Annotated in this window: 52 protein-coding genes and 3 tRNA genes (1 of these 55 running past the window's edge); 26 read left to right on the top strand and 29 right to left on the bottom strand. The window is 67.5% G+C overall.

The annotated features are described in order from the left end of the window. Nucleotides 1-13: 13 nt before the first annotated feature. The 3 genes from AMS65_RS20205 to AMS65_RS20675 form a co-directional block, all read right to left on the bottom strand. Nucleotides 14-217, bottom strand: coding sequence for a hypothetical protein (locus AMS65_RS20205; RefSeq protein WP_206542021.1), 204 nt, complete (start codon nt 215-217; stop codon nt 14-16). Nucleotides 218-245: 28 nt separating this feature from the next. After that, nucleotides 246-479 carry a glutaredoxin domain-containing protein gene (locus AMS65_RS17950; RefSeq protein WP_053385571.1) on the bottom strand — a complete coding sequence of 78 codons (234 nt, stop codon included), beginning with the start codon at nt 477-479 and terminating at the stop codon, nt 246-248. 595 nt (nt 480-1,074) lie between these two features. Beyond that, on the bottom strand, nt 1,075-1,329 hold the full coding sequence (locus AMS65_RS20675; protein ID WP_368664705.1) for a MarR family winged helix-turn-helix transcriptional regulator: 255 nt from the start codon (nt 1,327-1,329) through the stop codon (nt 1,075-1,077). Between the two features lie 272 nt (nt 1,330-1,601). Here AMS65_RS20675 and AMS65_RS17960 point away from each other — a divergent pair, with 272 nt between their 5' ends. Then, nucleotides 1,602-3,173 carry a phytoene desaturase family protein gene (locus tag AMS65_RS17960; protein ID WP_053385523.1) on the top strand — a complete coding sequence of 524 codons (1,572 nt, stop codon included), beginning with the start codon at nt 1,602-1,604 and terminating at the stop codon, nt 3,171-3,173. A 14-nt stretch (nt 3,174-3,187) separates the two neighbouring features. On the opposite strand, the gene AMS65_RS17965 is transcribed toward AMS65_RS17960, so the two are convergent. After that, nucleotides 3,188-3,727, bottom strand: coding sequence for a TetR/AcrR family transcriptional regulator (locus AMS65_RS17965; protein ID WP_075201086.1), 540 nt, complete (start codon nt 3,725-3,727; stop codon nt 3,188-3,190). A 79-nt stretch (nt 3,728-3,806) separates the two neighbouring features. Between AMS65_RS17965 and AMS65_RS17970 the strand changes: the two genes are divergently transcribed. Both AMS65_RS17970 and AMS65_RS17975 read left to right on the top strand, forming a co-directional pair. Continuing rightward, complete coding sequence (locus tag AMS65_RS17970; RefSeq protein ID WP_053385525.1) at nt 3,807-4,478, top strand: DsbA family oxidoreductase; 672 nt, start codon at nt 3,807-3,809, stop codon at nt 4,476-4,478. A gap of 163 nt (nt 4,479-4,641) precedes the next feature. After that, nucleotides 4,642-5,325, top strand: coding sequence for an NAD(P)-dependent oxidoreductase (locus tag AMS65_RS17975; protein ID WP_075201087.1), 684 nt, complete (start codon nt 4,642-4,644; stop codon nt 5,323-5,325). A gap of 147 nt (nt 5,326-5,472) precedes the next feature. Here the strand turns inward: AMS65_RS17975 and AMS65_RS17980 are convergent, their stop codons facing one another. Then, complete coding sequence (locus AMS65_RS17980) at nt 5,473-6,054, bottom strand: TetR/AcrR family transcriptional regulator (protein WP_206542023.1); 582 nt, start codon at nt 6,052-6,054, stop codon at nt 5,473-5,475. Between the two features lie 109 nt (nt 6,055-6,163). Between AMS65_RS17980 and AMS65_RS17985 the strand changes: the two genes are divergently transcribed. Together AMS65_RS17985 and AMS65_RS17990 are read left to right on the top strand one after the other, a co-directional pair. Further along, nucleotides 6,164-6,997, top strand: a complete 834-nt coding sequence (locus AMS65_RS17985) for an oxidoreductase (protein ID WP_053385528.1) — start codon at nt 6,164-6,166, stop codon at nt 6,995-6,997. Between the two features lie 75 nt (nt 6,998-7,072). Beyond that, complete coding sequence (locus AMS65_RS17990) at nt 7,073-8,074, top strand: IS481 family transposase (protein WP_053385529.1); 1,002 nt, start codon at nt 7,073-7,075, stop codon at nt 8,072-8,074. 63 nt (nt 8,075-8,137) lie between these two features. Here the strand turns inward: AMS65_RS17990 and AMS65_RS17995 are convergent, their stop codons facing one another. Further along, nucleotides 8,138-8,992 (bottom strand): SDR family oxidoreductase, encoded by an 855-nt coding sequence (locus AMS65_RS17995; protein ID WP_075201088.1) that lies wholly within the window; start codon nt 8,990-8,992, stop codon nt 8,138-8,140. Between the two features lie 176 nt (nt 8,993-9,168). Between AMS65_RS17995 and AMS65_RS18000 the strand changes: the two genes are divergently transcribed. The 6 genes from AMS65_RS18000 to AMS65_RS18025 all read left to right on the top strand — a co-directional run bounded on the left by AMS65_RS18000 (nt 9,169) and on the right by AMS65_RS18025 (nt 16,203). Continuing rightward, on the top strand, nt 9,169-10,155 hold the full coding sequence (locus AMS65_RS18000; protein WP_053385531.1) for an ABC transporter permease: 987 nt from the start codon (nt 9,169-9,171) through the stop codon (nt 10,153-10,155). A 43-nt stretch (nt 10,156-10,198) separates the two neighbouring features. Further along, on the top strand, nt 10,199-11,281 hold the full coding sequence (locus AMS65_RS18005; protein WP_053385532.1) for a sugar ABC transporter substrate-binding protein: 1,083 nt from the start codon (nt 10,199-10,201) through the stop codon (nt 11,279-11,281). A gap of 22 nt (nt 11,282-11,303) precedes the next feature. Continuing rightward, nucleotides 11,304-12,842: a sugar ABC transporter ATP-binding protein gene (locus AMS65_RS18010; protein ID WP_053385533.1), complete on the top strand. Its 1,539-nt coding sequence runs from the start codon at nt 11,304-11,306 to the stop codon at nt 12,840-12,842. A gap of 13 nt (nt 12,843-12,855) precedes the next feature. Further along, on the top strand, nt 12,856-13,656 hold the full coding sequence (locus AMS65_RS18015; RefSeq protein WP_053385534.1) for an IclR family transcriptional regulator: 801 nt from the start codon (nt 12,856-12,858) through the stop codon (nt 13,654-13,656). 506 nt (nt 13,657-14,162) lie between these two features. Further along, nucleotides 14,163-14,396 (top strand): hypothetical protein, encoded by a 234-nt coding sequence (locus AMS65_RS18020; RefSeq protein WP_053385535.1) that lies wholly within the window; start codon nt 14,163-14,165, stop codon nt 14,394-14,396. A gap of 298 nt (nt 14,397-14,694) precedes the next feature. Continuing rightward, on the top strand, nt 14,695-16,203 hold the full coding sequence (locus AMS65_RS18025) for a CotH kinase family protein (RefSeq protein WP_157502441.1): 1,509 nt from the start codon (nt 14,695-14,697) through the stop codon (nt 16,201-16,203). Nucleotides 16,204-16,362: 159 nt separating this feature from the next. On the opposite strand, the gene AMS65_RS18030 is transcribed toward AMS65_RS18025, so the two are convergent. The 5 genes from AMS65_RS18030 to AMS65_RS18050 form a co-directional block, all read right to left on the bottom strand. After that, nucleotides 16,363-16,435, bottom strand: a tRNA-Lys gene (locus AMS65_RS18030). Nucleotide 16,436: 1 nt separating this feature from the next. Further along, nucleotides 16,437-17,348 carry a tyrosine-type recombinase/integrase gene (locus tag AMS65_RS18035; RefSeq protein WP_157502443.1) on the bottom strand — a complete coding sequence of 304 codons (912 nt, stop codon included), beginning with the start codon at nt 17,346-17,348 and terminating at the stop codon, nt 16,437-16,439. Between the two features lie 303 nt (nt 17,349-17,651). After that, nucleotides 17,652-18,086: an acyl-CoA thioesterase gene (locus AMS65_RS18040; RefSeq protein ID WP_075201089.1), complete on the bottom strand. Its 435-nt coding sequence runs from the start codon at nt 18,084-18,086 to the stop codon at nt 17,652-17,654. 78 nt (nt 18,087-18,164) lie between these two features. Beyond that, complete coding sequence (locus tag AMS65_RS18045; RefSeq protein WP_053385538.1) at nt 18,165-19,151, bottom strand: arsenic resistance protein; 987 nt, start codon at nt 19,149-19,151, stop codon at nt 18,165-18,167. 114 nt (nt 19,152-19,265) lie between these two features. Continuing rightward, nucleotides 19,266-19,895: a LysE family translocator gene (locus tag AMS65_RS18050; RefSeq protein WP_053385573.1), complete on the bottom strand. Its 630-nt coding sequence runs from the start codon at nt 19,893-19,895 to the stop codon at nt 19,266-19,268. 209 nt (nt 19,896-20,104) lie between these two features. Between AMS65_RS18050 and AMS65_RS18055 the strand changes: the two genes are divergently transcribed. Beyond that, nucleotides 20,105-22,072, top strand: a complete 1,968-nt coding sequence (locus AMS65_RS18055) for a sigma-70 family RNA polymerase sigma factor (protein ID WP_053385539.1) — start codon at nt 20,105-20,107, stop codon at nt 22,070-22,072. A gap of 63 nt (nt 22,073-22,135) precedes the next feature. Beyond that, nucleotides 22,136-22,211 (top strand) — tRNA-Ala (locus AMS65_RS18060). Nucleotides 22,212-22,418: 207 nt separating this feature from the next. Here the strand turns inward: AMS65_RS18060 and AMS65_RS18065 are convergent. The 3 genes from AMS65_RS18065 to galU form a co-directional block, all read right to left on the bottom strand. Next, nucleotides 22,419-23,513: a hypothetical protein gene (locus AMS65_RS18065; RefSeq protein WP_053385540.1), complete on the bottom strand. Its 1,095-nt coding sequence runs from the start codon at nt 23,511-23,513 to the stop codon at nt 22,419-22,421. Between the two features lie 87 nt (nt 23,514-23,600). Further along, nucleotides 23,601-24,206, bottom strand: a complete 606-nt coding sequence (locus AMS65_RS18070; RefSeq protein WP_053385541.1) for a GNAT family N-acetyltransferase — start codon at nt 24,204-24,206, stop codon at nt 23,601-23,603. 3 nt (nt 24,207-24,209) lie between these two features. Next, nucleotides 24,210-25,136 carry a UTP--glucose-1-phosphate uridylyltransferase GalU gene (gene galU / locus AMS65_RS18075; protein WP_053385542.1) on the bottom strand — a complete coding sequence of 309 codons (927 nt, stop codon included), beginning with the start codon at nt 25,134-25,136 and terminating at the stop codon, nt 24,210-24,212. Nucleotides 25,137-25,238: 102 nt separating this feature from the next. Here galU and AMS65_RS18080 point away from each other — a divergent pair, with 102 nt between their 5' ends. Further along, the gene (locus AMS65_RS18080; RefSeq protein ID WP_083451838.1) at nt 25,239-25,877 is read left to right on the top strand and encodes a 5-formyltetrahydrofolate cyclo-ligase; all 639 of its coding nucleotides are present in this window, start codon (nt 25,239-25,241) and stop codon (nt 25,875-25,877) included. 179 nt (nt 25,878-26,056) lie between these two features. After that, a complete protein-coding gene (locus AMS65_RS18085; protein ID WP_053385543.1) occupies nt 26,057-26,359 on the top strand; it encodes an FmdB family zinc ribbon protein in 303 nt (100 codons plus the stop codon). Between the two features lie 211 nt (nt 26,360-26,570). On the opposite strand, the gene AMS65_RS18090 is transcribed toward AMS65_RS18085, so the two are convergent. From AMS65_RS18090 to AMS65_RS18120, 7 genes are all read right to left on the bottom strand, one after another. Further along, a complete protein-coding gene (locus AMS65_RS18090; RefSeq protein ID WP_053385544.1) occupies nt 26,571-30,377 on the bottom strand; it encodes an AAA family ATPase in 3,807 nt (1,268 codons plus the stop codon). Nucleotides 30,378-30,467: 90 nt separating this feature from the next. Beyond that, nucleotides 30,468-31,880: a uracil-xanthine permease family protein gene (locus AMS65_RS18095; RefSeq protein ID WP_053385545.1), complete on the bottom strand. Its 1,413-nt coding sequence runs from the start codon at nt 31,878-31,880 to the stop codon at nt 30,468-30,470. A 180-nt stretch (nt 31,881-32,060) separates the two neighbouring features. Then, nucleotides 32,061-32,420 carry a cupin domain-containing protein gene (locus AMS65_RS18100; protein WP_053385546.1) on the bottom strand — a complete coding sequence of 120 codons (360 nt, stop codon included), beginning with the start codon at nt 32,418-32,420 and terminating at the stop codon, nt 32,061-32,063. Beyond that, nucleotides 32,417-33,838 carry an NAD(P)/FAD-dependent oxidoreductase gene (locus tag AMS65_RS18105; RefSeq protein WP_053385547.1) on the bottom strand — a complete coding sequence of 474 codons (1,422 nt, stop codon included), beginning with the start codon at nt 33,836-33,838 and terminating at the stop codon, nt 32,417-32,419. The genes AMS65_RS18100 and AMS65_RS18105 overlap by 4 nt, the downstream gene beginning before the upstream one ends. A gap of 105 nt (nt 33,839-33,943) precedes the next feature. After that, nucleotides 33,944-34,150, bottom strand: a complete 207-nt coding sequence (locus AMS65_RS18110; protein WP_053385548.1) for an HPP family protein — start codon at nt 34,148-34,150, stop codon at nt 33,944-33,946. 22 nt (nt 34,151-34,172) lie between these two features. Then, nucleotides 34,173-34,898 (bottom strand): CYTH domain-containing protein, encoded by a 726-nt coding sequence (locus AMS65_RS18115; protein WP_053385549.1) that lies wholly within the window; start codon nt 34,896-34,898, stop codon nt 34,173-34,175. Between the two features lie 19 nt (nt 34,899-34,917). After that, nucleotides 34,918-35,790 carry an EamA family transporter gene (locus AMS65_RS18120; protein ID WP_241489507.1) on the bottom strand — a complete coding sequence of 291 codons (873 nt, stop codon included), beginning with the start codon at nt 35,788-35,790 and terminating at the stop codon, nt 34,918-34,920. 33 nt (nt 35,791-35,823) lie between these two features. On the opposite strand from AMS65_RS18120, the gene AMS65_RS18125 reads away from it, so the two are divergent. The 3 genes from AMS65_RS18125 to AMS65_RS18135 all read left to right on the top strand — a co-directional run bounded on the left by AMS65_RS18125 (nt 35,824) and on the right by AMS65_RS18135 (nt 38,450). Beyond that, nucleotides 35,824-36,381 (top strand): hypothetical protein, encoded by a 558-nt coding sequence (locus AMS65_RS18125; RefSeq protein WP_241489508.1) that lies wholly within the window; start codon nt 35,824-35,826, stop codon nt 36,379-36,381. A gap of 262 nt (nt 36,382-36,643) precedes the next feature. Then, nucleotides 36,644-38,239: an isocitrate lyase gene (locus AMS65_RS18130; RefSeq protein ID WP_053385551.1), complete on the top strand. Its 1,596-nt coding sequence runs from the start codon at nt 36,644-36,646 to the stop codon at nt 38,237-38,239. Between the two features lie 138 nt (nt 38,240-38,377). Further along, nucleotides 38,378-38,450 (top strand) — tRNA-Arg (locus AMS65_RS18135). 246 nt (nt 38,451-38,696) lie between these two features. Here AMS65_RS18135 and AMS65_RS18140 read toward each other — a convergent pair. The 3 genes from AMS65_RS18140 to AMS65_RS18150 form a co-directional block, all read right to left on the bottom strand. Then, nucleotides 38,697-39,419 carry an NlpC/P60 family protein gene (locus tag AMS65_RS18140; RefSeq protein WP_053385552.1) on the bottom strand — a complete coding sequence of 241 codons (723 nt, stop codon included), beginning with the start codon at nt 39,417-39,419 and terminating at the stop codon, nt 38,697-38,699. Between the two features lie 432 nt (nt 39,420-39,851). Then, the gene (gene gdhA / locus AMS65_RS18145) at nt 39,852-41,204 is read right to left on the bottom strand and encodes an NADP-specific glutamate dehydrogenase (protein ID WP_053385553.1); all 1,353 of its coding nucleotides are present in this window, start codon (nt 41,202-41,204) and stop codon (nt 39,852-39,854) included. Between the two features lie 100 nt (nt 41,205-41,304). After that, nucleotides 41,305-41,997, bottom strand: coding sequence for a metal-dependent transcriptional regulator (locus tag AMS65_RS18150; RefSeq protein ID WP_053385554.1), 693 nt, complete (start codon nt 41,995-41,997; stop codon nt 41,305-41,307). A 187-nt stretch (nt 41,998-42,184) separates the two neighbouring features. On the opposite strand from AMS65_RS18150, the gene serC reads away from it, so the two are divergent. After that, nucleotides 42,185-43,303 (top strand): phosphoserine transaminase, encoded by a 1,119-nt coding sequence (gene serC, locus AMS65_RS18155; protein WP_053385555.1) that lies wholly within the window; start codon nt 42,185-42,187, stop codon nt 43,301-43,303. A gap of 667 nt (nt 43,304-43,970) precedes the next feature. On the opposite strand, the gene AMS65_RS18160 is transcribed toward serC, so the two are convergent. Further along, a complete protein-coding gene (locus AMS65_RS18160) occupies nt 43,971-44,708 on the bottom strand; it encodes a DUF3027 domain-containing protein (RefSeq protein WP_083451835.1) in 738 nt (245 codons plus the stop codon). Then, complete coding sequence (locus AMS65_RS18165; protein ID WP_053385576.1) at nt 44,701-45,078, bottom strand: cold-shock protein; 378 nt, start codon at nt 45,076-45,078, stop codon at nt 44,701-44,703. The genes AMS65_RS18160 and AMS65_RS18165 overlap by 8 nt, the downstream gene beginning before the upstream one ends. A 130-nt stretch (nt 45,079-45,208) precedes the next feature. On the opposite strand from AMS65_RS18165, the gene AMS65_RS18170 reads away from it, so the two are divergent. From AMS65_RS18170 to AMS65_RS18190, 5 genes are all read left to right on the top strand, one after another. Continuing rightward, a complete protein-coding gene (locus AMS65_RS18170) occupies nt 45,209-45,475 on the top strand; it encodes a hypothetical protein (protein WP_075201091.1) in 267 nt (88 codons plus the stop codon). A gap of 13 nt (nt 45,476-45,488) precedes the next feature. Then, a complete protein-coding gene (locus AMS65_RS18175; RefSeq protein WP_053385557.1) occupies nt 45,489-47,279 on the top strand; it encodes a helicase-associated domain-containing protein in 1,791 nt (596 codons plus the stop codon). A 211-nt stretch (nt 47,280-47,490) separates the two neighbouring features. Then, nucleotides 47,491-49,149 (top strand): DNA repair helicase XPB, encoded by a 1,659-nt coding sequence (locus AMS65_RS18180; RefSeq protein WP_053385558.1) that lies wholly within the window; start codon nt 47,491-47,493, stop codon nt 49,147-49,149. Between the two features lie 77 nt (nt 49,150-49,226). Beyond that, nucleotides 49,227-49,928: a response regulator transcription factor gene (locus AMS65_RS18185; RefSeq protein ID WP_053385559.1), complete on the top strand. Its 702-nt coding sequence runs from the start codon at nt 49,227-49,229 to the stop codon at nt 49,926-49,928. Nucleotide 49,929: 1 nt separating this feature from the next. Next, nucleotides 49,930-51,531, top strand: a complete 1,602-nt coding sequence (locus tag AMS65_RS18190; RefSeq protein WP_053385560.1) for a sensor histidine kinase — start codon at nt 49,930-49,932, stop codon at nt 51,529-51,531. 125 nt (nt 51,532-51,656) lie between these two features. On the opposite strand, the gene AMS65_RS18195 is transcribed toward AMS65_RS18190, so the two are convergent. Then, on the bottom strand, nt 51,657-52,355 hold the full coding sequence (locus tag AMS65_RS18195) for a response regulator (protein ID WP_241489509.1): 699 nt from the start codon (nt 52,353-52,355) through the stop codon (nt 51,657-51,659). Beyond that, nucleotides 52,352-53,485, bottom strand: a complete 1,134-nt coding sequence (locus AMS65_RS18200; protein ID WP_053385561.1) for a sensor histidine kinase — start codon at nt 53,483-53,485, stop codon at nt 52,352-52,354. The genes AMS65_RS18195 and AMS65_RS18200 overlap by 4 nt, the downstream gene beginning before the upstream one ends. 148 nt (nt 53,486-53,633) lie before the next feature. On the opposite strand from AMS65_RS18200, the gene AMS65_RS18205 reads away from it, so the two are divergent. After that, a complete protein-coding gene (locus tag AMS65_RS18205; RefSeq protein WP_053385562.1) occupies nt 53,634-54,380 on the top strand; it encodes an ABC transporter ATP-binding protein in 747 nt (248 codons plus the stop codon). Further along, entirely contained in the window at nt 54,377-55,159 is a 783-nt protein-coding gene (locus AMS65_RS18210) for an ABC transporter permease (RefSeq protein ID WP_053385563.1), read from the top strand. The genes AMS65_RS18205 and AMS65_RS18210 overlap by 4 nt, the downstream gene beginning before the upstream one ends. Before the next feature lie 109 nt (nt 55,160-55,268). On the opposite strand, the gene groL is transcribed toward AMS65_RS18210, so the two are convergent. Next, nucleotides 55,269-56,750, bottom strand: the 3' portion of a protein-coding gene (gene groL / locus AMS65_RS18215) for a chaperonin GroEL (RefSeq protein ID WP_053385564.1). Its footprint extends 141 nt past the window's final position; 1,482 of the gene's 1,623 nt are visible here — the last part of the coding sequence; its start codon lies off the right edge, out of view — the gene reads right to left on this strand; the stop codon is at nt 55,269-55,271.

Raw genomic sequence — 56,750 nt, forward strand, 5'->3', positions numbered from 1 at the left:
ACCTAAACGTGCATCAGACCCGTCGCTGCGTTCTCTCAAGAACGGTGGCCTGAGTGGAGGAGTACCGTTGCCCGCTCGGGAAGCACTGCACGACCTCTCCGCCGACGAGGTGGACGTCGATACCGAGACCTTCAGGCCAGGTGACAATCCTGGCTATGAGATCCCCGTACTCCTGGTGGGCCTTCCGCACTAGGGCTTTGTTCGTTTCACGGGTCACGATGAGTTCCTTATCTAGAGTGTTGGGGTCAGCGGAGGCTGGCGATCTTGTCGGGCCTGAACCCCGACCAGTGCCGTTCCTCGTCGACCAGGACAACGGGAGCCTGCAGGTAACCGAGACCCTTGATTCGCTCAAGGCCGGCCACGTCGGCCGTGACGTCGACCACGGTGTACTCGATGCCCTTCTTGTCGAGCTCCCGATAGGTCATTCCGCAGGGGCCACAGCCGGGCTTGCTATAGACGGTGACGATGGTCTTGCTCATGATCTGTACCTCCTGCACTAGAGATGCGCTCCCCCGCGCTGTTCTCGATTCATCCCCTTCACGTTTTCTTGCCGTGAAGGCACGAATGTGCCTGCGGAGGCGCGAAGTGCGCAGCACAGCCGTAGTGGCGGACCCGCGTGGCCGCAGGACACGCGAGAACGCCACGTGAAGCCGAGACGCGCCAGCGGATCGGCGAACGACTGTGTGGAGCACACAGCGGCCGCATGCTGCCGAAGGCTTCACGGCAAGAAAACGGGGCGCAGCCCCAAAAAAGAAGCGCCGGCCTCCGTGCCGGCCCCTCCATGAGCACCACGGTGCTCACTCCCCGCGCAGCGGTACGCAGGTACTGGCCGATCCGCTATCGTTGCAGCTCAGCCGACGCTGCGGTCAGCCCGCAGAGGCTTTGCTGAGCGCGCGACGAACACTCGACGCACCGACACCCAGCACGCGGCCGATCTGTTCGAAGCTCTGATGCTCCTCCCGCATCCGCTCAGCCGCGGCGATACGCTCAGGGGTCATCACCGTAGGTCGGTCACCGACACGCCCCTGGCTACGTGTATGCTCCAGACCCCTGACAGTGTTCTCGTTGACGGGGTCAGCCTGCGCGGTCGAAGTGCCGTGCGAGTTCCTCGAGCACTCGGCGGGTATCGCCCAAGCGCCCGGCGCCGACGATATCCGCGGCCTCCTGCGCCATCTCATCAAGGATGGCTTCGCATACCTGCAGCGCGTGACGGCCGCGCTCGGTAAGGGTGACCCGGCGCGCGCGGCCATCGGCAGGATCAGGCGTGCGGGCGACGTTTCCGGAATTCTCGAGGTCGTCCACGAGCTGAGCGACAGCCTGCGGCGTCATCTTGAGGTGCGCTGCGAGATCTATGGCGCGGAGATCACCATCGGCAAGGGCCTGGAAAAGTTTTGCATGGCGGTGACGAAGCTCCGGGTATCCGGCGCGAGCGAACCGGTCAAGGAGCTGATGTTCACTCGCGCGTGCCACCGCGCCCAGGAGCGGCACAAAACTTCGCTCACTGTCATCGATTGCCACGACAATACGCTACCTTCCCCACCAGGAAAATAGTAAAGTTACTTGTCTAGATAGTTTGAAGAGCCACAGAAAGTCGGTCGCTGATGACCACATACGATGCCCTCATTATCGGGGCAGGGAACAACGGACTCGCCGCGGGAGTACACCTCGCTGCCAAGGGGTGGAAGGTTGCCATCATCGAATCCCGCGACGTCGCGGGCGGTGCTGTGAAAGCCGCGGAACTCACGCTGCCGGGATATCGCCACGATCTGTACGCGATGGGTCTCGGCCAGTTCGCCGGTTCCGCGTTCCATAAGGAGTATGCCGCTGAGCTCGCGGCTCACGGGCTCGAGTTTGCCGAGACATCGCACTCCTACGCGAGTGTCTTTCCCGACGGCACCCACATCGGTGTCTCCACGAACGTGGAGGAGACGCTCGGGCAGATCGCGGCGCTGTCGCCAGCGGACGTCGAAGCATGGTCTGCACTACTGAAGGAGTTCGGTGAGAAGATCCCCTTCATCGGCGGCGTGATGGCCTCACCGATGCCGTCGATGATCGACGCGCTGATCGGTGCGAGTATCCTTCGCAAAGGCGGCGTGAGCCTCCTCACCGACCTCGGCCAGTTGTTTCTATCGTCGGCCCGTGACTTCCTCGACAAGCGGTTTGTTGACGATCGCGTCAAAACGACGATCGCGGCATGGGGCGCGCACGCCGACTTCGCGCCTGAAATTGCGGGCGGTGCAGTGTTCTCCTTCCTCACGGGCGTCTCCAGCCATCTTCAGCCCATGGTCATCGGCCGTGGCGGCGCAGACTCGATCATTCGCTCGATGCAGTCCCTCTTCCTAGCCAAAGGGGGAGAGATCCTGCTCGGCGAAAGCGTTACCGAAGTCCTTACGGACGGCAAACGTGCCACGGGTGTGCGCTTGGACAACGGCGCTGTACTGAAGGCATCGCGCGCGGTCATCTCCAACGCCCACCCAAAGCTGCTTGTCGAAAACCTCCTGCCTGCCGGCTCAGGCGATGAGAAGTTCGACGTCGCACTTGAAAAGTTCCGTCCGGGCCCCGCCACGATGATGGTGCACCTTGCCCTCGACGCGCCACTCGCGTGGAGCGCGGGCAAGGACCTTTCTACATACGCTTATGTGCACATCGCCCCGAGCCTGGACGCTATGAGTCGCGTCTACGACGACGCAATCGCGGGCCTGCTCCCCGAGGAACCGGTACTTGTCGTAGGCCAACCGACGAGCTTCGACCCTACCCGAGCGCCGGAGGGCAAACACACGCTCTGGGTGCAGGTGCGCTTCCTGCCGAACACGATCTCCGACGACGCGGCCGGTCAGATCACGGGCACGCATTGGGATGACGTCAAAGAGCAGTACGCGGACCGGGTCGTCGACCTCATCGAGCGCTACGCGCCCGGGACAAAGGACCGGATCCTCGCACGCGCTGTTCTCTCACCAGCGGACCTCGAGTGTGACAACGCGAATCTCATTGGCGGTGACAGCGTTTCGGGGTCCCATCACCTCGATCAGTTCCTTCTGTTCCGTCCCGCACCGGGCTATTCGAAGTACCGTACGCCGATCAAGCGGCTGTACATGATCGGTGCGGGAACCTGGCCGGGAGCCGGCGCGAACGCGACATCGGGCTACCTACTCGCCAAATCGCTCGCGAAATAAAGTGCGGCGGGAAATCACGACCGTGCGATCCTCGACAGGAAGCGATCCCACCCCTCCGGAGCACCGGCCCGTTGCACCAAACTGTTGCCCAGAACGAGTGCGACTAGGTCATCCTCGTCAAGGAAAACCGTCTCTCCGCTACTGCGAGCATCCGTGATCACGTCACGCCCCAGTGTCATCACCTCATTGCAGGTTCGCGCGGCCTCAGCGGGGAGTAAAGGGAGCGTGGACAGGGCATCGGAGAGCAGACGGTCCGACGCCTGAACTGCGAAGACCTCTCTCAGGTAGCTTTCGATCCGCCCGCGGGCAGTCGTCGCCGCATCAACGGCCGCTTGAACCCTGGACAGTTGGGATGCGGCGGCGGCTGGAAGGACGGCGTCGAGTAGCTCCTGCCGGTTGCTGAAGTGGTTGTAGAGCGTCCCGATGCTCACCCCCGCTTCCCGGGCGACGTCCTCGAGCGGAGCGTTAATCCCGCTCTTCATGAAGACAGCGACGGCGGCATCACGAAGGCGCTCAGCGTTGCGTCGAGCGTCACTGCGAACAGGTCGAGGCACAAGAGTCTCCTAAGTTGAGGAATAACCTCAGTTTAGTTGTTGTTGGACATCACGTCACCTGCGAAAGAAGGAGCGAAATATGACGGATACCAGCCAAGAGAGGCGGCTGCGGATCGACCTGTGGGCGGATGTGGTGTGCCCGGTCTGCTATCTGGGAGACAACCGGTTGCAGCGCGCGATCGCCGAGAGCGGTCACGCGGACCGCATCGACCTCGTGCTGCATTCCTTCGAACTGCATCCTGACACGCCAGATGAGATCCTCGACAACTCCGAGGTTCTTGCGAAGATGACAGGCGCGAGCGTCGACGAGGTCGAAGCCGGAGAGGAACAGTTCGGGGCGGTAGCGCGTGCGGACGGGTTGCCATTCTCCATCCGACGCGGGCACCGCAACACGAAGCGCATCCACCGAATGATCAAACTCGCCGGACGCTATGACGCGAGCGTCGCGCTCATGGATCTCGTGCAGCGCGCCGCTTTCGGCGGAAACTACGACGCCTTCGGCGACGAGTTCCTGATCGATGCCGCTGTATCGGTCGGTGTCCCCGAGCCTGAGGCGCGAGAAGTCGCGTCCACCGAGCAGTTCGCCGATGACGTCGACGCAGACCGGAACACGGCACTGCGCCTCGGCGCACGGGGCGTGCCCTTCGCAGTGTTCGACGACAGATTCGCCGTTCCCGGCGCGGCCTCAGTCGACGGATACCGGCAGGCAATCGAGAAGGCGTTGGCAGCAGAAGTACCGGCCTCAGTATGAGTGAGTCAGCGATAGCTTCTCTGCCCACCATCGGCGGAGGAGCCCTCTGCGCAGAAGACGCAGCATGCCAATGGGTTGCGCCCGCACCCACACTACAGACCCCCACAAGCGCCCCGCAGACAATTGCGAGCGCATCACCCACACCCGAGAGAGAAGAGAACAAATGAGCAGCATCACCGTCATCGGCGGAACTGGATATGCAGGAAGCCACATCGCCGCAGAAGCACAACGACGCGGCCACCACGTCATCGTCGCAAGCCGCAGCGCCCACGCACCAACTGAACCCGTGCCAGACAACGTCGAGTACCGAGCGATCGATGCTCTCGATACGGCCCAACTCTCTGTGGTCATCGCCGATAGCGACGTCGTGGTCTCGGCGCTCTCTCCGCGGGCAGGCCTTGACGGTATGATCGGCGACGTCAACCGCAAGATTGCTGATCTCGTCGCCCAGCAGGGGACAACACTGCTCGTCGTCGGCGGATTCAGCTCCCTGCGACGTGAACACGGAGGACCCCGCGTGATCGACGAAGGCTTCGGCGACAACAGTGGGGTGCCTGATGATCACCTCGCCGCGCTCATCAGCGAAGCCACCCAGATGAACGCCATCCTTCAAGATCTCCTCGCCCGCGAAGACGACCTCGACTGGGCATTCTTCTCACCCGGGATGGAGTTCGGCTCCCACGTGCCAGGAGAACCCACAGGGACCTACCGAGTCGGCACCGACGGCCTCGTCCTCACAGACGCGAACGGGCACACCGCAATAGGGGGAGCCGATTTCGCTCTGGCCGTCCTCGACCAACTCGACTCGCCCACCCCCCACCGCGGACACCTCGCCGTGGCATACTGACAGGGGCTGGGCGAGGGCGGCCGGCCTCCATCTCAAATTCTGCCGCCCAGTCTCAGCTCCTTTTGGGAAGGACTGTCTGGGAGCTAGCTGTTGCTGGCCATGAGGTTGTTGACGGTTGTCGGCCGGCCTGTGACGGAACGATCGATGCTAAGCGGTTGTCGGTGGCGCTTCACGGGGGAGGTTCATGGCCGCGGCGGCTGCAGTGATGCTGGGCAGCACGAGTTCTGACCAGCGTTCTATGTCGCGCTGACTGGTGCCGCCCGGTGTACTGGTGACCAGCAGATACACGTCGGCCACCGTGAGGTCGGGGCGGACCTCGCCGCTGGCGATGCCCAGCGCGATCAGGTCCTCAAGGGCCTTCGCTGCTTCGGATTCGTCGATGTTGATCGACGCGCCGAGCGCCGGCGCGGCAGCCTTCGCCGCGGCGTTCTGCGCTGTGACGCGGAAGACCTCCACGAGAAATCCCGCCAGAGCCTGCAGGGGTGTGAGTTCTTCATCTTGCGCGCGAGCGAGAGCGCGGTGAGCTCCCGTGATCATGTGCTCGGTGTACTCCGACAGCACGGCCGCAACGAGGTCGACCTTCGTCGGGAAGTGCCGATAGAGCGTCCCAACGGCTACCCCTGCTGCGTTTGCGATGGCCTCCATGCTCACGTCCGGGCCGTGCAGCCCGATCTGCGAGCGGGCCGCATCCAGGATCTTCGCTCGGTTGCGGATCGCGTCGGCGCGCATCGGCCGGGCACCACTGGGCATAAGACGCCTCCAGGTTGAGCTTGCAAAAAAATGAATCTTGATTCATGATAAATGTGAATCACCGTTCATCTTACATCTGGAGCACGTCATGACCACCAAGATCGCCCTCGTCACCGGCGCCTCGTCCGGCATCGGAGAGTCCACCGCGCGGAAGCTGCAATCACTCGGGTTCACTGTGTACGGCGCGGCCCGCCGCGTAGACCGGCTCGAGAAGCTCGCCAATGACGGCATCCGCCCACTGGCGATGGACGTCACGGACGACCAATCCATGCAGGACGGCATCGCTCGCATCATCGAGGAGACCGGCCGCATCGACGTGCTGGTCAACAACGCCGGCTACGGCTCGTACGGTGCACTGGAAGACGTCGAGATCGACGAGGGCCGCCGCCAGTTCGAGGTCAACGTGTTCGGCGCGATCCGGCTCGCCCAGCTGGCGCTCCCTCACATGCGCGCGCAGCGCGCCGGGACGATCGTGAACATCACCTCTATGGGAGGCAAACTCCACACCCCGCTCGGTGGGTGGTATCACGGCACGAAGTTCGCCCTCGAGGCGCTCAGCGACTGCCTGCGAATCGAGGTCGCGCCGTTCGGTATCAACGTCGTCGTCATCGAGCCCGGCGGCATCGCCACCGAATGGGGCGGTATCGCCGCCGACCACCTCGACAACACCGTCGGGTCCGGCGCGTATAGGAAGCAGGCGACGGCAGTGGCGAAATCCCTGCGATCCGAGGCGAACGCGAACCGCAACTCACCGCCGTCCGTGATCTCCGACGCCATCGGCAAGGCCGTCACCGCGAAGCGCCCTAAGACCCGCTACGCAGTGGGATTCGGCGCAAAGCCCCTCATCGCCGCGCGCAACATCCTCACCGACCGGCAGTTCGACGCGCTGATTACCCGCGCGACCGGCCTGCCTCGCGACTGAGCCAGCCCGCCCCGGCAACATCTCAGCCGTTTCTGTACCGCCCGCACTCGAGTTCCCAGGAGCACGGCCGACACGATGACACACAAGAACGCGCCGCTGACTCCGCAAGGCCGCAGGCGGCTCGTCGAGCGCTGCCGGACCCGCCCGATCGCGCACGTGGCCGCCGAGATGGGCATCTCCCGCGCGACCGCGTCGAAGTGGGTGAACCGCTACAAGCAGTTCGGCGAGCTCGGACTCCACGACCGTTCCTCTGCACCAGTCCGGCAGCCGACCGCAACACCTGGCGAGACGGTGGTGCGAATCGAGAAGCTGCGGCGTGAGAAGAAGTGGCCAGCATCTCGCATCGCCTTCGAGCTGCGCACTGACGGGGTTGCGGTCAGCCGGCGCACGATCACCCGGCACCTGGCCCAGCTCGGGCTGAACCGCCGCCGGTTTATCGACCCGAGCGGCGAGACCAACCGTGAGGTCAAGTCGATCACTGCCACGCATCCCGGACACATGGTCCACATGGACATGAAGAAGGTCGGGCGCATCCCCGACGGCGGCGGCTGGCGGGTACACGGGAAGAACAGCCCCGAGGCTCGGGCCGCCGCCCGCGCGAAGACCCGCGGGGCCCGCGCCGGCTACTCCTACCTGCACTCCGCGATCGACGGGCACACGCGCATCGCGTACACCGAGTCGCTCGAGAACGAACAGGGCCCGACCGCCGTCGCGTTCTTGAACCGTGCCCGAGCGTGGTTCGCTCAGCACGGGATCGTGAAGATCGAACGGATCATCACCGACAACGGCGCCTGCTACCGCTCCGGCGCCTTCGCCGCCGCCCTGGGCGGTGCCGAGCACAAGCGCACGAAGCCGTACACGCCCAAGCACAACGGGAAAGTCGAGCGATACAACCGCATTCTCGCCGAGGAGTTCCTCTACGCCAGGACCTGGACCTCCGAACAGCAGCGCGCGACAGCGCTCGAGACCTGGAACCTGCACTACAACTACCACCGGCCCCACGGCGCACATGATGGCAAGCCGCCCGCATCCGCGACGCCGTCACGCGTCAACAACGTCCTGGCCTCATACAGCTAGCCAGAACGTGGCTTTCACTTGTGTGACCGAGCGGGCGGCAGTCAGGATGTACCCGTCCCGTGGCTATTCTCTTCCGACTCCCGCGGCGATGAAGGCCGCAACGGGTGTGGGATCCACGCCAAGCAAGTCAGCGAAGTCGGTCGTGATGGTGGACGTGCGCCCCTCAGCGATCGCGTCGAAGAACATTGTGAAAGCCTCGGCTTCCCACTCGGGCCAGCCTTCGGCAATGAGCGATTCGTAGTATTCCTTGGGCGAGCACTGCTCGAATACGACAGGGCGCCCAAGCGCCTTGGCTAGAGCTTCTGTGGCTTGGGCGTAGGTGACCAGCGCCACACCCGTAGGCGTCAGTACACCTTCAATCTCTGGGAAGCGCAGCACGCGGGCGGCGAAGCGAGCAAGATCATCGCGTGAAATGAACGAAGAGCCCATGTCTGGCGCGATCGGCAGGCGAAGGGCGCCAGACTCGGTCACGCCTGCGGCGAACTCGATGAAGCGGTCGGCGTACTGCCCGTTGCGCAGCGCGACCCAGGGGACCCCTGACTCGCGCAGCGCCCGCTCAGTGACCTCGTGCACCGCAGCGAATGGAAATGGTGACGCGGCCTGGTGATCGATGAAGCTGGTGTAGACGATCCGGCGCACTCCTGCGGCAACCGCGGCGTCGATGGCGACGAGGTGTTGCTTGATACGTTCGGGGGTGTCTGCGCCGGTGCTGATGAGCAGCAAGTGCTCAACTCCGGTGAAGGCTTGGCGCGTCCCTGCTTCATCAGTGAAATCCACCGTCCGTACCTCGGCGCCTGCCGGGGCGTCTGTCAGCGTGCCAGAGCGCGTACCGAGCATCAGATCGGCCCTGCCCGCTTCGGTGAGCTCACGCACAACTCGCCTTCCGAGTGCTCCGCTTGCTCCGGTCACACCGATCATCACGTCTCCTCCGGGTCGAGTGTTGGCAGATCTACTGCCCTTGCACGCTACGACCATAGTGAAGAGTATTTCCGATAAGTAACACCTAGTGCCGTTGAATGGAACTAGTTCTTGTCGGTGCCAGTGAGTGCTCGCATACTCATATCTCATACAGCGAGGTAATGAGGAGGCCCTAGGTGGAAGCAGCAGCGAAGAGCACGCCGAAGAAGCGACGGTTTGCGTACCGTGAAGAGTACGGTGTCGCGGGCGCGACACTCGGAATCATTCTCATTGTCGGCGCCTTCTTCCCGAGCTTTATCGCACCAGAACAACTGGTCGACATCGTGCGGCAAGCAGCCTATGTATCGATCATGGCGATGGGCATGGTCTTCTTGCTCTCGATGCGCGAGATCGACCTGTCGGTCGGCGCGATCTTCGCCCTGTCCGGCGTCGTTGCAGCTCTCCTGATCAGCGCGGATATCAACCCTTGGGTCGCGTCGCTCGCCGGCATCCTTGCCGGTGCGATCGCTGGGGCGCTCAACGGCATTTTGACTGTGGTGATCGCCGTGCCCACGATGATCGTGACGCTCGCGAGCCTGTCGGTCATTCGTGGTCTCGCACTCGCGCTCGCCGGAGGCCAGCAGGTGGGTGGTCTACCGCGTGACCATCCGTTCTTCGCGATCGTTGGTGGAACCGCGCTCGGGCTGCCGGTATCAGTCTGGGTGGTGCTGATCGTTGCAGTCGTGCTCACCGTGCTACTCACTTCCACAAGATTCGGTAGTCGCGTGCGCGCGATTGGCGCAAACCCAGAAGCTGCACGCGTATCAGGGATGCCGCTCCGCACGGTGCGCGTGATTGTGATGGCGCTCTCGGGTGGCCTTGCCGGAATCGCTGGGATCCTCGCCCTCGGCTTCTTCGGTGCTGGCGATCCGACACTCGGCTCGGGGTACGAACTGACCGCGATTGCGGCGGCCATCATCGGCGGCACCTCCATGGCCGGCGGACGCGGCTCGGTGCCTGGGGCCCTGCTCGGTACGTTGCTGCTCGGCTCGGTGGCAAGCGGCCTCGTGTATTTCGGCATTCCGATCAACTGGAGCATGTTTGCGACCGGGTGCGTGATTCTCGGTGCCGTTGCGCTCGACAGTGTCATTCGTCGTGTGCGTGCCCAGCGACTCAGCCTCTAGGTCTCACCGATTTACCCAACCCACATCAATTGAGGAGAGAATAATGAAGACACGGCCAATCATTGTCGCGAGCGTCATCGCCGCGGCACTCGCCCTGAGTGGCTGTCAGGCCTCGGGGGACACCGGTAGCGATGCGCAGGGTGGCGGCTCGGGTGCCGGCCAGCTACAGCTCGGCTTCTCGATCGCGCAGTCTGGCCTGAGCTTTGCGCAGGAAATGGCAGACGGCGGCCAGGCGGCCGCAGACCTTGCCGGCAACGTTGAGCTCACAGTCAGCGGACCGACCGCATTTGATCCGCCGCAGCAGGTCAAGCTACTCGAGGATCTCGCCCGAGTCGGAGCCGCAGACGGTATCGCGGTTGAGAATCTATCGCCCGAACTGTTCGTGCGCCCGCTCGCAGACCTTGCCGCCAAGGACCGCGCGCTGGTCGCAGTCGACACCGTGCCGCTCGATGGCAGCAATGTCGACCTCTACGTCGGCAACGACAATTTGGGTGCGGGGCGTGCGCTCGCCGAGGCCGTGCTGGAGGAGGTGCCTGAGGACGCGACGGGGACAGTCGTGATCGGCACGACCATTCCAGGAGTGTCGGTGCTTGACGCGCGCGGCGAAGGCATCGCGGAGGCGGTTGCCGAGCTGCGACCGAACCTAACAGTGGTCGGCCCGCTCGAGACGAAGTCGGAGCCCGCACAGAACAACGACAACTGGACCAACCTGGTGAAGTCGAACCCCGACGCGGTCGCCTTCATTGGCACGGGTGAGCTCGACGCGATTAGCCTAGGCAAGATCCATTCTACGCAGAGCGGCGACTGGTTCGCCGGTGGCTTCGATCCCAGCACCGACGGTCTGGCATCGCTCGAAGCCGGCGACCTGACAGCAATCGTCTCGCCCGAGCATTACCTCAAGGGCTACGTCGCGATCTCGCTGCTTGCTGCCGCCGCGGGTGACGCGTCCGCACTCCCGAAGGGCTGGATTGATGCGGGCTACCTGCTGATCGATAGCTCGAACGTGGCAGAGGTCACCGAGCGCCAGAAGAGCGACGAAGCGAAGCGTGCCTGGTTTGCAGACCGCGCCGCTGAGGTGGTCGCAAACGTCGAAAAGTACACCAGACCGCTTGCTGACGCCCGCTAGTTGCAGGCACTGAGGGGATATCATGAGTTATCGGGCCGCAGGCATCAACAAGCACTTCGGCGGCGTACACGCGCTGCGCGACGTGAGTATCGAGTTTCACCCGGGCTCCGTGCACGCCTTGCTCGGCGAGAACGGCGCCGGTAAGTCGACCCTGCTCGGGGTACTCGGCGGTGCGCTGCGGCCCGATGCTGGCAATGTCACTCTCGACGGAAAACACGTCACATTCAAAGACGCGCGGGAGGCTGCGAAGCTAGGGGTCGCCACGGTTGCCCAAGAATTGCGCCTCTACCCAGAGCTCAGCGCCCTCGACAATCTGTTTAGCAACAACGAACGCACGCGTGCCGGATTTCTGTCGCGAGGTAAAATGCGGCAGCAGGTTTCGTCGGTAGTTGAAGAGCTCGGGCTCTCGTTCGATCTCGATACGCCAGTGGTGCAGCTCTCGCTTGGTGACCGGCAACTGATCGAGATCGGCCGGGCGCTTTTGCTGGAGCCGCGTGTGCTGATCCTCGACGAACCGACCTCAGCACTCGGGCCAGAAGACGTGCAACGCCTGCTTGAAGTCGTGCGCGACCTGGCCGGCCGCGGCGTAGCCATCTGTTATGTCTCGCACATGCTCGACGAAGTCATGCAGGTGTGCGATACCGTGACGGTACTGCGTAACGGGCGGAACGTTTGGGTAAATGAGCCGATGGAGGGCAAAGACCCTCGGGTGCTTGTGCGTGCCATGATCGGCAGCGACATTGAGCATGTGGCGGTGGGGCCGGCGGATCACCCGACCTTGCACCGTGCGCATACGCAGATGATTTCACCCGGTGGTGCCCTGAAATTCGAAGACGTGAGCATGGGGGATTCGCTGCACGATGTGACATTGACCGTGGCTCCGGGCGAAATTGTGGGGCTTGCAGGTCGTCCCGGGGCTGGTCACCAGACAGTGCTCGAACTTGCGTTCGGCATGGCCAAAGCGAGCTCTGGCAATGTGACGTTGCCAGACGGACTCACACCAACGTCTATTCGTCACGCGGTGCGACACGGGGTGGCGCTCGTCCCCGGTGACCGGCGCAGACTGGGCTTGATGCTCGACAACAGCATCGCCGACAACGTGTCGGCAGTGACCCGTGACGCGCTCGGGGAAGGGTCGTTCTTCATCAGCCGCCGCGACCTGACCGAGCGGGCCATCAAGATGTCCGAGCAGGTCGGCATCGTATCGTCTGGCCCGGCGCAGCTTGCTGGACAGCTGAGCGGCGGTAACCAGCAAAAAGTCGTCTTCGCGAAGTGGTTGACTACTGATCCAGATCTGTTGCTGCTTGACGACCCAACCCGCGGGGTTGACATTGGTGCCCGCGCAGAGATGCACGACATAGTGCGTGGGCTTGCGGCTGACGGCACCGCCGTCGCCGTCACCTCGACCGATGTGCCCGAACTCGTTGAACTATGCACCCGCATCATCGTGTTCTACCACGGTCGGGTTCGGGCGGTGCTCGCGTCAGACGAGATGACCGTAGAGAATGTTCTTTACGCGATGTCTACGGCGCCAGGCTCAGACGCAGTTGACGCAACGTAACTGGAGAGACGCTATGACACTGATTCCGCTCGAAGACCCCGAAAGGCCGGCGCCGTCGGTGCTTTCGCGTGGTCTGTCATTGCTGAGCGCTTTCGATGCCGACGACGACTCGCTCTCGCTGCAGGTGCTCGTCCAGCGCACCGGCTTACCCAAGTCTACCGCGTTTCGGATGATCAACGAGCTTGTGACGTGGGGCGCACTCGACCGTACTCCGCGCGGTGGCTATCGCCTCGGCATCAGGCTCTTCGAACTCGGCAACCGCTCGGGGCTACGCCGCCACATGATCGCCTGTGCCTCGCCTGTACTTGACCGGCTGGTTGCGGTGACCGGGGAGAGTGTCTATCTGACGATGCTCGACGGCATCGACGCAGTTGTGCTTGACAAGCGTTCCGAGCGCACCGCCACCAGGCTGTCGACAACCGTCGGGGACCGTTTGCCCCTGCACGCCTCGGCCTCCGGCAAAGTGTATCTATCGGGCAGCGGCGCCGATCTCTTCGACCGGTGCACCGCAGACGGACTCGGCCAGATCACACCAGACACGATTCGCGATGTGACAGAGCTTCGCAAAGAGATTGCGCGCACCAGGCTGCGCGGCTATGGCATTGACATCGGCGAGATGACCCGCGACATCACCGCGGTGGCTGCACCCGTGCAGTCGACCAACGAGACGCTCGTAGCGACTCTTGCCATTTGTGGCGCGAAGAACCGAGTCGACCCCGCACGCCTCGCCGAAGTGATTCGCATGGGCGCGTCGTGGCTGTCACGCGAACTGTCGCTTGCCAACACGGTACCTGATCTCGCATCCTCGGCCTAACGAGCAGACCCGGCACCCGTAAACCACGCGCTCCCGCAAAAGCAGCAGAAGTCCTGCGCTACCAATGGGCGCGACCAGTCGCACATATCGCTGGCGGCAAACGTCTCGTCGGCTAAGCCCTCACATTCGATGCCAGGGCGGACGCAATCACCACCCACATCAGAGACCTCCAGACATGAGCAGACGCCTCCCTATGACGATGGAACCGCGGCGGGGCCCGCTGACCGACGCGTACTCGTCCGCCAAGGTGAGTTAATCTGCGGGTCTCTCGCGTCGAAGCGCTGCGCCGTCCCGGATGTCATCGAGAAAGGCCCGCCGCTATCTCAGTCGCAGTTGGGGAGCGGGCCTCGCGGTGGGTAGCCCGATACAGTGACATCTCGCGAGCCGAAGTAGCCGAGTGGTTCGCAGAGATCAAATTTTATCAGCAGATTCGAGTTTTTCTATAGCTCCTACAAAGCTGGCGACGATTGAGTAGATCATGTCCGGTCCCGAAATAAGGAGCTTGCGTGCCCGACCTCATCATGATCACGGCGGATCTCGTCGCCTTCCTCCTCCTCTCCATCGGCATCAACTTCGTCCGCCACCGACGACGCGATCTGGTCGTCGCGTTCATCGGAGTGAATATCGGTGTAATCGCGGTCGCTGAGGCGCCCTCGGACTCCTCGGCCGCGCGACGATCGTCACGGATCTATCGTGGGAACTCGCTGACGGCACAGTCATGTCCTTGCCCAATCTCGTGATCGTGGAGACTGAGACCGGCGGCCATGCCGGTGTGATCGATCGGCTGCTCTGGTCGCAGGGAATCCGTCCGGCGACGATCAGCAAGCACGGCACGGGTATCGTCTCGAAGCGTCCTGACCTCCCGGCTAGCGAATGGACTCGGGTGCTCCGTCGCCACTTTCCGTCAGACGACCAGCGCCATCGACTCCCGGCGGCGGTACCGCGCGATGCGCACGTCCATGACAGCAACCGCCAATCCGCAAGCGACTCTGCGACACCTCGCGACCGAATCCTCAGCGCCCGAAAGGAACCAGAACTGTGATCATCTCGAAGACAGCGAACCCGGCCTCCGCGCCTCGCCGACGAGCGCCCTGGGCTGCGGCAGCCATCCTCTCTGCCGGCATCTTGATCGCGGGATGCTCAGCCGTGGATCTTCCGGAGAGGACGTCGAGCAGCGACGCCTCGTTCTTCGACACTGACGAGGTGCACTCCATATCGATCGAGTACGACGATGCCGACTACGAAGCGATGATCGACGCCTACGCGGAGACCGACAGCAAGGAATGGATCTCGGCCACCGTCGCGATCGACGGGCAGACGTTCGAGGAGGTCGGTCTGCGCCTAAAGGGCAACTCCAGCCTGCGCGGACTCGGCAACGATCAGCGCGGACCCTCTGCGCAGGCGGAAGACGATGACGCCGCTGCGCAGACGAATGCACCGCAGGGTGAAGGCTTCTCCGAGGGTGGGGGCACGGTCTCCGCCGATGACCCTGCGGGACTGCCCTGGCTCATTCGATTGGACAAGTACGTCGATGGTCAGGAGTACGCCGGACGCAGCGACTTCGTCGTGCGCGGGAACAACACCGAGACGTCCCTGAATGAGGCGGTGGCTCTCTACGCGATCAACCAGGCCAACGTCGCGGGTGAGGAGGCCGCGTACACGCGGCTCAGTGTGAACGGGAGCGACGAGCAGTTGCGCCTAGTGATCGACTTGCCCGACGATGACGCGTGGAACGACGACGCCTTCGGTGGCACTGGGATCACGTACAAGGCGGACTCCGAGGGTGATTACTCGTACCGCGGGGAGGACAGTGAGGGGTATCTTGACGCATTCGACGTGAAGTTCGAGGCCGACGGCCTCTCCCAGGACGCAGCGTATGCCCCGCTGATCGCCTTCCTAAACTTCATCAACAACTCCACGGACGAGGAGTTCGAGGAGCATCTCTCTGACTACCTCGAGGTGGACTCCTTTGCCGACTACCTCGCGGTGCAGGACCTCGTGTCCAATGCCGACGACATCGACGGGCCCGGGAACAACTCCTATCTTCACTATGACCCGGAGACCGGCTTGATGACCGTCGTGGCCTGGGACCAGAACCTCTCATTCGGCGGGTTGGGAGGTATGGGCGTCGGCGGCCCACAAGGTGGCGGCGCCGGCGAGCGGATGATGCCTGCCGACGGCGAGGAGAGGCCGGACCCGAGCACGCTGCCGACAGAAGCCCCCACCGACGTACCTGATGGCGCGCACACCGGGGAGGAGAGTGCTCCGCGTGGCATGCAGATGGGTGGCACCAATGTGCTCTCGTCACGGTTCCTTGCCAACGACACGTTCCATTCGGCGTATGACACGGCCCTTGACACGCTGATCGCATCCGTCTACGACAGCGGCGACGCGCAGGCATATCTGGATGACCTAGTCGCACTCCTCACAGACCAGGCGAGCGATCTGGTCGACGCGAACACGATTCAGACGGAGGCAGATTCCATCGCGAGCATGCTCACGGGCGACTCGGTGAGCCGGCAAGGCACTGACGTCAGTCAGGGATGAGTGAATTGGCCTGGTTCTTGTTCCAACCAATTATCCTGTCAGCCGGTCGGAACAAGAACCAGGCCAGTTCAAAGGGACGTTCCACATCCCTGGAACGTCCCTTCGCGCTACTGAAAGTTGGCGGTCAGCCCTTTCTCCCATACAAGTTTATTCAGCTTGTCCCCCCAGCAGGGCTCGAACCTGCGACCCACTGATTAAAAGTCAGCTGCTCTACCAACTGAGCTATAGGGGGGTTATGCAACAAGCTTATGAGAAACACCTTGCATCACCGAATCGCGCGAATCGATACGCGGGATCAGTTGCACCGCGTCTCTGATCTCTTCGTCTCGAACAAGAATGTACAGCTGAGTGGTAGCCAGCGAAGCGTGCCCAAGCATCTCTTGAACGACGTGTATTGGAGTTCCGTTCGCCAAGAGCATGCAGGCGTAGAAGTGCCTGAGGCTGTGTCCGGTGATCTTAGGATCCTTGATCCCGATCTTCCGCAGCGCGTGACCGATCTTTGTACTCGCAGATTTCATCAAGATGTGCCCACCGCCCTCGGGAAACTGTCGCGAAACATATGTTGACGGAAACCACCATCCTTCCCGCGGCATCCTCTCCGCGAGCTCCACCATCGCCTGCGGCAAACGCAGGATATGCACGAGCCCACCTTTGCGAACCGCGCGCAGAGTCTTGCCGATAGGGTCATAGTCCTCACCCCGAATCCGCACCGCTTCGCCAACGCGAAGCCCAGTGTTCGCGAGGACCGCGATGAGATCTTTCGTGGACTGCCACACGTCCAGTTCCAGCAGAGCCATCACATGCTCAAGGTAGATCGGGCGAGCCTGTCTTCTAGGAACTTTCACACGAGGAAGCCGAGCAGCATGGTTCTGGACCGTCATCCCCTCTTCGTGCATCCACCGCCCCCAACACTGAAGATAAGAGCGCTCGACCTGCTTAGTGCCGGCGGCCAAGGGCCGCCCCGTCCGCGCATGGTCGCGGTTGAGAAACTCGATCATGTGTTCCAGTTGCACCTCCTGCGGCTGAACTCCGCTCATCCGGGCCAGACGCTGAAGGACTTCTGTTCGTCCACCTATCGTGCGCTCACTGAGATTTGAGGCCCTTTGAAATGCCTCAAATCGATTCACAACACCTTGCCAGCTCAATCTATCTCCTTAGAAAAGACAAAGGGCGAAGGGATACTCCCCTCGCCCATCGCATCTTTTCTGCATCGACTCGTACACTCTCGACGACTCACCAATTAAATTGGAAATCTAGACAATTAGCTATCCAGCCCGTACGTCTTTCGCCCTAAAGTCCACAAAGGTAACTACAGCTCCGCCGTCCAGCTGAGAAGAGGCAATCGAGAACTTATAATCCGCGGGTCGTGGGTTCGAGTCCCACGGGGCCTACTTCATTTCTTCTCGTCGCGACGGGCGTCCCCCGGGGCACTCCGGAACCCGCGGCGCCTACTCGTCGAAGGGCGTCGGCGTGCGATCCCGATCGTAGGTGATCGACGAGTAGCCGTGCGGAGCCGCCTGGCCATCCGGGCCGAGGTTCACGAAGACGATGCGCTCGATGGTGAGGATCGTCTTGCGGGTGATCATGTTGCGCACCACCGCTCGCATGGTCAGCGAGGTGCGCCCGAAGTCGACGGCGACGAGCCCCATCTCGATCAGATCGCCCTGCCGCGCCGACGCCTCGAAGTCGATCTCCGAGATGAACTTCGTGACCACCCGCTGGTTGCCGAGCTGGATGATCGCGTAGATCGCGGCCTCCTCATCGATCCACCGCAGCAGACTGCCGCCGAACAGTGTGCCGTTCGCGTTGAGATCCTCGGGGCGCACCCACTTCCGGGTGTAGAAGTTGATGCCTTCACCCTGGTGTACCCGGCTGATCGTCATGCCTGCGAGCCTAGGAGCGCGATGTTACGGGAGCCGAACGGGAGTGTTTCGGGAGTCACCTCGGAGGGCGCCGGCGGGTCAGGCCGTGGGCCCGGCGAGCGGAGGGCGATCCCGAACCCACCGCGGGATCACGCGGATCATCAGCACCATCAGCAGCAGCTCCACGAGCGTCTGAGCGACCACGGCGAGCGGGGCGAGGTCGAAGGCCGCCGGCAGAGCGAGCACGAGCGGCAGCACCACCAGCGAGTTGCGGGTCACTCCGCTGAACACCACCGCCCGCCGACCCGGCGTATCGAGACCGCCGAAGCGCGCGGCCACGGCTCCGAGCGGCACCATGATCGCGGCGAAGAGCACGTAGACGGGGATCGCCAGCAGCAGCGAGCCGAGCCTCGCGCCCACGCCCGCGATCTGCGATGCGACGACCAGCACGAGCGTGAGCATCATGAGCGGCACCATCGCCGCGATCACGACGCCCTGCACGGTCGTGCCGATCCTCGACCGAGACGCGAGCCACTGCGTCACCGCAGCAGCAACGAGCGGCAGCACGATGAGCAGCAGGAACGCGTCGACGAACGGCGCCAGGTCGATCTCGGAGACGAGGCCGCCTCCCGCGAACCAGTGCAGCAGCACCGGCAGCAGCAGCATCTGCCCGAGCATCAGCAGCGGGGCCGCGGCGAGCAGACGATCCCGCGCTCCCCCGGCGATACCGGTGAACACGATCACGTAGTCCACGCACGGCGTCAGCAGCACGAACAGCACTCCGATCAGCAGCGCCCGATCGTGCGCGACAATCCTCGACAGCGCGAACACGACCACGGGCACGATCCCGAAATTGACGGCGAACACCGTCAGCAGGAACCGCCCGTCGCGCAGCGCGGCGCCGATCCTGCCGAATGGTACGCCGAGGAAGGTGGCGTAGAGCAGCAGTCCCAGCACCGGGGTGACCGCGGCCTCCGCCGGCGAGGCCACCGCGGGCGCCCCCAGACCGACCGCGGCCCCCACCCCCAGGGCGACGAGATAGAGCGCGACCTGGTGCCGCTCCCACCACTCCGCCCATACCCGCATGGAGACATCCTCCCAGACCGGATCGTGTGCGCTGCGCGGGAGGCGCCCCGCTCAGTGAACACGCGGTGGACGCGGAGCGGGGCTCGCGGGGCGGTAGACGCCGGGCGCCCGCACTCAGTGGACGAAGAGCAGCAGCACCGCCACCGCGACGAACAGGATCCCGAACACCGTGTTCAAGATCCGCTGCCCGCGCACGGTCGCGACGTAGCGCCGGAACGGCTTGGCCGCCGCTGCGAAGAAGAACCACATCACCAGCACGTCGATTCCCACGACCGTGCACATGAGCACGAGGTACTGCGGCACCAGCGGCGCATCGGCGCGGATGAACTGAGGGATGAACGCGAGGAAGAACACGATCGCCTTGGGGTTGAGCAGATTCACCCAGAATCCGCGGCGCAGCAGCGACCAGGCGCTCTCGCCGATCGGGGCGTCGCCCTCCTCGGGGATCGACCCCTCCCGCGGCTTCGCGAGGATCAGGCGTGCCCCCAGGTACACGAGATAGGCGGCGCCGAGATACCGGATGGCGTTGAACACGATCGGTGTGCTCGACACGAGCACACCGACGCCCGCGGCGACGATCAGGATGTGCAGGACCAGTGCCAACTGCTGACCCAGCACGCCCCAGAAGGACCGACGCCATCCCACCGTCAGCGCGTTGGACATCGTGTTGATGGCTCCCGCACCCGGGGTTAGGCTGATCACGACGGATGCGGTGAGCAGGGAGAACCAGATAGCGGGATTCACGAGCACAGTGTAGTGCGCGAGCAGCCGTCGGCATGAATCAGCTCGCCGAACCCCGGTTGCACGAGATGAGCGGTGGGCCGAGAGAACTTTTTTACGAGAGGCACGGCACTTTTCGCCCGCTACGCACTCTCTACGGGATAAGGGGTTCCATTGGGACGCGCATGCAGAGATGCTGCGCCTGTGGTCGCGGGTGAGGATTGGGGAACGTCATGAGCCTTGCGTACGAGCATCTTGCGCAGAAGGACCTGAGCGACGCCGAACTGCTGGACAAGCTGCGCGACGGTGATCAGACGGCGTACGTCGCGCTGTGGACCCGGCATATCTCGGCGGCCCTGCGCGTCGCGCGCCGTCTGTATCCCTCGCGTGCCGAGGATCTCGCCTCCGAGTCCTTCCTCGCGGTGTATCAGCAGGTCACGGTGGCCGGGAACGGCCCTCGCTCCGCCTTCCGGGCGTACCTCTTCACCACGATGCGCAACACGGCGGTCCGGTGGGCGAAGGAGAGCGACAACTACGACACGGTGGCCGAGATCGAGCGCATCGACCCGCGCGACGGTCTCAGCGTGCTCGAGGAGGACGCCGCCTCGGCCGAGCTCCTGGCGGCGTTCCAGGCCCTGCCCGAACGCTGGCAGCGGGCCCTGTGGCTCTCCGAGGTGGAGAACGTCGCCCGCCCGCAGATCGCCGAGGAGTTCGGCATCCGGCCCAACGCGGTGTCGCAGCTGCTGGCCCGGGCCCGGGCAGGGTTGAGCTACCAGTGGCTGGCGCAGCAGGTGCCCGCCGCGCTCCGGGACGACCCGGGGCACGTCGCACGACTGCTGCCGAAGTACCTCACTGATCTCGACGCCGCCTCCGCCGATGTCGAGGCGCATCTGCAGGACTGCGCCGTCTGCTCCGAGCTGCACACCGAGCTGCGGGGTTCGGCGGCCCGGATGCGCAAGACGACGCTCTCGGTCGCCGGCTTCACCGCGCTCGGCGTCGCGCTGCCGTCGGCGTCACCGCTCTCCGCGGGGCTAGCCGCCGGAGCTGCGGCAGTGGCCATCGGCGCGGCGACCGGAGCCGGCGCGGCGGGCGGAACCCTCGGAGTCGGCGTGGGCGTCGGCGCGCTGATCACCAGCGGCCTGCTCGCGTTGACGCTGCTCGTGGCGCCCGGCGGCGCGGGGCGCAGCACGGATCAGAACGCCGCGGGCTCGTCGTCGCAGAGCGCAGCGGATGAGAGACAGTCCGTATTCGTCACGGACGAGGATGAGGACCGCCGGCCTCAGCGTCCCGGAGCCGACGACGATCGCGCGTCCGACGATTCCCGCGGCGACCAAGGGGTCGGCCACGGAGACGACAACGGAGATGACGGAACCGGCACGGGCGATGGCTCGAGAGACGATGGCGGTCAGGATCGCGGGAACGACAAGAAGCGGCCGGACACCGGGCGCGGGAACGACGATGAGACGATCGAGGACGTCGATTTCGGCGGCGATACGACCCCCGACGAACGCGAGCCCCGGGATCGGCCCAGGCCCGAACCCGACGACGTCCCGGGCCCATCCACCGATCCCGGGGCGCCGCTGACGGTGAGCGTCGGCTCGCCGCCCAGTACGGACTATTTCGCCCCGACGCTGCGCGGCAGCACGAGTCCAAGCGCGCGGGTGCTGCTGCAGCTCGAGGGGGTCCCCGGCTCCGGCTTCCCGGACTCTCAGCAGGTCTTCGCCACGACCGCGGCCGCGGACGGGGCCTGGAGCTTCGATATGAGCCTGCTCGAACGCGAGAGCGCGGGCACCTACGCGTATCGTCTGTGGGCGGCCGACGGTACCAGCACCTCGCAGCTGACGACCGGCAGCTTCACCCTGCTCCCCGTCGCCGTGGCGGGTTTCGAGGACAACCCCGAGATGATGCTGGTGGAGGCCAGCAGCACCGGCGTCGTCGTGGCGATACTCGGACCGGCCAACGGTTCGGTCTGCATCGATCTGTGGACCGGGCAGACCGTCGTTGTTCCCCTCGACGCGCAGGGCAGCGCCGTGCGGCGGGTGCGGATGCTCACCGGCGGCTTCTACGTCTTCAGCTTCAGGCCGTGCAGCGGGGTGGTCCGCGGCGCGAGCACCGAGGCGTTCGCGTACGTGGATGACCCGGACGAGATCTTCGGGCCCTGGGGTCCCGAGGATCCGGTCTTCGAGGTCGCCGAGGTGTGAACGCGGTGCTGCCCACCTGATTTCGTGTCGCGGTCCTCATACTGCTAGAGTGGATCGCTGTCAGGGTCTGTGGCGCAGTTGGTAGCGCGTCTCGTTCGCAATGAGAAGGTCAGGGGTTCGATTCCCCTCAGATCCACCACCGAGAACCCCCGCATCGCGGGGGTTCTCCTGTGTTCAGGGTTGTGCAGCCCGCACAGGGGTGCTCGGAGCTACCGGTCGGAAATAGAAGGCCCATTGCCTGCACTATCAGATCGATTCTGCAGCTGATGCGCCCCGAAATCGGACTTCGTGCGGCGTTCCCGGGTGAGGGCGGCTCGGGCGGGCGTCGGAGCGCGCGGACTGCTACCTAGCTCGCGCTGCGGCGGCGGCGCAGCACGGCGTCGAGATCGGGCATCCCGGCGCTGGTATCGCCGATCACGCCCATCCTGCGCAGCCGCTCCTGCGCAGCCCGCTGCTGGGCGCTCATCGACGGGGCGGGCGCCCTGCGCGGCACAGCGCCCACGCTCGGGACGCCGGCGTTCGTGGCATCCTCGCTCGGCGCCGAAGCCGCGGTCGCGGCGGTGCCGCTCTGCTGCGCGGTGCCGCTCTGTTGATCGGTGGAACGCTGCGCTGCGGCGGGAGCCCCTGCCGGGCGCTGGGCGCCGCGATCCCGAGCCGCCTGCTCGCGCGCCTCGCGCAGCAGCATCGAATCGGGCTGGTTCTCACGCGCGGCGGGGCGCTCGGCGCGGCTCCGGGCCAGAGCCCGTGCGCGCTCGATCCGCGCAGCGGCCGCCTGCTGCGCAGCCGCGTGCGCCGCCGCAGCCTGGCCGGCGTCCTCGGTCGCGGCGGCCGGCTGCTCGACCTCGGATACGAACTCGGCCGGCGCCGCCTGCTCAGCGGGAATCGACTCGACCCGCACGCGACCGGGTGCCATCAGCACGAGCGCGCCCAGCGATGCGAAGAAGACCAGCCCGCACCACACCAGGATCGCGAAGCCACTCCCGGCGACGGCGAACCCGATCCCGACGAGTGCGCCGATCAGGCCGACCAGCGCGCCCAGCGCCGCCAGCGCGCGGAATCGGCGCACCGCGGGGCGTCGCAGTCGCGCCGAGCGCTGCACCGCGGCCTCCTTGCGCTGCATCCGCTGCGCGTGGATCTCGGCCCGCAGCTGCACAGCGCGCGCTTCGGCCAGCTCGGCCTCCTGCTCAGCCGCCTGCCGCTTCTGCGCGGTGCGCAGCATCTTCTCGTGGGCGAGAGCCTGGCGGGCGCTGGCCTCGATGCGCAGCTCCTGCGGCACCTCCGCGGTCTCGGCGAGCACCCGCAGCGTGCGCTGCAGGCGAGCCGCGTTGCGCTCGGCAGCCCGGAACTCCCGGCGGCGGATCCACGCCGGCACCAGCACCGCCGCCCACAGCAGCGCCGCGACCACGAAGATCACGCCCCCACCCAGTACGCCGCCCGTCATGGGGTTCACTGTACGACGTTCGCGGGGCGGTCGCCTCCCGGCGCGCCGCGATCCTCATCGAGCGGGCAGAAATCGGACGAGGAGCGGCTACGGCAGCCGGCTCAGCATCCCGCCCGCCGCCTCGTCCCGGGTCACCACGTAGCACTCGTGGTCGCGCCAGGCTCCATCGATGTGGATATAGGCGTCACGGCGCCCCTCGTATCGCAGCCGCAGCTTCTCGACGACCCGTAGCGACGCCGTGTTCTCGGGCCGGATGCAGACCTCGACCCGGTGCAGCCGCAGCTCGTCGAACAGGTAGTCGATGGCCAGCGCCACAGCCGTCGGGGCGATGCCCCGCCCCGCGACGTGCTCGGAGACCCAGTAGCCGATCTGAGCCGACTGCAGCGCGCCTCCGCTCAGCTCCGAGATGCTCAACTGCCCCACGACCTCGCCGTCGTCGAGCACCACGAACGGCACTCCGCTGCCGATGCGGAGCTGTCGCCGCAGCAGTTTCACCGTCGGCCGCATCGACACCGAGCCCGGTTCGATCCCCCGCCCCGACGGGTGCGTGGCCTCCCAGCGTCGGAGCCAGTTGCGGTTGCGCTGGAGCAGGCTGCGGAGGGGTTCGGCGTCGCGGCGCTGGATGATGCGGAGGGAGACCCGTCCGTGCTGCAGCGGGGCGGGCTCCTCGATCGGGCGGCCGAGCGGCGCCACGTGTCAGCCGTTCGTGTCGTGGGCGCGGAGGCGGTCGGCGAAGTCGATGATCCAGGAACGGATCTCGTCTCCGAGCTCGTCGTGATCGACGCCCAGGAGCACGTTCGCCTTGATCCAGTCGGCACGGTCGCCGGTGTCGTAGCGGCGGCCCCGGAACACGACCCCGTAGACGGGCCCGTCGCCCTTGCCCTCGGCGAGATGGTTCAGGGCGTCCGTGAGCTGGATCTCGCCCCCGCGTCCCGGGGGCAGCTCGTCGAGGATGTCGAAGATCTCCGGGCGCAGCACGTACCGGCCGATCACGGCGAGGTTCGACGGCGCCTCCTCGGCGGACGGCTTCTCCACCAGCCCCGTCACCCGCACCACGTCCGGATCGTCGGTCGCCTCGACCGCCGCGCACCCGTACAGGTGGATCGATTCCCGCGGCACCTCCATCAGGGCGATCACGGTCGCCTGGCGGGTGTCGTGCTCGGCGATCATGCGCTCCAGCAGCGGATCCCGCGCATCGATCAGATCGTCGCCCAGCAGCACCGCGAACGACGCGTCACCCACGTGCTTGCGCGCGCATCCGACCGCGTGCCCGAGGCCGAGCGGCTGCCCCTGCCTGAGCAGGTGCACATCGGCCAGCTCGTTGGGCTCGTGCACCTTGCTCAGCTTGTCCGCGTCGCCCTTGCGCTCGAGCGCATGCTCCAACTCGGGCACGCTGTCGAAGTGGTTGGAGATGTTCGTCTTGTTGCGGCCGGTGATGATCAGCACATCATCCAGTCCCGCCGCGGCGGCCTCTTCCACGACGTACTGGATCGCGGGCTTGTCCACGATCGGGAGCATCTCCTTGGGCATCGCCTTCGTCGCCGGCAGGAACCGGGTCCCCAGCCCCGCAGCCGGCACAACCGCCTTCGTCACCGAACTCCGCGAACCCTGTGCATCAGTCATGAAAGCCAGCCTAACCCCCGCCCCCGACAGCACCCAAGTCGGGTGCTGCCCCTTGTGCACTGCACGGCGCCTGTGCTCGTGCCCGGCCGTATGCTGGCCTGCATGGGCGAACAGCTGAGCGCGGACGAGACCGCCAAGCGGGCGGTGCGTGCCGCGGTGCGGGCCAGACGGCGCAGCATGAGCGACGAGGATCGCGCCTCCGCACGATCGGAGCTCACGCGGCGGCTCGTCGAACTCGTCGAGCGCGCCGGGGCGCGGAGCGTGACCTGCTTCGCCTCTCTCCCCGACGAGCCCGACACCGGCGGTTTCCTCGAGTGGGCCTCGGCCCATGATGTCGCGGTGCTGCTCCCGGTGACGAGGCCGAACGGTGCCATGAACTGGGTGCTCTCCGGCGAGGGCTTCGTCGCGGGTCCGCTGGGCATCCCGGAGCCCGTCGGCCCCCCGGTGCACCCGACCGCACTCGCGGGTGTCGACCTCATGCTGATCCCCGCGTGCGCGGTGGACCGCAGCGGGGTGCGGCTGGGCTGGGGCGGCGGATACTTCGACCGTTTCCTCGGAGGGCTCGTGCCGCGCCCTCCCGTCTACGCCGTGGTGTTCGAGGAGGACCTGGTACCCGAGCTCCCCCGCGAGGCCCACGACGTGCCGGTCGTCGGTGTCGTCACCCCGGGAGGCACGCGGCGCCTCGGCGGTTCAGGAGACCCGTGCCCGCACGAGGGGACCCACGGCGGGCACGGACTCTGAGGGACGTGAGGGCTTGCACTCGAGACAGGGGAAGTCTCTATCACCACGCGGGGAACGTCATGTCGTGAAGCCCTCACACCATATGAGAGCGAGGAAGCGGCAAAAGGTGTCGCGCGGACGGAGATGATTTTTCACGGTCGCCGCACCTGCGGCGCGAACAGCGGCTAAAATAGGCTCTCGTGCCTACCTACGCTTATCGCTGCGCCGACTGCGGCCACGCATTCGACGTCTACCAGTCGTTCTCCGATGAGACCCTGAAGGTCTGCCCGGAGTGCACCGGCAAGCTGCGCAAGGTCTTCGGCTCGCTCGGCGTCACCTTCAACGGCTCCGGCTTCTACCGCACCGACTCGCGCTCGGGCGCATCGAGCAGCTCCGGCGACTCGGGATCGAGCAGCTCCGGCGGCTCGGGATCGAGCGCCTCGAGCGCGGGATCGAGCGGATCGAAATCGGGATCGAGCAGCTCGGGATCCTCCGCGGCGTAGCCCGTTACGGGTTCGATCCGCTACCCCCAGTGGGGCGGGCGGTCCGCCCGCAAGCGGGCATCGTTCTCGGTCTCGGCACGCTCCTCGGCCGGCGGATCATAGGGCTCGGGATCACTGCCCTCCGGCGCCGGCAGGCTCGCCCGGCGCGGACGCCGCGTCGCGCGTTCAGACCGCTCGCGGCCCTGATCCCGAGCCGCCTGGTCTTCACCCATCACTGCTCGGCGGCGTTCCCCGCATCGTCCGCTTCCGAGTCGTAGCCGACGATGCGCGCGATGCGGTGAGCCACCTCGTCCGGGTCGGTGAAGAGGTCGAAGCTCTGCACCCGGTGGTAGTGCCAGCCGAGGCGACGCAGCACGGCGGGCCGCAGTCGCAGCGTGTCGCGCAGGCTGTCGCCGCGATCGCCACCGGATCCGAGATCGAGATCGATCGCGATGGCGCGCTCCCCCAGCGACGCGGCGAGCGGGATCGCCCCCCGATAGTCGATGGCCACGGTGAGCCCCAGCGCCTCCAGCCGGTCGGCGAGCTCACCTAGCATGGGGTCGCGCTCGGCCGGCAGCGACGGCGGCTCGGGGGCGGGGTGCTCGAAGGCGAGCAGCTCGGCCAGCTCGACCACGCCGTGCTTGATCCGCGCCGTGTCGAGATCCTCCGGTTTGAAGCAGCTGACGATGGTCATGGCCCGGCGCGCGCGGGTCATCGCGACCGCGAGCAGCCGCTCCCCGCCCGGGCGTCCGAGGCCGCCGAAGTTCGACAGCACCCGACCGTGCGGCGTGCGACCGTAGCCGATCGAGAAGATCACGCGGTCGCGGCTCTGGGCCGTGGCCTGCTCGAGCGTGAGCACCGCGAACGGCTCCGCTCGCTCGCCCAGCAGGAACTCGCGGTACTGCGGGAACTTGGAGAACGCCTGCAGCACCGCCTGGTAGACCCGCACCGCGTGCCGCTCGCTCGCGGTGATCACCATGAGCGATTCGCCGGCCCGCTCGCTCGCATGCTCGAGCACCAGCTGCACGACGCGATCCACCTCCGCGTCCGTGCTCTCCACGGCTCCCGTGTGCTGATCCGGCAGCCCCTGGCCGCCGCGCACGAACTCGTAGGTGAGGCTCGAGTGGCCCAGGAAGCTCCCGGCCCAGGGAAGCGACTGGATCGCCCCATCGTAGAAGCGCGAGTTGACGAGGTTGGTGAGGTCCTCGCCGCCCGCGCGATAGCTGCGCGTCAGCGTGAGCGTCGGCAGTACCTGCCCCAGCTGAGCGAACGCGGAGCTGGCGTGCAGCGCCTCGGTATCCTCCTCGTCCGCGTCGACGGGCTCCCCCACGGAGATCTCGAAGCGCGACGGGGTCTGCGTCATGGTGTCTCCGAAGGCCACCACCTGCTCCGCGCGACGGATCGCGCCGAGATTCTCGACGAGCGTCGTCGCGCCGGCGTCCACGAGCAGCACCGTGTCGAACGGCATCGTGTCGGGCAGCTGCGCCACCTCGTAGGGCGACATGGTCCACACCGGGGCGAGCACGCCCAGCAGGTTCGGCGCGCGCTGCACGAGCGCCGCGGCCGAGACGTACCCGCTGCGCAGCGCCTCGCGCATCGCGAGCGCCTCCTGCTTGTGGTCGAGCACGGCCACCCGCCAGGCATCGGCGAGCGAACCAGCGAGCACCGACCCGTTGGCGCCCGAGTGCGCGTCGTCGACCAGCCGGAAGTCGGCCTCGAGACGCTCGATCACACTCGTGTTGGCACTGAGGAGCGCCGGGTTGGTCTGCAGCATGCGCTCGAGGGCCGACTGCCACCAGGCCAGCTCGAGTTCGGCCGCGACGTCCCCCGAGGGTACGTGACGGGCCGAGAGGTCGTCGAGCAGCGGCTCGAGGTGCGCGGCGCGCAGCCGCTCCACGATGGTGGTGCGCTCCTGGATGTTCTGCAGCACCTCGGACTCGCGCGCGAGGTCGGAGATGCGGCTCGCGAGGCGCCCCAACGAGAGGTTCTTGAGCCGATCGGCGTCGGCGTGCGTGCCGAGCACACGATCGAGCTTGTCGAGGTCCTGGTAGGCGGACTGGAAGGCCACGACCACGTCGGCGATGCCCAGCGGCACCTCGGGCCGAGCCCCGACCACGGTCGTGTACCGCTGCCAGAGCACACGCTGCTGCTGGATCTGCACGAGCCGGGAGTACATGTCCGTGATGTGCACACCGGGCCGCACGTACTCGCGGGCGAGCTTGCGCAGCCGGCGCTTGTTGGCCGACGACATCTCGTCTCCGCCGCGCGGGGCGTGCGCCGCGATCACCTCGGTGAGCGAGCGGTCGTAGACCTCGGGCGTGAAGCGGTCGAGCGTGTCGCGGATGCCCATGAGCAGCCGGAGGTAGACTCCCAGCTCGGCGACCGTCTCGTAGGGGCGCATCGAGGTCTGGCTGACGACCTCGTTGGCCATCGAGACCAGCCGCGGCAACTGAGACTCCGCGAGGTCCACCGCCAGGGCGTAGGCCGAACGCGCCTCCTCGGTCGTGCCGAAATTCACGCCGTACCAGGGCGAGTCCCCCGGCCCGTACTGGAACTGGCCGAGCCGGGCCACCTCGGTGAGCGCCTCGGCCACCGAGGAGCGGTCGAGCGTGAGCTGGCCGAGCGCCTGATCGTCGAGCCGCACCGTGGTGCTCGGCGGCCGCTCGCTCAGGGCGAGCATCGTGAGCTTGCGCAGCGCGTCGAGCGGCGAGACGCCGAAGCGGCGATCCTGCTCCGAGAGCGCCCGCTGATAGTCGAGCAGCGCGCCGCGCAGGCGGGTGAGCGCCTCGTCGACGTCGCGCAGCTGCTCGGGCCGCGAGTTCTCGTTCCGGCTGATGGCCTCCACGAGGTTGCGGCGCAGGCGGCGCGGGCTCACCGAGAGCCCGGCGAGGCCGGCGCGGGTGAGGCGGTGCGTGATGCCGTCGAGTGTCGCGCGGCGCGGCGACACCACGAGCACCCGTTTGCCGGCGCGCACCAGGTTGCCGATGGCGTTGACCACCGTCTGCGTACCGCCGGTGCCCGGCAGGTTATGCACCACGAGCGAGTGGCCGGCGTCGATCTGCGCGAGCACGTCGTCCTGCTCGGCATCGGCGTCGTAGAGGCAGCGATCGGTGTCGGGCGAGCGCTCGTCGGGCGGCGTCGGATTGACCGGCAGGTACGCTTCGGCGAGCCGGCGCTTGGCGGGTTCGCTGCCGCAGACGGCGGCGAGGATCGGCACGTCCAGATCCTTGGCGTCGGCAGCCATGCGCTGGGACACGTTGTGGAACGAGGACACCACGAGCCTCGGCTGCACCACGAACTCGGGCACGCCGGCGACCATCTGCCGCAGCCGGTCGATCACGGGCTGCGGTTTGAACACGCCCTCCGACTGCGAGAGCTCGATGAGCGCACGCGCGTCGAGCGTGATCCCGAACTGCTCGCGCAGCACCCGGATCAGCTCGGAGTTGACCACGGGGAACTGCTTGAGCTTGAGCTCGAAATCGCGCCCGTAGCGCCGGATGGCGAGCGGCCGCAGCAGCACGGGAGCGCAGAAGTCCTCGCCCTCGAAGCTCCACTTGGCGATGCCGACGCCGAGGTTGACCGTTTCGAGGCCGCGCACGGTGCGCATCTCGATGGCCTTGTCGGTGACGCGGCCGGCGGCGGCGCGCGCGTGGCGCAGCGCGAGATCGTCCCGGATCAGGGCCGAGAGCAGGATCTTGTTGCCGGTGATGAACTGCGGCAGGCCGCCCGGGTGCGTCGTGGAGAGTTCGATGCGGTTGGCGGGACGGTCGTCGAAGTGGAGCAGCGGGTTGCGCCCGCCGATGCGCGCGAGCTCGCGCCGCCAGTCGGCGTGCTCGTCGGCGTAGGCGTCGACCAGCGAGACGGGGCCGGTCAACTGAGCGGAGAGGTCGGGTTCGGCTTCAGCGGGCTTCGGCGCCGGATCGGGCGCGGTTGCGAGCGCGCCGTCGTTCCGAGGCCGGGCCGCCTCGGCGACCGCCTCCTCAACACCGTTCTCGCCGCGGTCCTTCTCAGGCCGCCGTCGCCGATCAACACTCCACACACCGCCACCCTAAGCGGTGGCGCGGGGAATCGCCGGAATCCGCGCGGTGTTTCGCAGCGGCGCCTCCCCCTTCGACAAGCTCAAGGGGCGCTACTTCGATTCGGGGACCGGCGCGGCGTCGGTGGCACCCGTGACCACCGGGTCGGCGACCTGCACCTCGCCACCGCCGCGCGCCTTCGCCAGCCCGTTCATGAGGTGGTAGACGCCGATCGCGGCGATCGTGCCGAGCGCGATGCCGTTGAACACGACGGGCTGCCCCTCCGACCCGATCTGCAGCCCGAAGTCCGCGATGCCGACGATCAGAGGGATCGCGGCCGAGAACTGGTTGATGGGCTTCGAGAAGTCGACCTTGTTGTCGATCCAGATCTTCACGCCGATGAGGCCGATGAGGCCGTACAGCGCAACGGTGACACCGCCGAGCACTCCGGCGGGCACGGAGAAGATCAGGGCGCCCACCTTCGGCGAGAAGCCGAGCAGCATCGCGAAGGCGCCCGCCACCCAGTAGGCGGCGGTGGAGTAGACGCGAGTCGCCGCCATCACGCCGATGTTCTCGCCGTAGGTGGTGGTGGCCGATCCGCCGCCGAAACCGGCGAGCACGGTCGCAACGCCGTCGGCGAGCAGGGCGCGCCCCGTCACAGGGTCGAGATCCCGCTTGATCATCAGGCCGACGCTCTTCACGTGGCCGACGTTCTCAGCGACGAGCACGAGCACCACCGGCAGGAAGGAGGGCAGCAGGCCCCACAGCGCCGGATCGGAGATCGGGTTGCCCGGAGCGTGGAAGTCGGGCAGGCCGATCCAGGCGGCGGATTCGACGCCCGAGAAGTCGACGATCCCCATCAGCGCTGCCGCGATGTAGCCGACGACCATGCCGAGCACGATCGAGAGACGGCCGATGATGCCGCGGAACAGCACCGTGATGAGCAGGATCGAGACGATCGTGATGAACGCCGCGGTCGAGTGCAAGCCCTGGTTCACCTCGGGGTTCGCGGCCGGATTGCCGAGCCAGTTGTTCTTCACCGCCGGCGCGAGGTTGAAGCCGATCAGGGCGACCACGCCGCCCATCACGACGGGCGGCATGAGGGCGTTGATCCACCCCGTCCCCCACTTGGCGACGATGATGCCGACGATCGCCATGAGCACACCCATGGCGAGGATGCCGAAGGAGGCGCGGGCGAGCCCCTCGGGGGTCGCCACCTCGCCCGGTCCGACGCCGGTCGCCACCCAGATCGGCGCGAGGAAGGCGAAAGAGGAGCCGAGGTAGCTGGGCAGGCGGTTGCCGGTGAGCAGCAGGAAGAGCAGCGTGCCGAGGCCCGAGAAGAACAGCGTGGCGGTGGGAGGGAAGCCGGTCAGCAGCGGCACGAGGAAGGTCGCGCCGAACATGGCGACCACGTGCTGCGCGCCGAAGCCGATGGTGCGCGGCCAGGTCATGCGCTCCTCGGGGAGCACGATCGCTTCGGACGAGACGTGCTTGCCGTCTCCGTGCAGCTTCCAGGGCAGCGCCATCGGGGCTCCTTCGAGGATCGGGATCGGCGCGGTCGCGCCAAGGATCTATCTTATGGGCATCGCGCGCGATTCCGGGGTTCAGCCGCCGATTGAGCGCCGTCGGAATCCAGGCTCCTCGGCTTCGAGGTTTCGACTCGCCTGCGGCTTGCTCGACCAGCGAGCGGGCGGCGGGCGGGGCCCCTACTCCGCCGAGATGTAGACCTTGCGGATGTGGTCCTCCACCGTCCAGCGCGTGCGGGTCCCGGCGAGCAGGCGCATCACGTCTCCGGGCCCCACCTCGACCGCACGATCCTCGTCGAGCAGCTCGACGATCGCGCTGCCCGAGAGCACCACGAACAGCTCGTCGACCTCGGTGTCGGTGACCACGCCCCCGCGCAGCTCCCAGATGCCGGCCTCGGCGCCGCCGATGGCGCCCAACTCGGCGATGCCCTGCCGGGGTGCGCCCGAGACGACGTCCTCGGCGGGCACGTCGTCGAGCTCGACGCCCACCCGGGCGCCGCTCACCATCAGGTTCATGTCGTTCGGCAGCAGTTCGCTCATGAGTCGAACCCCAGTCCCAGCGCGTCGAGCGTCTTGAGCAGCACGTTGCGCTTGCCGCCGTTGTGATCGGCCCGGTCGAGCGACCAGCGGGTCAGGTTAATGCCGATCGAAGCGGCGGGCTCGGGCGGGAACGGCAGCGGCACCTGCTTGACCATCTCGAGCTCGGTGCGCTCGGTGACGCGGCCCTCGAAGCGGTCCACCAGCACGTCGGCGGCGAAGTGCGTCGCCCCGACGCCCAGCCCGGTGAAGCCCGCGACGTACTGCACGCGGCCTCCGTGCGCCTGTCCGAAGAACGCGCAGAAGCGGGTCGAAGTATCGATCACGCCCGCCCAGCGGTGGGTGAACTTCACGCCGGCGAGCTGCGGGAAGGTGGTGAAGAAGTGGCTGGCGAGCTTGCGGTGGCTCTCCATGCGGTCCTCGTACTCGTGCTTGATGCGCCCGCCCGCGAAGTAGACGGCGTCGTAGCCGCCCCAGAGGATGCGGTTGTCCTTGGTGAGGCGGGAGTAGTGGAACTGGTTGGCCATATCGGCGAGCCCCTCGCGTCCCTCCCAGCCGATCGAGGCCAGCTGCTCGTCGCTGAGCGGCTCAGTCATGAGCACGTAGTCGTAGACGGGGACCGTGTGGAAGCGGTAGCGCTTGAGCAGCGACGGGAAGACGTTGGTGCAGAGGGCGACGCGCTCTGCGGTGACGGTGCCGTGCGCGGTGGCAAGCTGGATCGGATCCTCGGCAGAGCCGTCGAGGCGCTCGACCGGGGTCTGCTCGTGGATCTCGACGCCGATCGACGCCGCGTGGCGGGCGAGCTCGGCCGCGAGCTTGGCGGGGTGCAGATTGGCGTTCTCGCGCGGCGAGAACTCGCCCCCGAGGAAGGTGGGCGACTGGATGCGCTGCTGCACCTGCTGCTGATCGAGGGTGACCACCTCGGGGTCGTCGCTCTCCCCCAGCCACTCCGCCTGGTAGGGCTCGTTCGCCACCGAGAGCTGACCGGTGCGCTCGAAGTCGACGTCGAGCCCGTGCTCCTCGATGAAGCGCTCGATCGCGTCAAGGTTCTCGTACCCGAGGCGGCGCAGCGTGCCGGTCTCGTCGGGCCAGCGCGACTCGGCGTTCGGCTCGCCGTGGGTGATGCTGGCCTCGCAGAAGCCGCCGTTGCGGCCCGAAGCGGCCCAGCCGATGCGCACCGCCTCGAGCAGCACGACGCGACGCTCGGGGTGCTCGGTCTTCAGCTTGATCGCGGTCCAGAGTCCGGCGTATCCGCCGCCGACCACGGCGTCATCGACGCGCACATCGCCGTCGAGCGGCGGGTACTGCGCAGCATGATCGGCGACGTCATCAGCCCAGAAGACGCCGAGCTTGGTCTCTGCCAGCGAATCCTCGACGATCTTCGCGGCGGGGCGGTGAGTTTCAAAAATGGTGGGGTGCATGGAGTCCTCGTCTTCGATATCCGTTATGATCCTCGCACATCGGCACCCGGATGTAAACGCCAATGTCAATGTCATTTACACCGAATCTGACGCCGCTGCGGGCGGCTACTCCGCCGGCGGCTTCATGATCGCGCCCGTGGCCAGGCCCAGCGCCAGCCCGGCCGGCAGCCACAGCCAGAACTGGGTGAGTGCGCCGAGCGCCACGCCCACGATCGCACCCATCACGATGCCGACGATGATCTGCTTGCGTCGCGCCTGCGGCGACGGCTGCTCGGGCTTGCCGTCTCCGCCCCGCTTCGATCCCTTGCTCATGCTCCCAGCCTACGCGCCGCACTCAGAAGCCGAGCCTGCGCGCCGCCTCGCGATCGGACGCGTCGAGTCGCGCGAGCGCTTCGAGGGTCGCCTCATCCGCTCCCCGCGCGCGTGCCGCCGCCAGCAAGCGACCGGTCGCGCGGGCGATCTTCGCGAAGCTGAGCGAGGGCTCGGCGCCCGCGGCGAGCAGCACCGCCTCCACACGATCCAGCACCGCGGCGTCCGCACCCGGCATCAGCTCGGCCTCCCACTCCCGCCAGGCACGATCCACCCCCTCGATGCCGTCGGTCGCGCGCACCCGGTCGTCGGCCAGCTCCACGACCTCGCGACCGGAACCGTCCCGGAGCATCACCACCGTGCGCTCGGTCTCGAGCCTGGCGACGGGGCGCACCTCGTCGACGGCGTCGCCGATCCTGCCGCGGATCTCATCGCGCAGCCCAGCGGGCATCCCGTCGCCCGGCGGCCACAGCAGTTCGGTCACCCCGACCTCGCCGCGCTGCTTCAGGTGCCAGCCGGCGTCCTTGCCGCCGCTCCGTTCGCGCAGCGCCAGCCCTCGACCGGCAAGGTCTCCGCGCGGTGTGTCGAAGTACCGCGCCGAGAGCCGGTGCGTCACCGGCGGCTCGGGATCCAGCCCGACCGCTCGGAAACGCTCGGCGTCGGGCAGCGGCAGTGCCGCAGACGCCTCGTACTTGCGCTCGATCTCGAGCGACTCCGATCCCGCGCCCCGCGCACCCGCCTGATCCGTCACACCGCCAGCTTACGGGCAGTCAGGACGGCCGGCGCGCACCGGCCGACCACACGATTCCCGCCCCCGCGGCCACGACCAGCACGATCCCGCACACCGCCACCGGCGTGAGCAGCTGCCCCAGGAACAGCGCCCCGATCACCGTTCCGACGACGGGGTCGAAGGCGAAGAACACGCCGAGCACCCGAGCCGAGGTCAACCGGCCCGCCATCGTGTCGACAGTGAACGCGAGCGCCGTGCCGAGCAGCGCCGATGCGAGCAGCGGCAGCAGGTGCTCGGGCTGCACGAGAGGCACGGCCGGAACCGAGAACGGCAGCGTGAGGATCGCGGCGACCACGACCGACAGCGCCACGCTCGGCAGCCCGCCCTCCGACTGCCCCACCCTGGCGGCCAGCAGCGTGTACAGCCCGAACGAGGCCCCCGCGAGCGCGGCGAAGAGCATCCCGAGCGGGTCGAAGGGTCCGCCGAACCCGGCGATGAGACCCACGCCGATGATGGCGGCGACGGCGAGCATCCCCTCCCGCGGCCGCCTCGATGCCGCAAGCGCGACCAGGCACGGCCCGAGGAAGTCGATCGTGGTGGCGACACCGAGCGGCAGCGTGTTGAAGGCGAGATAGAGGAAGGCGTTCATCGCAGCCATCGCAACGCCGTAGAGCACGATCCCGGCCCATTCCCTGCCGCTGCGGCCGCGCAGCCGGGGGCGGAACACGACGAGCAGGATCACGGCCGCGATCGCCATGCGCACCGAGCTCGTGCCGAGCACTCCCAGCGCATCGAACAGCCCCATCGCGATAGCAGCCGACGACTGCACACCGATCGCTCCGACGAGCACGAGGAGCATGGCACGGATCGTGGCGCGGCGCGTGATCGCCTGCGCTGCAGAGGATTGGGTCACCAGCAACAGTCTATCCGCGGATACACTGGCCGGGTGACGGCTAGGCAGATCGGCGGGACTGAGCGGATCGGTGCCGCTGAACGCGCGATGCGCGGGTGCGCCGAAGCCGCCGAGCGACTGCGAGGCGCCGGAGTGCCGGCCGAGGCGCTCGCCGAGTACGTCGCCCCCAAGCGGGTGCTGCTGTGGACCCGACCGGCGACCATGCGCTCCCTGGGCGAGGCGTGGCGGATCGGGCCGCTGCTGCTCGGCGCCGCCGGGGAGCTCTACGCGCTGGGGCACGCCACTCGAGCGGCCGAGCGCGGGCGGCCCGGATATCAGTCGCTGTCGCGCGAGGCGCGCCGGGAGATCGCGGCCGCGGCACTGCGCGGAGGATACTCCGACGGCACGCCGGTGAACTACGACGCGGTGCGCATCCCGCTCTCGGCGGAGGAGAGCCTCGAGGCCTCCGACCACTCCCCCGAGCTGCCCGTGGGGTACGCCGACGGAGAGTTCCGCGTGCGCTGGCAGCCCGGCGCCCCGCTGCAGGGTGCGCCGACGCTGGCGGACTTCCTCGCAGAGCGCATCGAGCTGCTGATCGCGCCGCCGTTCTGAGCGCGCTCCCCGGATCATCCGCTCCCATCACTGCCGGAAGCGCGGCTGATCCGGCACCGATTGCGTCCGGCGGTCCCTCTCGACCGGCGGGTCCCGATTCGTCGCCTTCACGGGCTCCGACGAGCCACTTCTTCTTTCACGCAGAAATTTCGAGAATCTTCACCCCTGTATCGGCCATTTAGGACCTTGTTTCTTGGGAATAGTGAGAAGTAGCCACTCAAGGCCTGGTGAATTTAGCCGACACGACACAAAAGGAATCATCATGACTGCGTTCCAAGACGATATCGAGGCAGTGAAGGCCCTCAAGGAGCAGAACGGCTCCAGCTGGGATGCGATCAGCCCCGAGTACGTCGCCCGCATGCGGGCGCAGAACCGTTTCAAGACCGGTCTCGAGATCGCCCAGTACACCGCGGACATCATGCGCCGCGACATGACCGAGTACGACGCCGACTCGTCGGTCTACACCCAGTCGCTCGGCGTCTGGCACGGCTTCATCGGACAGCAGAAGCTGATCTCGATCAAGAAGCACCTCAAGAGCACCAACAAGCGCTACCTCTACCTCTCCGGCTGGATGGTCGCCGCCCTGCGCTCGGAGTTCGGCCCGCTCCCCGACCAGTCGATGCACGAGAAGACCTCGGTGCCCGCCCTCATCGAGGAGCTCTACACCTTCCTCCGCCAGGCCGACGCCCGCGAGCTCGACCTGCTCTTCACGCAGCTCGACGAGGCGCGAGTCGCGGGTGACGAGACCGCCGTCGAGTTCGTCCAGTCGCAGATCGACAACCACGAGACCCACGTCGTGCCGATCATCGCCGACATCGACGCCGGCTTCGGCAACCCCGAGGCGACCTACCTCCTCGCCAAGAAGATGATCGAGGCCGGCGCGTGCGCCATCCAGATCGAGAACCAGGTCTCCGATGAGAAGCAGTGCGGCCACCAGGACGGCAAGGTCACCGTGCCGCACGAGGACTTCATCGCGAAGCTCAACGCGGTCCGCTACGCGTTCCTCGAGCTCGGCATCGACAATGGCGTGATCGTCGCGCGCACCGACTCGCTCGGCGCCGGACTCACCCAGAAGCTCGCCGTCACGAGCGCCCCCGGCGACCTCGGTGACCAGTACAACTCCTTCCTCGACGTCGAGGAGATCTCGGGAGAGGAACTCGGCAACGGCGACGTCGTCATCAAGCGCGACGGCAAGCTGCTGCGCCCGAAGCGCCTCGCCAGCAACCTCTACCAGTTCCGCCAGGGCACCGGCGAGGACCGCTGCGTGCTGGACTGCATCACGTCGCTGCGGAACGGCGCCGACCTGCTCTGGATCGAGACCGAGAAGCCTCACGTCGAGCAGATCGCAGGCATGGTCGACCGGATCCGCGAGGAGATCCCGAACGCGAAGCTCGTCTACAACAACAGCCCGTCGTTCAACTGGACCCTCAACTTCCGCCAGCAGGCCTACGATCAGCTCGTGGAGCAGGGCGAGGACGTCTCGGCGTACGATCGCGACAAGCTCATGAGCATCGAGTACGACGGCACCGAGCTCGCACAGCTCGCCGACGAGAAGATCCGCACCTTCCAGCGCGACGGCTCCGCCCGAGCCGGCATCTTCCACCACCTGATCACCCTGCCGACGTACCACACGGCGGCTCTGTCGACCGACAACCTCGCCAAGGGCTACTTCGGCGACGAGGGCATGCTCGCCTACGTTCGCGACGTGCAGCGCCAGGAGATCCGTCAGGGGATCGCCACGGTGAAGCACCAGAACATGGCCGGCAGCGACATCGGCGACAACCACAAGGAGTACTTCGCCGGCGACGCAGCCCTCAAGGCCGGCGGCAAGGACAACACGATGAACCAGTTCGGCTGATTCGCTCCGTCTGATCCTTCTGAACGGGATCCCGGCTTCGGCCGGGATCCCGTTCGCATTTTCCGGCGCCCCGTCCGCTCAGCGCGACGTGCACTGCTAGACTCGATCTTCGGTGCGAGGCCCCGGCCCCCGCCACACGCCTTGGTAGCTCAGTGGATAGAGCACTTCTCTCCTAAAGAAGGTGTCGGAGGTTCGATTCCTCTCCAGGGCACGAACTCCAGCGGAAGCATCGCTCCTGCGCATCCCCCCCTGGCAGAGCCCTCCCCACCCACCGCCCTGCGTTCGCGCGCCAGTAGTTGTCACCAAAACGGACGCGAAGCAGCAACTACTGACGCGCGTGGCGGAGGGGTCACGGGTGGGCGGGCGCGAGCGGACAGGTTCCGCCGCGGCGACACCCGGATACGCTGAGAGCGGGCGGGGTCGAAACCCCGCCCGCTCTCAGAAGCTGCGTGTGCGATCAGCCGAAGCGCACGACTCCGTCGGGAGCGCCGTCGATGAACGCGCTGGCGACGACGGTCTGGTTGCCGCCGTATCCGCCGTGCACGGCCTGGCCGTTGCCGATGTAGACGGCCACGTGACGACCCGACCAGATGAGCACGTCGCCCGGTGCGTAGTCGCCGCTAGTGACGAGCGTGCCACCGAGACCGGTGTACTCTCCGACCTGCGTGCCGAGGTCACCGGCCGGAATGCCGATGGCCCGCAGCGAGCGCTCCACGAGCGCCGTGCAGTCCTGGAACTGGCCGAGCTGCGCGAGAGCCGCGTTCACGATGCCCTGGGCGCCCTCGCCTGCCGGCACGTCCTTGCCCGAGTACGCCTGCGTGGCCTCCTGGTCGGCTGCAGCGGCAGCCGCCTGCTCCTCGGCGAGACGGGCTGCTTCCGCGGCCTCCTCGGCCAGGCGCTCCTCTTCGAGGATCTCCGCGCTCACCTCGCCGTTGGGGGCGACGAGCGGCAGCACCGTGTCGTCGACGTCAACGGTCTTGAGGGTCTGAGCCGCGGCGAAGCCGTCGGGCACTCCCTCGGGCTCGGGCGCGGTGGCGTAGGCCGGGAGGCTGAAGGTGCCCACCAGGCCGAAGCTGAGCGCTGCGGCACCGGCCATCTGAGCGATTCGCTTCGCCTTCGCCGAAGCCGGCTTCGCGGCGTCGCCGGAAAGCACGACTTCCGTGCTGGGGTTCTGAATCACGAGAATAATCTGCCTAACGTTCGCTTACGGTTCTCATTTCCGAGAAACGGCCCTTTCGGGCCGCGACCGTTCAAGGGTAACTGAAGATCTCGGGAATGTCACGTTCCGGTCACGAAACCTTCAACATGCCTTGAAACTTGGCGTTTTCTCCAGGAATCGAGATGTGTTCGTTCTCTCGATATCGAGAGAAAAGCGGAGGCCGTAGCCGACGGTGCCGCGGGTCGGGACGGCGCGAGGATCCTGCGGCTTCGCGCAGGATGACGGGGAGGTGACGCGCAGGGTGATGGGGAGGGACCGGCCGGGCGCTGGGTCGAACCCGGGGAGTCCGGGCTTCGATGCTTCGACTCGGCTCCGCCTCGCTCCACACGCCGCTGCTCGCTCAATCGGCGGGGCGCTCGCTCAACCAGCGGGCGGGCCGCTCGACCAGCGGGCCTAGATCACACCCTGCTCGAGCATCGCCTGCGCCACCCGGACGAACGCCGCCGAGTTCGCCCCGAGCACGTAGTCGCCCGGGCGACCGTAGCGCTCCGAGGCCGCGTACGTGGCGCCGTGCACGTCCCGCATGATGTCGTGCAGGCGGGTCTCGCTCTTGTCGCGGTCCCACCGCGAGCGCGCGGCGTTCTGGCTCATCTCGAGCGCCGAGGTGGCCACGCCGCCCGCGTTCGCCGCCTTGCCGGGCGCGAACAGCACGCCGGCCTGCTGCAGCAGCTCGACCGCCGCGGGGGTCGTCGGCATGTTGGCGCCCTCGGCCACGGCGCGGACGCCGTTCGCGATCAGAGTGCGGGCGTGGCTCTCGTCGAGCTCATTCTGCGTGGCGCACGGGAAGGCCAGATCCGCAGGCACATCCCAGACGGAACCGCCTGCGACGAAACGCGCCGAGGATCGCCGCTCCGCGTACACCGAGATGCGAGCGCGCTCGACGCCCTTGACCTGCTTCAAGAGGTCGAGATCGATGCCGGCCTCGTCGACGATGTACCCGCTCGAGTCGGAGGCGGTGATGGCCTTGCCGCCGAGCTGCTGGATCTTCTCGATCGCGTAGGTGGCGACGTTGCCCGATCCGGACACCACGGCTCGACGCCCCTCGATCCCCTCGCCCGCGCGCAGCAGCATCTCCTCCGCGAAGAACACGGCGCCGTAGCCCGTGGCCTCGGTGCGCACCTCGGCGCCGCCCCAGCCCACGCCCTTGCCGGTCAGCACACCGGCCTCGTAGCGCTGCGTGATGCGACGGTACTGGCCGAAGAGGAAGCCGATCTCGCGGCCGCCCACTCCGATGTCGCCCGCGGGGATGTCGGTGTGCTCGCCGATGTGATGCACGAGCTCGGTCATGAACCCCTGGCAGAAGCGCATCACCTCCGCATCGCTCTTGCCGCTCGGATCGAAGTCGGACCCGCCCTTGCCGCCGCCGATGCGCTGCGAGGTGAGCGCGTTCTTGAAGATCTGCTCGAACCCGAGGAACTTGACGACCGAGAGGTTCACCGACGGGTGGAAGCGCAGACCGCCCTTATAGGGCCCGAGCGCGGAGTTGAACTGCACGCGGAAGCCGCGGTTCACGCGCACGAGTCCCTCGTCGTCCGTCCACGGCACCCGGAAGATCAGCTGCCGCTCCGGCTCAACGAGCCGTTCGAGGATCCCGCCCTCCACGAATTCGGGGTGCTCGGCGAGCACGGGTTCCAGCGATTCGAGCACTTCGCGCACGGCCTGCAGGAACTCGGGCTCGCCCTGGCTGCGGTGCTCGACGACCTGAGCGACCGCGCGGAGGTGGGATTCGGGGGTGGGCAGTGACAAATTCGACTCCTCGGTCTATCAACTCCATTGTGGACCGCCCTCTCGGGCATCTCCGGATGCTTCTTCCGCGCTCGCGGCGGTGCCGCGGCGGCGTCGCGGTCTAGACCGAGACGAAGATGTGGGCCGCGACGTCGCTCGGCAGGTCGAGCGCTTCGCTCGATCCCGCAACCTCGACGTGCACCACGTCGCCTCGGCGCGTGAAGGTCGCAGTGCTGCCCGGCAGCACGCCGGCTCCCGCGAGCTGCTCGAGCAGCTCGGGGTCGACCTGCAGCGGCTCGGCGAGGCGCTTGATGTGAGCGGTCACCGGCTCCTCGGGATCGATGAGCAGCTCGGCGATGCCGACGACGCCGGTCTGGAACGAACCCGCGCGCAACGCGCCGAGTTCGTCGAGACCGGGAATCGGGTTGCCGTAGGGGGACTCGGTGGGGTGCCCGAGGATCCCGAGCAGTTTGCGCTCGACACGCTCGCTCATCACGTGCTCCCAGCGGCACGCCTCCTCGTGCACGTACGCCCACTCGAGACCGATGACGTCGGCGAGCAGGCGCTCGGCCAGGCGGTGCTTGCGCATGACGTGCACGGCCTTGGTGCGCCCATCGGGCGTGAGCTCGAGGCGGCGGTCGTCGGTCACGATGACCAGGCCGTCGCGCTCCATGCGCCCGACGGTCTGGGACACGGTGGGGCCGGAGTGGCCGAGTCGCTCCGAGATGCGAGCGCGCAGGGGAACGATCCCTTCCTCCTCGAGTTCGAGGATCGTGCGAAGGTACATCTCGGTCGTGTCGATCAGGTCCGTCATCGCCGTCCTCTCATGACTTAGGCTCGCCTAACACACTAGAGCATCCGGCACCGGTTTCCCGACTCTTCTCGGTCGGCGATCTCACTCTCTCCGAGAACGCCCGGTCGCCATTCGCGTGCGACGATCCCGCGCGCACCGGACGTGCCCACGCACCTTGGACCTGTCCGACTCTCGTAGAATCGTGCATATGGCCGATATCATCATCCCTGCTGAACTCCTGCCCACCGACGGTCGCTTCGGATGCGGCCCTTCCAAGGTGCGGGGTGAGCAGCTCGACTTCCTCGCGTCGCTTCAGCCGGGCGTGCTCGGCACCTCGCACCGGCAGGCGCCCGTGAAGAACCTCGTCGGTAGCGTGCGCGAGGGGCTCGCCGAACTCTTCCGGGCACCCGAGGGCTACGAGATCCTGCTGGCCAACGGCGGGGCCACGACGTTCTGGGATTCGGCGGTGCACTCGCTCATCGAGCGCCGCAGCCAGCACCTGACGTTCGGCGAGTTCGGCGCGAAGTTCGCGAAGGCCGCTGCCGCCGCTCCGTTCCTCGAGGATCCCGACGTGCGCACGGCCGATGCCGGCTCGCGCTCGCAGGCCGAGGCCATCGCCGGCGTGGACGTCTACGCCTACCCGCACAACGAGACCTCCACCGGCGTGATGGCGCCCGTGCGCCGCGTGGCAGGCGACGCGGGATCGCTCACCGTCGTCGACGCGACGAGCGGCGCAGGCGGGATCGACTTCGACGCGAACGAGGCCGACGTCTACTACTTCTCTCCGCAGAAGAACTTCGCCTCCGACGGCGGCCTGTGGTTCGCGCTCGTCTCGCCCGCGGCGATCGAGCGGATCGAGCGCGTCACCGCCTCGGGCAGGTACATTCCGGAGACCCTCAACCTCGCGGGCGCCATCGAGAACTCCCGCAAGAACCAGACGCTCAACACCCCGGCGCTCGCGACGCTCGCGCTCATGGACGATCAGGTGCGCTGGATCAACGGCAAGGGCGGTCTCGCCTGGGCCGCCGCTCGCACCGCGGAGTCGTCGGGCGTGCTCTACGACTGGGCCGAGCGCACCGCGGTGGCCACGCCGTTCGTGGCGGATCCGGATCACCGCTCGCAGGTGGTCGTGACCATCGACTTCGATGACGCCGTGGATGCCGCCGCCATCTCGAAGACGCTGCGTGCGAACGGGGTCGTCGACACCGAGCCCTACCGCAAGCTCGGTCGCAACCAGCTGCGCATCGCGACCTTCACCGCGATCGAGCCCGACGACGTGCGGGCGCTCACCGGCGCGATCGACTACGTGCTCGAGCGCCTGGTCTGATCCGCTCCGGGCATCGTCCGGGTGCGCCGCACCGGATGGGAGCAGTTGCAGGTCCTCCGCATCACGCGGCAGGAACAGCGGCACTTCCGAATCGGCCCGCGGGCCGATTCGGAAGTGCCGCTGAGTGCTGCCGGGCTCGGTCGCAGCCGCCACCGGTCCGAGTCCGACAGCCGAGCGGGTGCGTCTCATGCCGACCCGATTCGATGAGCCCTGAGAAGTGCATCGAATCGAGGACCGGCAGCGACACGGGTGTCTCCGCTCAGGTACGGGACGGAGAGAAGCCGGGGAAGGACCGCTCTCCGTCCCGGTCCATCAGCTGATCGCCGGGGGCGACCAGCACGACATGGGGAGCGCCTTCCTGCGCTCGGCGGAACGAGACGCCGTGTGCCGCGGAGCGCCGAGAGGAATCGATGCGTCGAGCCCGTTCCCCGGACGCCCGAGGAGTGTTCTCCGCCGAGCACTCTGAGACTTCATGGCGTCCTCGCTTCCCGTGATTCACGGGGATGCGTGTCATGGGCCGATGCCCGACTCCCCGTTGTACGAGAAGGCTATGAAGCGATCAGGATCCGGGGATCCGTGGAAAATACGTACTTCGAATTCTGGTCCATTCGGCACGCCTCAAGAACCCGGCCCGAGGGGGTCCGGCCGCGATGTCGGAGCGGACGTTCTACTCGTCGTCTTCCGAGTCGTCGTCTAGATCGTCGGCGTCTTCGGACTCGTCGTCGAAGAGTTCGGTGTCGTCGGAGTCGTCGGCGAGATCCTCATCCGCGTCGGTCTCGTCTTCATCCTGATCTTCACCCGATTCGCCGAGCGCGGCCCCGTCCTCGTCGAGATCGACGCCGTCGATCTCGTCGTCGAAGTCGCTGAAGTCGTTGTCGAGGAGATCCTCTTCGGAATCCGCGTCGTCCTCGTCGCTGAGCTCGGCTGCCGCGGCCTCGGCGGCAGCGGCCTCCTCTGCCGCTTGACGCGCCTGCGACTCGCGGTACTGCGCGAGCCGCACCGACCAGGGCACCCACTCGGGCGCCACGACCGCGCCCACGCCCGGCAGCAGCTCGACCTCGAGCACGTTCACCGCGGACTCCTCGTCGATGCGCGCGAGCGTGGCCGCCCAGCGCCAACCCGGATATCCGGGCAGGCGGCACTCGAAGAACAGCGTGAGCACGTGCGACTCGTGCACCTCGTGACCGTCGTCCGAGCCGATGGTGCGCGGGTCGGTGATCTCGGCGAGCGCCGCACGCGCCTGATCCCGTGCCGCCAGCAGCACCTCGTCCGGCGCGATCTCGACCTCGGGAGCCTCGATTTCAGGAGCCTCGTACCCCGCGGCCTCTGCCTCGGGAGCCTCGGTCTCGACTTCGGGATCCCCGGTCGCCCCGTTCTCGGGCCCGCCGGTCGACGACTCAGACATCGAAGTCATCCGCGACGCGACGCAGCATGGTCGCGACCTTGCGCGACTGGGAGCGCTCGGGGTACTGGCCGTGCTTCAGGTGGCTGCCCAGTCCGTCGAGCAGCTTGACCAGATCCTCGATGATGATCGCCATCTCGTCGGCCGACTTGCGGCTGCGCTTCGCGATGCGGGGCGTGTCGATCACACGCACCGAGAGCGCCTGCGGGCCCTTACGGCCGTCGGCCACGCTGTACTCCAGACGAGTACCGGTCTGCACGTCGGCGTCCTCCGGGATCACCGACGCGTGCAGGTACACCTGCGCACCGTCATCGCCCTGGATGAATCCGAAGCCCTTCGCCTCGTCATAGAACCTGACCTTGCCGTTCGGCATGCCTTCGTCCCTCTCCAGCGGAGATCCCTCCGCCACGCACGTCTTCGCGAGCGTTGCGCTCGCATACTCGGTCAAGTCTACCGCGCTCTCCTCCAGTCGCTTCAGCGCTGCAGCCGATAGCATGGCACGGATGTCCACTGAACCCAGCACCCCGTCGGTCCTCGAGAGGATCCTCGCCTACGCCTCGCTCGCCATCATCGCGACCGCACTGCTCTCGTTCTTCGCCACGCTCATCGTGGGCATGAACGATCGCCAGGCGATGGCGGAGGGGCTCTGGCCGTTCGTCTACGGGTTCTCCCTCATCGGCCTCCCCGTGGGATTCGTCCTGCTGATCCTGTTGCTCGTGCTCAGCCAGCGCCGTCGTCGTGCCGAGTTCCGACGCGACAATCGTTCGTAGGGGCGGCAGCGCTATGAGCGGCACCCTGGCGCTCGCCTCCGCGATCGCGGAGATGGACCGCGGCGCTCTCGAGTCGCTCGTGCGACGCCGACGCCCGCTGGCTCCCTCGAGCGTGCTCGACCCCATCGGGCTCGCGGCCGAGCTGCTGCGCTCCGAGTCGATCCTCCGCGCGCTCACCCCGCTCGATCGAGGCGTCCTCGCGGTGCTGCTGGGGATCGCCGTCGCCCCGCCCACCGATTCCGACGCCGCTGACGGCGACGAGGCGCTCGGCGCGCTGCGGGCACTCGGCCTCGTGGGTGTCGAGGATTCGCGCCCGGTGTCGCTGCCGGAGGTCACCGAGACCCTGCAGCAGGCGCTGCAGGCGGCCGGACTCGCACCCGACGACATCGCCGCGGGCACGGCGCTCGATCCCGGCGAGGACACGGCGGATCCCGGAAAGCCGGACGCCGACTCGTGGATGACCGCCGCGCTGACCTCCGTCGGTCAGGCTGCGGAGTGCCTGCGCGTGCTGCGGGAGCATCCCGGCCGCCTGAACCGCAACGGCACCGTCGCAGTCGCCACCGTGCGCGGTATCGCCGAGTCCGTGGGCATCGACGCGGAACACGCCGCGCAGGCGCTCTCGGCCGTCGAGCGGGCCGGCATGGTCGTGGCGGGCGGGTCGTCGCTCGTCGTGTCGGACCGCGCCGCTGAGTGGTTGCAGGGCGACCACATCGCGCGGTGGCTCGAACTCGCCGCGACGACGCTCGCGACGATGCCCGCTCCGCTGCAGGCCGCCCTGCCCCGCTCGGCCTCGCTCGCCGCCGCGGTCGCTGCGCTGCCGCAGCGGTTCCCGCTGCTCCCCGCGGCCGAGCTGGAGACGTTGCGACGATTCGCCGCGGCCGCCGAGCACCTCGGGCTCGCAGCGCAGGGCCGTCTCAGCGGAGTCGCCGAGCTGCTGGGCTCCGGCGAGCGGGCCGCGGCCGCCGAGCTCGCCCGGCAGCTGCTCCCCCCTCCCGCTCCCGGCGTCTACGTGCAGCCCGACCTGAGCGTCGTCGTGCCGGGCCCGCTCGCCCCGCGGGACGAGATCGAGCTGGCGTCGCTCACCGTGCCCGAGCACATCGGAGTGGCCTCCACGAGACGCATCACCGAGGCGTCGATCGCCGAGGCCTTCAAACGCGGCACCACCCCGCTCGAGGCACGCGCGGTCTTCGAGCGCGTCTCGCTCACCGGCATCCCCCAGCCCCTCGACTACCTGCTGGGCTCGCTCGCCGAGCGCGTGGGAAACATCCTGGTGGGCGAGTATCACGGCGACGACGGGCGCACCCGCATCATCGTCAGCCGCAGCGAACTCGCCGACACCCTGATGGTGGATCGCGCGCTGCAGCATCTGCAGCTGCAGCGCCTCGACTCGACGACCCTGCTCTCGCGCCTGCGCGCCGACCACGTGCTCGCTGCACTCGCGGACGCCCGCTACCACGCGTCGGGCCCGCGCGAGGAGCATCCCGAACCTTCGACGCGCGCGACCGCGCCCACCGATCCGCAGCCGCCCGCGAACGCGCTGCCCGAGCCCATCGCCGAACTGATCGAGCGCGTCTACCTCGCCGCGCGCTCCGAACCGGGCACGGGCGATTTCACGCGACGGCTCGAACTCGCGATCCGGGATCGCACCCCCGTGCGCGTGACCGCCGAGGCCCGCGGGCAGAACCACACCTTCCTCCTGCTGCCCGTCTCGCTCAACGCGGGCCGTCTGCGCGCGACCGACCAGTCGGCGGGCGTGGAGCGCACCCTGCCCGTGAACCTGATCACCGCCGTCGAAGCGGTCTGATCCCTGGTACGAAGCAGCGGGCACGGCACCTTCGCGCGTCAGTAGATGTCACCAAACCTGACCGGAGGTGACAACAACTGACGCGCGTTCCGGTAAATGAGGGAGTGTTCGGGGCAACCGTCCCTGCGTATCCCCGGGGCGTCCGCTCCCGCGATTCGCGCAGCGGCCGAAGCCCAGATTCCCCTCCGCAAGCAAGGTAAACTAGTCAGTTATGACTCTCGGCCCCCTCATCGTGCAGAGCGACCACACCGTGCTCATGGAGGTCGCGCACCCTGACGCGGAGGACGCCCGCCACGAGCTCGCGGTGTTCGCCGAGCTGGAGCGCGCACCCGAGCACATCCACACCTACCGCATCACGCGACTCGGCCTCTGGAATGCGCGCGCCGCCGGGCACACCGCCGAGGAGATCCTCGACACCCTGAACCGCCACGCGAAGTTCCCGGTGCCCACCGGGGTGGCGAGCGAGATCGAGGACACGATGCGCCGCTACGGCCGGCTCACGATCGAGCGCGCGGGGGCCGAGGAGTACGGCGGCGAGCGCGCCGGCGAGCTGATCCTGCGCTGCGACGACCCCGCGATCCTGCGCGAGGTGGCGAGCGCGAAGAAGATCGCGCCGCTGCTCGGCAACCGGCTCGACGAACGCACCTACCCGGTCGAGGCCTGGGCGCGGGGCGAGCTGAAGCAGCAGCTCGTGGCGCGCGGCTGGCCGGCCGAGGATCTCGCGGGCTACACGCCCGGCGACCCCTACGACATCGACCTCGAGCAGCAGGGCTGGCAGCTGCGCGACTACCAGGCCAAGGCGGTCGAGGCGTTCCAGCGCGGCGGCTCAGGCGTGGTGGTGCTGCCCTGCGGCGCCGGCAAGACCATCGTGGGTGCGGCCTCGATGGCCGCCGTAGGGGCGAAGACGCTGATCCTCGTCACCAACGCGGTCTCGGCCCGCCAGTGGCGCGACGAGCTGCTGCGCCGCACCAACCTCACCGAGGACGATATCGGAGAGTATTCCGGCCAGGTGAAGGAGGTGAAGCCGATCACCATCGCGACCTACCAGATCCTCACGAGCCGCCGGAAGGGCGAGTACGCGCACCTCTCGCTGCTCGACGCGCAGGACTGGGGTGTGATCGTCTACGACGAGGTGCACCTGCTGCCCGCGCCGGTGTTCAAGCTCACCGCCGAGTTGCAGGCCCGCCGCCGCCTCGGCCTCACCGCGACCCTCGTGCGCGAGGACGGCCGGGAGGGCGACGTGTTCAGCCTCATCGGCCCGAAGCGCTACGACGCCGCGTGGAAGGACATCGAGGCGCAGGGCTTCATCGCCCCCGCGGCGTGCTTCGAGGTGCGCATCGACATGAGCGAATCGGAGCGCATGGATTACGCGGTGGCCGAGGATCAGGATCGCTACCGCATCGCCTCGTCGACGTTCGCGAAGCAGTCGGTTGCGCGGCGCATCATCGAGAAGCACCCGGGCGAGAGCGTGCTGGTGATCGGCCAGTACATCGACCAGCTCGAGGCGATGGCGGAGGCGCTCGGCGCCCCCCTGATCACCGGCCAGACTCCGGTCGATCAGCGCGAAGTGCTGTTCCAGGCCTTCCGATCGGGCGAGGAGCGGATCCTCGTCGTATCGAAAGTCGCCAATTTCTCCGTGGATCTCCCGGATGCGTCGGTGGCGATTCAGATCTCCGGCTCCTTCGGCTCGCGTCAGGAGGAGGCGCAGCGCCTCGGCCGGCTGCTGCGGCCGAAGTCGACGGATGTGACGGCGTCCTTCTACACGCTCATCGCCCGCGACACCGTGGATCAGGACTTCGCGCAGAACCGCCAGCGGTTCCTGGCCGAACAGGGGTACAGCTACACGATCCTCGACGCCCACCAGCTCTAGGCTCGCAGCGCTGAGGAAGCTCGCGCCCCGCCGCGCACTGTCAGCCACTTCATAGTGAATCATCAGAGACTGTGTGCATGACTACTCAGCACAAGGGACCCAGGATCCTCATCGTCGATGACGAACCCAACATCCGCGAGCTGCTCAGCACCAGCCTGCGCTTCGCCGGATTCGGCGTGCGAGCCGTCGCCAACGGCGCGCAGACCATCTCAGCCGTACTCGAGGAAGAGCCCGACCTCATCATCCTCGACGTCATGCTGCCCGATATGAACGGCTTCAGCGTGACCAAGCGTCTGCGCTCGGCCGGCTACACGGCCCCCATCATCTTCCTCACCGCGAAGGACGACACCGAGGACAAGGTGGAGGGGCTCACCGTGGGCGGGGACGACTACGTCACCAAGCCGTTCAGCCTCGATGAGATCGTCGCCCGCATCAAGGCCGTGCTGCGCCGCACGATCCAGGAGGACGAGGAGTCGGTGCTCACCGTGGGGCCGATCACCATGGATCAGGACACGCACGAGGTGACGGTCGAGGGCGCCTCCGTCGAGCTCTCCCCCACCGAGTTCAAGCTGCTGCGCTACCTCATGCAGAACGCCAACCGCGTGCTCTCGAAGGCGCAGATCCTCGACCACGTCTGGGAGTACGACTTCAACGGCGACGCGGGCATCGTCGAGTCGTACATCTCGTACCTGCGCCGCAAGCTCGATCCCCTCACCGAGGAATCGCTGATCCAGACCAAGCGCGGCTTCGGGTACATGCTCAAGACCGAAACGAAGTAACGTGCCGCGCTTCGCCGATCGCTGGACTGACGTCTCGCTGCGTGCGAAGATCACCGGGGTCACGGTCTTCATCCTGTTCCTCGGCCTGATCGTGGCGGGCGTCGGCACGATGGCGCTGCTGCGGCCGACGCTCATCAGCACCCAGACGACCGAGCTGGCGCAGCTGCGCAGCGACCCCACGCCGGCCCTGGCGAACGGCGCCGACCTTCGCGGCCTGACCCGCGAGGACGTGCTCTTCGCCAACCGCGAGTACTACGTCGCGATGCTCGATGCCCAGGGCAACCTGCTCTACGACAACACCGGCTACGCCGACGCCGAGGCGGAGGGCAACAAGAGCATCGACCGCCCCCAGCTGCCGCAGGTCCCCCTGTCGCTCGACGCCGTCGCCGAGAAGCGCGACAGGATCGTCGATCTGCAGGGCGCCAACGGCACGGGGTGGCGCGCCATCGTGTTCCCCATCTTCGTGAACGGGCAGCCCAACGGCACGCTGCTCATCGCGAGTTCGACGAGCCTCATCACACAGGCCGTGGCCAACTACGTGGTCATCTTCACCGCGTTCGGCATCGCCGTGATCCTGCTCGGCGCCGCGCTCACCCGCCTGCTCGTCACGGCCACGATGCTGCCGCTCGCGGAGGTCGAGAAGACGGCGCTCGAGATCTCGCGCGGCGACTACTCGAAGCGCATCATGGTCACGAGCCCGCACACCGAGGTCGGTCACCTGGGCGAGTCGCTCAACGTGATGCTCGATCGCCTCGACGGCTCGCTCGAGGATCGGGCGCGCACCATCGAGCGCATGCGACGCTTCATCGGCGACGCCAGCCACGAGCTGCGCACGCCGCTGGTCTCGGTGCGGGGCTACGCGGAGCTGTACCGCATGGGCGCGCTGCAGGACGACGAGCAGGTCGGCCAGGCGATGGAGCGCATCGAGAAGGAATCGATCCGCATGACGTCGCTGGTCGAGGATCTGCTCGCGCTCGCCCGGCTCGACGAGCGCAGGCCCCTCGTGCTCGCACCGCTGCCGCTCAACCGGCTGGCGCACGACGCCGCGCTCGACGCGCGGGCGCAGGCCCCGGATCGCGAGGTGTCGGTCATCGAGGCGCCGGGAGCGCCCGAGGTGATCGGCGACGAGCACAAGGTACGGCAGCTCATGACGAACCTCATCGGCAACGCCATGCGGCACACGCCCGCCGGCAGCCCCATCGAGATCGTGGTCTCGGTGCCGCCGGCCGCCTCGGCCTCCGGCTCCCCCGGCACCCCCGGCTCGCCCCCTGACACGCCCGTCGGCGCCCCCGGCGTCCCCTCCGAGCCTGTCGAAGGGGGCGCAGTCCCGATCGCACGATTCGAGATCGTCGATCACGGTGACGGGATCCCCGAGCAGATCCGGGAGAAGATCTTCGGACGGTTCTGGCGCGCCGACACCTCACGCAACCGCGAGACGGGCGGTTCGGGTCTCGGTCTGGCCATCGTCAAGTCGATCGTCGATGCGCACGGCGGGCGCGTCGAGGTGCGCGAGACCCCGGGCGGCGGCGCGACGTTCCGCGTCGACCTGCCGAGCGCTCCGCCCTCGGACGACACGATCCCGATGCAGCGGCTGCAGGCGTAACGCACCGGCTCGACGCCCCCTCCACCAGCCCGGGCCCATCACTCGTGCGGGAGAAGGCCGTTCGTGCAGGACGGAACCGACGATCGATCCTGCACGAACGGCCTTCTCCTGCACGAATGCTTCCGCTAATCGAGCACGCCCTCCCGGAGGGCCCGCAGCACGGCTCGCGTGCGATCCCGAACCCCCAGCTTCGTCAGAATGGTCGAGACGTGGTTCTTCACCGTTCCCTCGGCCAGGAACACCGCCTCCGAGATCTCCCGGTTGCTGTATCCCTCGGCCATGAGGCGCAGCACCTCCAGCTCTCGCTCGGTGAGCTCCTCGATCGGCGGCGCGTGCGCATCCATCGGAGCCGGGTCCGACCGGAGCGCGCGCAGCAGACGGTCGGTGATGGAGGGCGCGATGTAGCTGCCGCCGTCGGCAAGCACATCGACCGCACGCGTGAGCTGCTCCAGGGTGACGTCCTTCAGCAGGTATCCGCGCGCGCCGGCGTGCAGCGCCTCCAGCACCAGGCGATCGTCCTCGAAGGTCGTGAGTACCAGCACCGGGACATCGCTGCCCTGATCCTGCAGCTGTCGCAACGTCCACAAGCCGTCTTGATGAGGCATCCGCAGATCGAGCAGCACCACCTCCGGCAGGGTCTCCGCGATGAGCGCCAGCGCCGCTTCCCCGTCCCCCGCTTCGCCGGCGACCTCGACCCCGGCGAGTTCGAGCAGCGCGCGGATGCCGGAGCGCACCAGCGCCTGATCGTCCACCACCACGACCCTCCGCGCACCGTGGCCGCCGGTCGCGTCGCACACAGGCTCCTCGCCGCTCATGCCGCTCATGCCGTTCCTACCGCTCCCGCCGCGGGCACCTTCGCCGTGACGTCGAAGCCCCGAGAACCGTCGAACGTCACGTCCCCGCCGAGCGATTCGAAGCGCTCGCGAAGCCCCCGCAGCCCGTTGCCGGGCTGCAGATCCCGGGCACCGCGCCCGTCATCGCCGGCGCGCAGCACGATCCCATCGGGATCCGAGCGCACTTCGATCCGCAGCTCTCTGGCATCCGCGTGCCGGATCGTGTTGGTGACGATCTCCTGCACGGCCCGGATCAGGAGCACGGTGCGCTCCTCGTCGAGCGCGAGTCCGTCATCCACGTCGAGGATCACACTCGGCCGGGTGAGATCCCGCACCACGCGCTCCAGTGTGCCGCGCAGCTCCGGGCGCGCGCCGCGCAGCTCCCCGACCGTCGTGCGCACGTCGGACAGCAGCTCGCGCGCCACCAGTCCGGCGCGTTCGATGTGCGCCGCGGCGGCGGAGCCCGGATCCCGATGTTTGGCGGCCTCGAGCTCGAGGGTGAGCACCGTCAGCTGATGGCCGATCAGGTCGTGCAGATCCCGGGAGATGCGCAGCCGCTCCCCCGCGCGGGCGGACTCGGCCAGCAGCTCGCCCTGCGCCTGCAGCTCGACGTGCGCCTCCGCCAGTTCCCGCCGGGCCCGCTGCTCGCGCAGCAGCGCGAGCGAGCTGAGCAGCACCGCCACCTGGATGAGCAGGTAGAAGCCGAGCGTGATCGCCAGCTCGCTCACCAGCCCCGGACGTCCGTTCCAGGGCGCGAAGGGCACGGCGATCACCACGAGGTTGACGACGGCCAGCGTGAAGCCGACCCACGCCGGTCCGAGGTACGGGGTGATCGAGACGGCGACCACCAGCAGGATCGGCAGCAGCCCGAGCCCGGCTCCGGTGATCACCAGAGCCCACGAGGCGAGCACGCCGAGACCGAACCAGGCGTACTGCCAGGCCCCGCGCTGCAGGTCCCAGACCGCCAGCAGCAGCGCGAGCAGCATCACGCAGAACAGACCGATCCACCAGCCGCGCGGAATCAGCGTCGAGGCTCCGCCGAACAGCACCGGCCCGGCAGCGAGCAGCAGGACCGCGAGCATCGCGATCCCCGACCATATCTCCGGATCGAAGCGACGCATCTTCCCAGGGTAGGCGTGCCCGCCCTCGCATGTACAGGTGCCGGAAGTCACCTCCGAGGCCGTGACCTGCAGCACGGGCGGAGGGGCCGAGGAGAACCTAGCGTGAAGGTATGGATGCGAATCGGGAAGCAGCAGCAAGGAGGACCGGATGACACGGCACGAGCGCGGATCGGCGGCGATCGTCGCCGATCGGCTCCACAAGCGATACCGGCGGCGCATCGCGGTCGAGGAGGTCAGCCTGCGCGTCGAGGAGGGCGAGATCTTCGGCGTCCTCGGCACCAACGGTGCGGGCAAGACCACGACGGTCGAGATGATCGCCGGGCTGCGTCGGCCGGATCGGGGCCGGGCGACGGTGCTCGGCCTCGACCCGACGCGGGATCGGGCGTCCGTGCGCCAGGTGCTGGGCGTGCAGCTCCAGGATGCGCAGCTCCACGGTTCGCTCACAGTGCGAGAACTGATCGGGCTCTACCGCGGCTTCTATCCGGATCCGCGCCCCGCCGACGAGCTGATCGAGCTGGTCGGGCTCGGCGAGCAGCGTCGCACGCGCTTCGACAAGCTCTCCGGCGGGCAGCAGCAGCGGCTCTCCATCGCCCTCGCCCTCGCGGGGCGTCCGCGCGTGGTGATCCTGGACGAGCTGACGACGGGCCTCGATCCGCGGGCCCGCAGAGGAATGTGGCGGACCGTTGAGCGACTGCGCGACGAGGGCTGCACGATCCTGCTGGTCAGCCACGCGATGGAGGAGGTGGAGCGGCTCTGCGATCGCGTCGCGCTGCTCGACGCCGGCAGGGTCGTGGCGCTCGATACCCCGGCGGGCATCGTGGCGAAGGCCGGGGCCGAGGATCTCGACGAGGCCTTCGTCGCACTCACCGGCAAGCAGCTCGAGGAGGCATCGTGAGCACCGCCACGACGACTCCTCCGCCGGCACGGCACCGGCCGGGCATGCGCGCGTGGCTCGGGCTGGTCGTCTGCGAGGCCAAGATGACCGCGCGCGATACGGCGGGCCTGATCGTGCCGCTCGGCCTGCCCCTCATCATCCTGCTCACCTCGGCCTCGGCCGCGAGCACGGAGATCGTGGTGCACGGACGCAGCGCACTCGACCTGTTCGTGCTGCCGTTGATCTTCGTGATGGTCGCCACCATGATCGGGGTGCTCAACATGCCGAGCTTCCTCGCCTACTACCGCCGCAGCGGGATCCTGCGCCGCCTCGCGACCACTCCGCTCTCGCCCCTCATGGTGCTCGCGGCGCAAGTCGTGGTGAGCCTCGTGCAGGCCGCGATCGGCATCGCGCTCGCCTACGGGGTCGCTGCGGCGTTCTTCGGAGCCCGGCTGCCGGTGCATCCGTGGACCGCGCTCGGCGTGCTCCTGCTCACCATGCTCGCGATGTACGGGATCGGCATGATCGTCGCCTCGGTCTCGCCGACGCCGAATTCCGCGGTCGCGATCGGCCTCATCGGATTCCTCGGACTCGGCGCGCTCGGCGGCATGTTCGGCGGGCGCGATGCGCTGCCGGGCGGGCTCGCCCAGGTAGGAGAGGCCCTGCCGTTCGGCGCGGCAGTCGAGGCGCTGTCGGCTGCCTGGGCCGGAGCACCGGTCGACCCGTTGAACGTGCTCAGCCTCGTCGTGTCGGCCGTGGTCGGCGCGGTGGTCGGGGCGCTCTTCTTCCGCTGGGAGTGAGAGGCCCGCGCCGGGCTGACGGAACACGGAGACCCCGGAGACGCGAGCAGGGGCCGCACCCGAAGGTGCGGCCCCTGCTGTGCAGTGCTGGGTTCAGCAGTGCTGGGACTTAGAAGTCCATGCCACCGGTGGGGTCGCCGGCCGGAGCCGCAGCAGCGGGCTCGGGCTTGTCGGCGACGACGGCCTCAGTGGTGAGGAAGAGGCCGGCGATCGATGCGGCGTTCTGCAGCGCCGAGCGGGTGACCTTGGCGGGATCCAGGATGCCCTGAGCCGCCAGGTCGCCGTACTCGCCGGTCGCGGCGTTGAGGCCGTGACCGAGGGGCAGGTTGGAGACGCGATCGGCGACCACACCCGGCTCGAGGCCGGCGTTCTGGGCGATCTGGCGCAGCGGCGCCTCGATGGCGGCCCGCACGATCTTCGCACCCACGGCCTCGTCGCCCGTGAGGCCGAGGCCCTCGAAGACGTCCTTGCCGGCCTGGATCAGCGCGACACCGCCACCGGGCAGCACGCCCTCCTCGACGGCTGCCTTCGCGTTGCGAACGGCATCCTCGATGCGGTGCTTGCGCTCCTTGAGCTCGACCTCAGTCGCGGCGCCGGCCTTGATGACGGCCACGCCGCCGGCGAGCTTCGCGAGGCGCTCCTGCAGCTTCTCGCGATCGTAGTCGCTGTCGGTGGTGTCGATCTCGCGGCGGATCTGAGCCACGCGGCCCTGGATCTGCTCTTCCTCGCCACCGCCCTGGACGATGGTGGTCTCGTCCTTGGTGATGATGACCTTGCGGGCGGTGCCCAGCATGTCGAGGGTCGCGTTCTCGAGCTTGAGGCCGACCTCCTCGCTGATCACGGTGCCGCCGGTGAGGATCGCGATGTCCTGCAGCATGGCCTTGCGGCGATCGCCGAAGCCCGGAGCCTTGACGGCAGCCGACTTGAAGATGCCGCGGATCTTGTTGAGCACGAGGGTGGCGAGCGCCTCTCCCTCGACGTCCTCGGCGATGATGAGGAGCTGCTTGCCCGACTGGATCACGGGATCGACGACGGGGAGCAGGTCCTTGATGTTGGAGACCTTGCTGTTGACGATGAGGATGTAGGGATCCTCGAAGACCGCCTCCTGGCGATCGGCGTCGGTGACGAAGTACGCCGAGAGGTAGCCCTTGTCGAAGCGCATGCCCTCGGTGAGCTCGAGCTCGGTGCCGAAGGTGTTGGACTCCTCGACGGTGACCACACCCTCCTTGCCGACCTTGTCGATGGCCTCGGCGATGAGCTGACCGATCTGCTCGTCGGCCGCGGAGATCGAAGCGGTCGCCGCGATCTCGTCGGTGGTCTCGATCTCCTTGGCGTTCTTGAGGAGCTGGTCCGAGACGGCGGCGACGGCCTTCTCGATGCCCTTCTTGATGGCGATCGGGTCGGCACCCGCGGTCACGTTGCGCAGGCCCTCGCGCACGAGCGCCTGAGCGAGCACGGTGGCGGTGGTGGTGCCGTCGCCCGCGACGTCGTCGGTCTTCTTGGCGACCTCCTTGACGAGCTCCGCGCCGATCTTCTCGTACGGGTCGTCGAGCTCGATCTCCTTGGCGATGGAGACGCCGTCGTTGGTGAT

The organism is Leucobacter celer subsp. astrifaciens (assembly GCF_001273835.1).
GTDB lineage: Bacteria > Actinomycetota > Actinomycetes > Actinomycetales > Microbacteriaceae > Leucobacter > Leucobacter celer.

What these genes read in the sequence shown, in the direction of transcription:
- AMS65_RS17995 (WP_075201088.1), bottom strand. Translation starts at nt 8,992, where the DNA reads ATGATCGGTGTGACCGGAGCAAGCGGAGCACTCGGAAGGCGAGTTGTG.
- AMS65_RS18185 (WP_053385559.1), top strand. Translation starts at nt 49,227, where the DNA reads ATGACTACTCAGCACAAGGGACCCAGGATCCTCATCGTCGATGACGAA.
- AMS65_RS18195 (WP_241489509.1), bottom strand. Translation starts at nt 52,355, where the DNA reads ATGAGCGGCATGAGCGGCGAGGAGCCTGTGTGCGACGCGACCGGCGGC.
- AMS65_RS18065 (WP_053385540.1), bottom strand. Translation starts at nt 23,513, where the DNA reads ATGACGGGCGGCGTACTGGGTGGGGGCGTGATCTTCGTGGTCGCGGCG.
- AMS65_RS18150 (WP_053385554.1), bottom strand. Translation starts at nt 41,997, where the DNA reads ATGACGGACCTGATCGACACGACCGAGATGTACCTTCGCACGATCCTC.
- AMS65_RS18015 (WP_053385534.1), top strand. Translation starts at nt 12,856, where the DNA reads ATGACACTGATTCCGCTCGAAGACCCCGAAAGGCCGGCGCCGTCGGTG.
- AMS65_RS18205 (WP_053385562.1), top strand. Translation starts at nt 53,634, where the DNA reads ATGACACGGCACGAGCGCGGATCGGCGGCGATCGTCGCCGATCGGCTC.
- AMS65_RS18165 (WP_053385576.1), bottom strand. Translation starts at nt 45,078, where the DNA reads ATGCCGAACGGCAAGGTCAGGTTCTATGACGAGGCGAAGGGCTTCGGA.
- AMS65_RS18175 (WP_053385557.1), top strand. Translation starts at nt 45,489, where the DNA reads ATGAGCGGCACCCTGGCGCTCGCCTCCGCGATCGCGGAGATGGACCGC.
- AMS65_RS17950 (WP_053385571.1), bottom strand. Translation starts at nt 479, where the DNA reads ATGAGCAAGACCATCGTCACCGTCTATAGCAAGCCCGGCTGTGGCCCC.
- AMS65_RS17985 (WP_053385528.1), top strand. Translation starts at nt 6,164, where the DNA reads ATGACCACCAAGATCGCCCTCGTCACCGGCGCCTCGTCCGGCATCGGA.
- AMS65_RS18055 (WP_053385539.1), top strand. Translation starts at nt 20,105, where the DNA reads ATGAGCCTTGCGTACGAGCATCTTGCGCAGAAGGACCTGAGCGACGCC.
- AMS65_RS18105 (WP_053385547.1), bottom strand. Translation starts at nt 33,838, where the DNA reads ATGCACCCCACCATTTTTGAAACTCACCGCCCCGCCGCGAAGATCGTC.
- AMS65_RS18045 (WP_053385538.1), bottom strand. Translation starts at nt 19,151, where the DNA reads ATGCGGGTATGGGCGGAGTGGTGGGAGCGGCACCAGGTCGCGCTCTAT.
- AMS65_RS18160 (WP_083451835.1), bottom strand. Translation starts at nt 44,708, where the DNA reads ATGTCTGAGTCGTCGACCGGCGGGCCCGAGAACGGGGCGACCGGGGAT.
- AMS65_RS17970 (WP_053385525.1), top strand. Translation starts at nt 3,807, where the DNA reads ATGACGGATACCAGCCAAGAGAGGCGGCTGCGGATCGACCTGTGGGCG.
- AMS65_RS18100 (WP_053385546.1), bottom strand. Translation starts at nt 32,420, where the DNA reads ATGAGCGAACTGCTGCCGAACGACATGAACCTGATGGTGAGCGGCGCC.
- AMS65_RS18080 (WP_083451838.1), top strand. Translation starts at nt 25,239, where the DNA reads ATGGGCGAACAGCTGAGCGCGGACGAGACCGCCAAGCGGGCGGTGCGT.
- AMS65_RS17990 (WP_053385529.1), top strand. Translation starts at nt 7,073, where the DNA reads ATGACACACAAGAACGCGCCGCTGACTCCGCAAGGCCGCAGGCGGCTC.
- AMS65_RS18170 (WP_075201091.1), top strand. Translation starts at nt 45,209, where the DNA reads ATGTCCACTGAACCCAGCACCCCGTCGGTCCTCGAGAGGATCCTCGCC.
- serC (WP_053385555.1), top strand. Translation starts at nt 42,185, where the DNA reads ATGGCCGATATCATCATCCCTGCTGAACTCCTGCCCACCGACGGTCGC.
- AMS65_RS18110 (WP_053385548.1), bottom strand. Translation starts at nt 34,150, where the DNA reads ATGAGCAAGGGATCGAAGCGGGGCGGAGACGGCAAGCCCGAGCAGCCG.
- AMS65_RS20675 (WP_368664705.1), bottom strand. Translation starts at nt 1,329, where the DNA reads ATGACGCCGCAGGCTGTCGCTCAGCTCGTGGACGACCTCGAGAATTCC.
- AMS65_RS18005 (WP_053385532.1), top strand. Translation starts at nt 10,199, where the DNA reads ATGAAGACACGGCCAATCATTGTCGCGAGCGTCATCGCCGCGGCACTC.
- AMS65_RS18010 (WP_053385533.1), top strand. Translation starts at nt 11,304, where the DNA reads ATGAGTTATCGGGCCGCAGGCATCAACAAGCACTTCGGCGGCGTACAC.
- galU (WP_053385542.1), bottom strand. Translation starts at nt 25,136, where the DNA reads ATGACTGATGCACAGGGTTCGCGGAGTTCGGTGACGAAGGCGGTTGTG.
- AMS65_RS18180 (WP_053385558.1), top strand. Translation starts at nt 47,491, where the DNA reads ATGACTCTCGGCCCCCTCATCGTGCAGAGCGACCACACCGTGCTCATG.
- AMS65_RS17975 (WP_075201087.1), top strand. Translation starts at nt 4,642, where the DNA reads ATGAGCAGCATCACCGTCATCGGCGGAACTGGATATGCAGGAAGCCAC.
- AMS65_RS18200 (WP_053385561.1), bottom strand. Translation starts at nt 53,485, where the DNA reads ATGCGTCGCTTCGATCCGGAGATATGGTCGGGGATCGCGATGCTCGCG.
- AMS65_RS17980 (WP_206542023.1), bottom strand. Translation starts at nt 6,054, where the DNA reads ATGCGCGCCGACGCGATCCGCAACCGAGCGAAGATCCTGGATGCGGCC.
- AMS65_RS18130 (WP_053385551.1), top strand. Translation starts at nt 36,644, where the DNA reads ATGACTGCGTTCCAAGACGATATCGAGGCAGTGAAGGCCCTCAAGGAG.
- AMS65_RS18040 (WP_075201089.1), bottom strand. Translation starts at nt 18,086, where the DNA reads ATGACGATCAGCCGGGTACACCAGGGTGAAGGCATCAACTTCTACACC.
- AMS65_RS18095 (WP_053385545.1), bottom strand. Translation starts at nt 31,880, where the DNA reads ATGGCGCTGCCCTGGAAGCTGCACGGAGACGGCAAGCACGTCTCGTCC.
- AMS65_RS17960 (WP_053385523.1), top strand. Translation starts at nt 1,602, where the DNA reads ATGACCACATACGATGCCCTCATTATCGGGGCAGGGAACAACGGACTC.